The organism is Sphingobacterium sp. MYb382 (assembly GCF_037572665.1).
In the GTDB taxonomy this organism is placed as follows: domain Bacteria; phylum Bacteroidota; class Bacteroidia; order Sphingobacteriales; family Sphingobacteriaceae; genus Sphingobacterium.
The window spans coordinates 1-57671 of sequence record NZ_JBBGZT010000021.1; the positions used below are offsets into that span (position 1 = coordinate 1).

The 57671-nt window shown below is 41.1% G+C and carries 49 protein-coding genes and 1 tRNA gene (1 of these 50 running past the window's edge); 19 read left to right on the plus strand and 31 right to left on the minus strand.

The window, feature by feature from the left end:
• Both WH223_RS08885 and tssD read right to left on the minus strand, forming a co-directional pair.
• Window positions 1–548, minus strand: a 548-nt coding sequence (locus tag WH223_RS08885) for a contractile injection system protein, VgrG/Pvc8 family (protein ID WP_340047225.1), incomplete at its 3' end; no start/stop codon positions are given.
• A gap of 261 nt (window positions 549–809) precedes the next feature.
• Window positions 810–1217, minus strand: a complete 408-nt coding sequence (gene tssD / locus WH223_RS08890; RefSeq protein WP_340047227.1) for a type VI secretion system tube protein TssD — start codon at window positions 1215–1217, stop codon at window positions 810–812.
• Between the two features lie 757 nt (window positions 1218–1974).
• Here tssD and WH223_RS08895 point away from each other — a divergent pair.
• The 3 genes from WH223_RS08895 (at window position 1975) to WH223_RS08905 (ending at window position 3910) form a co-directional block, all read left to right on the plus strand.
• Window positions 1975–2400: a nuclear transport factor 2 family protein gene (locus WH223_RS08895; RefSeq protein ID WP_340047228.1), complete on the plus strand. Its 426-nt coding sequence runs from the start codon at window positions 1975–1977 to the stop codon at window positions 2398–2400.
• A 329-nt stretch (window positions 2401–2729) separates the two neighbouring features.
• Entirely contained in the window at window positions 2730–3155 is a 426-nt protein-coding gene (locus WH223_RS08900) for a nuclear transport factor 2 family protein (RefSeq protein WP_340047229.1), read from the plus strand.
• A gap of 329 nt (window positions 3156–3484) precedes the next feature.
• Window positions 3485–3910: a nuclear transport factor 2 family protein gene (locus WH223_RS08905; RefSeq protein WP_340047231.1), complete on the plus strand. Its 426-nt coding sequence runs from the start codon at window positions 3485–3487 to the stop codon at window positions 3908–3910.
• 76 nt (window positions 3911–3986) lie between these two features.
• On the opposite strand, the gene WH223_RS08910 is transcribed toward WH223_RS08905, so the two are convergent.
• The 3 genes from WH223_RS08910 to WH223_RS08920 form a co-directional block, all read right to left on the minus strand.
• On the minus strand, window positions 3987–4355 hold the full coding sequence (locus WH223_RS08910; RefSeq protein WP_340047232.1) for a DUF1304 domain-containing protein: 369 nt from the start codon (window positions 4353–4355) through the stop codon (window positions 3987–3989).
• 115 nt (window positions 4356–4470) lie between these two features.
• Window positions 4471–5187, minus strand: a complete 717-nt coding sequence (locus WH223_RS08915; protein WP_340047233.1) for an outer membrane beta-barrel protein — start codon at window positions 5185–5187, stop codon at window positions 4471–4473.
• Window positions 5188–5338: 151 nt separating this feature from the next.
• Window positions 5339–7816 carry a TonB-dependent receptor domain-containing protein gene (locus WH223_RS08920; RefSeq protein WP_340047234.1) on the minus strand — a complete coding sequence of 826 codons (2478 nt, stop codon included), beginning with the start codon at window positions 7814–7816 and terminating at the stop codon, window positions 5339–5341.
• A 210-nt stretch (window positions 7817–8026) separates the two neighbouring features.
• Here WH223_RS08920 and WH223_RS08925 point away from each other — a divergent pair, with 210 nt between their 5' ends.
• From WH223_RS08925 to WH223_RS08950, 6 genes are all read left to right on the plus strand, one after another.
• Entirely contained in the window at window positions 8027–9511 is a 1485-nt protein-coding gene (locus tag WH223_RS08925; protein ID WP_340047235.1) for an ankyrin repeat domain-containing protein, read from the plus strand.
• A 4-nt stretch (window positions 9512–9515) separates the two neighbouring features.
• A complete protein-coding gene (locus WH223_RS08930) occupies window positions 9516–10001 on the plus strand; it encodes a DUF2271 domain-containing protein (RefSeq protein WP_340047236.1) in 486 nt (161 codons plus the stop codon).
• A 5-nt stretch (window positions 10002–10006) separates the two neighbouring features.
• Window positions 10007–12205, plus strand: a complete 2199-nt coding sequence (locus WH223_RS08935; RefSeq protein ID WP_340047237.1) for a PepSY domain-containing protein — start codon at window positions 10007–10009, stop codon at window positions 12203–12205.
• 2 nt (window positions 12206–12207) lie between these two features.
• Window positions 12208–13182: an FAD:protein FMN transferase gene (locus WH223_RS08940; protein ID WP_340047238.1), complete on the plus strand. Its 975-nt coding sequence runs from the start codon at window positions 12208–12210 to the stop codon at window positions 13180–13182.
• Window positions 13183–13367: 185 nt separating this feature from the next.
• The gene (locus tag WH223_RS08945; protein WP_340047239.1) at window positions 13368–14543 is read left to right on the plus strand and encodes a glycosyltransferase family 87 protein; all 1176 of its coding nucleotides are present in this window, start codon (window positions 13368–13370) and stop codon (window positions 14541–14543) included.
• 158 nt (window positions 14544–14701) lie between these two features.
• Window positions 14702–17845 (plus strand): S41 family peptidase, encoded by a 3144-nt coding sequence (locus WH223_RS08950; RefSeq protein WP_340047240.1) that lies wholly within the window; start codon window positions 14702–14704, stop codon window positions 17843–17845.
• 59 nt (window positions 17846–17904) lie between these two features.
• On the opposite strand, the gene WH223_RS08955 is transcribed toward WH223_RS08950, so the two are convergent.
• The 15 genes from WH223_RS08955 to WH223_RS09025 all read right to left on the minus strand — a co-directional run bounded on the left by WH223_RS08955 (window position 17905) and on the right by WH223_RS09025 (window position 38122).
• Window positions 17905–18669, minus strand: coding sequence for an SDR family oxidoreductase (locus WH223_RS08955; RefSeq protein ID WP_340047241.1), 765 nt, complete (start codon window positions 18667–18669; stop codon window positions 17905–17907).
• Window positions 18669–19805, minus strand: coding sequence for a DUF4861 family protein (locus tag WH223_RS08960; RefSeq protein WP_340047242.1), 1137 nt, complete (start codon window positions 19803–19805; stop codon window positions 18669–18671). The genes WH223_RS08955 and WH223_RS08960 overlap by 1 nt, the downstream gene beginning before the upstream one ends.
• Before the next feature lie 5 nt (window positions 19806–19810).
• Window positions 19811–20659 carry a 5-dehydro-4-deoxy-D-glucuronate isomerase gene (gene kduI, locus WH223_RS08965; protein ID WP_340047243.1) on the minus strand — a complete coding sequence of 283 codons (849 nt, stop codon included), beginning with the start codon at window positions 20657–20659 and terminating at the stop codon, window positions 19811–19813.
• 88 nt (window positions 20660–20747) lie between these two features.
• Complete coding sequence (locus tag WH223_RS08970) at window positions 20748–23408, minus strand: hypothetical protein (protein WP_340047244.1); 2661 nt, start codon at window positions 23406–23408, stop codon at window positions 20748–20750.
• Window positions 23409–23413: 5 nt separating this feature from the next.
• Window positions 23414–24367 carry a GLPGLI family protein gene (locus tag WH223_RS08975; protein WP_340047245.1) on the minus strand — a complete coding sequence of 318 codons (954 nt, stop codon included), beginning with the start codon at window positions 24365–24367 and terminating at the stop codon, window positions 23414–23416.
• 205 nt (window positions 24368–24572) lie between these two features.
• Entirely contained in the window at window positions 24573–25517 is a 945-nt protein-coding gene (locus WH223_RS08980) for a GLPGLI family protein (protein ID WP_340047247.1), read from the minus strand.
• A 136-nt stretch (window positions 25518–25653) separates the two neighbouring features.
• Window positions 25654–26886: a glycosyltransferase gene (locus WH223_RS08985; RefSeq protein ID WP_340047248.1), complete on the minus strand. Its 1233-nt coding sequence runs from the start codon at window positions 26884–26886 to the stop codon at window positions 25654–25656.
• Window positions 26887–26983: 97 nt separating this feature from the next.
• Window positions 26984–28159 (minus strand): MFS transporter, encoded by a 1176-nt coding sequence (locus WH223_RS08990; RefSeq protein WP_340047250.1) that lies wholly within the window; start codon window positions 28157–28159, stop codon window positions 26984–26986.
• A 195-nt stretch (window positions 28160–28354) separates the two neighbouring features.
• A complete protein-coding gene (locus WH223_RS08995; RefSeq protein WP_340047252.1) occupies window positions 28355–28777 on the minus strand; it encodes a helix-turn-helix domain-containing protein in 423 nt (140 codons plus the stop codon).
• A gap of 76 nt (window positions 28778–28853) precedes the next feature.
• Window positions 28854–29714 carry a DUF808 domain-containing protein gene (locus WH223_RS09000; RefSeq protein ID WP_340047254.1) on the minus strand — a complete coding sequence of 287 codons (861 nt, stop codon included), beginning with the start codon at window positions 29712–29714 and terminating at the stop codon, window positions 28854–28856.
• Between the two features lie 270 nt (window positions 29715–29984).
• Window positions 29985–30386, minus strand: coding sequence for a hypothetical protein (locus WH223_RS09005; RefSeq protein ID WP_340047255.1), 402 nt, complete (start codon window positions 30384–30386; stop codon window positions 29985–29987).
• 150 nt (window positions 30387–30536) lie between these two features.
• The gene (locus WH223_RS09010; protein ID WP_340047256.1) at window positions 30537–33002 is read right to left on the minus strand and encodes a PIG-L family deacetylase; all 2466 of its coding nucleotides are present in this window, start codon (window positions 33000–33002) and stop codon (window positions 30537–30539) included.
• Between the two features lie 51 nt (window positions 33003–33053).
• Window positions 33054–34499 (minus strand): RagB/SusD family nutrient uptake outer membrane protein, encoded by a 1446-nt coding sequence (locus tag WH223_RS09015; protein WP_340047257.1) that lies wholly within the window; start codon window positions 34497–34499, stop codon window positions 33054–33056.
• 12 nt (window positions 34500–34511) lie between these two features.
• Window positions 34512–37778 carry a SusC/RagA family TonB-linked outer membrane protein gene (locus tag WH223_RS09020; RefSeq protein ID WP_340047259.1) on the minus strand — a complete coding sequence of 1089 codons (3267 nt, stop codon included), beginning with the start codon at window positions 37776–37778 and terminating at the stop codon, window positions 34512–34514.
• 272 nt (window positions 37779–38050) lie between these two features.
• Window positions 38051–38122 (minus strand) — tRNA-Arg (locus WH223_RS09025).
• Window positions 38123–38403: 281 nt separating this feature from the next.
• Between WH223_RS09025 and WH223_RS09030 the strand changes: the two genes are divergently transcribed.
• The 6 genes from WH223_RS09030 (at window position 38404) to WH223_RS09055 (ending at window position 44432) form a co-directional block, all read left to right on the plus strand.
• Window positions 38404–39036: a peroxiredoxin gene (locus tag WH223_RS09030; RefSeq protein ID WP_340047260.1), complete on the plus strand. Its 633-nt coding sequence runs from the start codon at window positions 38404–38406 to the stop codon at window positions 39034–39036.
• Window positions 39037–39106: 70 nt separating this feature from the next.
• A complete protein-coding gene (locus WH223_RS09035; protein WP_340047261.1) occupies window positions 39107–39421 on the plus strand; it encodes a thioredoxin family protein in 315 nt (104 codons plus the stop codon).
• A complete protein-coding gene (locus WH223_RS09040) occupies window positions 39402–39659 on the plus strand; it encodes a DUF6952 family protein (protein ID WP_340047262.1) in 258 nt (85 codons plus the stop codon). The genes WH223_RS09035 and WH223_RS09040 overlap by 20 nt, the downstream gene beginning before the upstream one ends.
• A 334-nt stretch (window positions 39660–39993) precedes the next feature.
• Window positions 39994–42432, plus strand: a complete 2439-nt coding sequence (locus tag WH223_RS09045; protein ID WP_340047263.1) for a PIG-L family deacetylase — start codon at window positions 39994–39996, stop codon at window positions 42430–42432.
• Window positions 42433–42446: 14 nt separating this feature from the next.
• Entirely contained in the window at window positions 42447–42644 is a 198-nt protein-coding gene (locus WH223_RS09050; protein ID WP_340047265.1) for a hypothetical protein, read from the plus strand.
• 105 nt (window positions 42645–42749) lie between these two features.
• On the plus strand, window positions 42750–44432 hold the full coding sequence (locus tag WH223_RS09055; protein ID WP_340047266.1) for a sodium:solute symporter: 1683 nt from the start codon (window positions 42750–42752) through the stop codon (window positions 44430–44432).
• Here the strand turns inward: WH223_RS09055 and WH223_RS09060 are convergent, their stop codons facing one another.
• The 8 genes from WH223_RS09060 to WH223_RS09095 all read right to left on the minus strand — a co-directional run bounded on the left by WH223_RS09060 (window position 44433) and on the right by WH223_RS09095 (window position 50650).
• A complete protein-coding gene (locus WH223_RS09060) occupies window positions 44433–45320 on the minus strand; it encodes an N-acetylmuramoyl-L-alanine amidase (RefSeq protein ID WP_340047267.1) in 888 nt (295 codons plus the stop codon).
• Window positions 45321–45325: 5 nt separating this feature from the next.
• Entirely contained in the window at window positions 45326–46393 is a 1068-nt protein-coding gene (locus tag WH223_RS09065) for a DUF3078 domain-containing protein (protein WP_340047268.1), read from the minus strand.
• Window positions 46394–46400: 7 nt separating this feature from the next.
• Complete coding sequence (locus WH223_RS09070; RefSeq protein WP_340047269.1) at window positions 46401–47159, minus strand: hypothetical protein; 759 nt, start codon at window positions 47157–47159, stop codon at window positions 46401–46403.
• Window positions 47160–47227: 68 nt separating this feature from the next.
• A complete protein-coding gene (locus WH223_RS09075; RefSeq protein ID WP_340047271.1) occupies window positions 47228–48088 on the minus strand; it encodes a glucosaminidase domain-containing protein in 861 nt (286 codons plus the stop codon).
• The gene (locus WH223_RS09080; protein ID WP_340047272.1) at window positions 48089–48802 is read right to left on the minus strand and encodes a glucosaminidase domain-containing protein; all 714 of its coding nucleotides are present in this window, start codon (window positions 48800–48802) and stop codon (window positions 48089–48091) included.
• A gap of 22 nt (window positions 48803–48824) precedes the next feature.
• On the minus strand, window positions 48825–49460 hold the full coding sequence (locus WH223_RS09085) for an O-methyltransferase (RefSeq protein WP_340047273.1): 636 nt from the start codon (window positions 49458–49460) through the stop codon (window positions 48825–48827).
• Window positions 49461–49591: 131 nt separating this feature from the next.
• Window positions 49592–50224, minus strand: coding sequence for a GTP cyclohydrolase I FolE (gene folE, locus WH223_RS09090; protein WP_340047274.1), 633 nt, complete (start codon window positions 50222–50224; stop codon window positions 49592–49594).
• A gap of 15 nt (window positions 50225–50239) precedes the next feature.
• Complete coding sequence (locus WH223_RS09095; RefSeq protein ID WP_340047275.1) at window positions 50240–50650, minus strand: 6-pyruvoyl trahydropterin synthase family protein; 411 nt, start codon at window positions 50648–50650, stop codon at window positions 50240–50242.
• A 61-nt stretch (window positions 50651–50711) separates the two neighbouring features.
• Between WH223_RS09095 and mqnB the strand changes: the two genes are divergently transcribed.
• From mqnB to WH223_RS09110, 3 genes are all read left to right on the plus strand, one after another.
• Complete coding sequence (mqnB, locus tag WH223_RS09100) at window positions 50712–51335, plus strand: futalosine hydrolase (RefSeq protein ID WP_340047276.1); 624 nt, start codon at window positions 50712–50714, stop codon at window positions 51333–51335.
• A gap of 137 nt (window positions 51336–51472) precedes the next feature.
• Window positions 51473–52459 (plus strand): pyruvate dehydrogenase complex E1 component subunit beta, encoded by a 987-nt coding sequence (locus tag WH223_RS09105; RefSeq protein ID WP_340047277.1) that lies wholly within the window; start codon window positions 51473–51475, stop codon window positions 52457–52459.
• Window positions 52460–52562: 103 nt separating this feature from the next.
• A complete protein-coding gene (locus tag WH223_RS09110) occupies window positions 52563–53324 on the plus strand; it encodes a DUF6263 family protein (protein WP_340047278.1) in 762 nt (253 codons plus the stop codon).
• 68 nt (window positions 53325–53392) lie between these two features.
• On the opposite strand, the gene gcvH is transcribed toward WH223_RS09110, so the two are convergent.
• Window positions 53393–53773, minus strand: a complete 381-nt coding sequence (gene gcvH, locus WH223_RS09115; protein ID WP_340047279.1) for a glycine cleavage system protein GcvH — start codon at window positions 53771–53773, stop codon at window positions 53393–53395.
• Window positions 53774–53870: 97 nt separating this feature from the next.
• On the opposite strand from gcvH, the gene WH223_RS09120 reads away from it, so the two are divergent.
• Window positions 53871–55067 (plus strand): anhydro-N-acetylmuramic acid kinase, encoded by a 1197-nt coding sequence (locus WH223_RS09120; protein ID WP_340047281.1) that lies wholly within the window; start codon window positions 53871–53873, stop codon window positions 55065–55067.
• 34 nt (window positions 55068–55101) lie between these two features.
• Here the strand turns inward: WH223_RS09120 and WH223_RS09125 are convergent, their stop codons facing one another.
• Both WH223_RS09125 and WH223_RS09130 read right to left on the minus strand, forming a co-directional pair.
• Window positions 55102–57027, minus strand: a complete 1926-nt coding sequence (locus WH223_RS09125) for a 7TM diverse intracellular signaling domain-containing protein (RefSeq protein ID WP_340047282.1) — start codon at window positions 57025–57027, stop codon at window positions 55102–55104.
• Between the two features lie 145 nt (window positions 57028–57172).
• Window positions 57173–57671: the end of a RagB/SusD family nutrient uptake outer membrane protein gene (locus tag WH223_RS09130; RefSeq protein ID WP_340047284.1), read on the minus strand. It continues 1382 nt past the right edge of the window; only the last 499 of its 1881 coding nucleotides appear in the window; its start codon lies beyond the right edge, outside the window; its stop codon occupies window positions 57173–57175.

Here is a 57671-nt window from a genome sequence, read left to right on the forward strand (position 1 = left end):
TAATAAAACTGCTCGCCATGGGTAGTAGCCAAACGAACCAGGTAGTTATAGTGCGTCTCCTCATACTGGCAGCTATACGTCACATGGCCAAACTCGGACGCTACTGCCACCTGATATTTCTGCGTTCCCAAGCCTTGTTTAATCACTTCTTGGGCGATAGTAGCCAGTGAGATTGTAGCGTCTCCGCCAAAGCTTTGCATGTTTGTGGCTCCATCGAGCAGTATCGTGGGGCTGTAGCCCGACAAGACAATATTGCCATGATTCTTATGCTCTCGACTTAAACCAACTTGGGTTATCACCCCAATAAAGTCTCGCTCCGGACTTTCTACAAGGTTGCGATAGCGGAAGGTCACCAAGATGCGCTTGCCCAGCAACTGCTGCGCCTGCTCCATATGATGGTCTTCAATCGCGCCCAAAGAGTCGTGGTCTAACACTAAGGTAAAATGATGGTGCCCGCCCGTGTGTTGGGACAACCGAAAATCTTTGTAACTCGTAATCAAACGGCCCTCCACAACAATGGTGAGCTTAACCAAATGGGATACCCCCATCAGTTCGTTGGCCGCAATAAGGACGGAGTTGCTGGGCCTGTTGCTGCCTGCTGTCATAAGTTCATCGTTTTAGTACTCGATAAGGATGATGACAAACGGACGCCTTCGAGGCTTCAGCTTGTCATATTTTTATAGTAATCTTTTTGCTGGGCGCGCAAAAAGAGTTTATTATCGTTTCTAGATACGTATGGTTAGCATACGTAATAAAGTAGATTGCCAGGCTATCCTTCCGGGCGAAAAGGTGGCCCCGCAATCTAAAAATTAAGCGCTAGGCCAGATGCCTTCGTAAGCACCGCCGCCATAGTTGATTTTCTCAGCGCTGATCACAAAACTGATAAGCATACTGTTTGAATCTATTGCATCAAAATCTACCGAATGTTGGATTACGTATCCGTTTTCCCAGTTTAACGTGATCAAGGTGCCTTCTTCATGTGATTTGTTGAAGGTAACTTCTCCTGCTGTAGGTTTGTACTTCCCGTTCAACAAACTCTCCAAAATGTCCGACTTATCGGTCGCCTCTACGGTAACCTTGATAATTGCATTGGAGGGATCCGATGATACGCGACCGGATACATCGACCGCACGGTCTACATTGTAGTGTAGTTTTAATACTTTCTGCGCTTCTCCGCCGTTGAACTTCAACACGGATCTTGAATTGTTTTCTGCCATGATTAACTGTTTTAAATACTTAAATATGTAACTGTTAGCAAACCTAGTAAAGCCTTTTCCGCTTTCCTAGCAATCACCCATTTATCTGAGAAAGTGTAGTAAAACTACGATTTCTTAAAAAGTAATTATTTATCGTTAGGTATGAAGTAAGGAGACCTCCGCATAACCGCTAAATAGCCCTCATGACCACTCAAACAGCATAAAGCATCCAAAAAATAGGTGCTACGAAAAAGCCTAATTTGCCAACTCACCAAAAGTGCACTTTTGGTGGCTAACACATATTTTAGCTTGAAATTGATAAACTAGGTAGCAGTAACTTCCTAAAGCTGGCAAGCAAAAGGTTCCATTTGTTACGAAATATCTTATATGTATCACGTATAAAAAATTTACGAAAGGATATAGACTGAAACCAGTTGAATACTTAGAAATGAACATCAAAATGATTTAGGTTCTAAACGTTTGGAGCAATACCTGTTTATTGTCAATAACAGCTATTCATACCCGTAAAATATTGAAAGCTTAATTAAAGGCACGATTAGCCTATGCAGCACAACAACGCATACAATGACTAGCCCACAATGCAGCCACCTAGGCATCATGAAATCACAGACTTACCGGTTAATTTTTTAACCGAGAAGAACCCCGTATTCACCGAATAAAGCCCCGGATTGGTCTAAATAGCGTTTCCAGCAGGAGTAAAGCGACCTACCTTTGAGTCATCAAACAAGAAACAAAAGAAATTTAAAAATATTAAATCATGAAAAAAGCACTTTTTACCTTAACAGCATTATTCTTTGTATTAACAAGCATGAGCTCTTTTGCAGCGAACCGCAGCAACCCTTCAAGCATCAACAACAGCAAAGCGGTAGTAAACACTTACATGGCGGCTTCGGTATTGGGAGATAGTCAATGGAACAAAAACATGTTAACAGAAGACTTCACGTTAATCAATACCGCGAACGGAACAGAGCACGATAAAAAATCGTACAGCAAATTTTTAAAAGAAAATAAAGGATTGAAATACAACTGCGCGACTAGCTACGAAATGTTGAACGAGACCGAAGATTCAGCATTAGCAAAAGCAACATTGCAGTTCGAAAACTTTACACGTGTTGATTACATCACACTTCAACCTACCAAAAACGGATGGAAGATTGCTAAAATCGTAACCACCTACCAATAAGAAATTAGTTTCAATTTAATGTGTTTAGCCTGCTGAGAAGCAGGCTTTTTTTTGTTGATATCGTCCGTTCTACATCCCGCGACAGCGGTAGAGCAGGTATGCTATATCTTAAGTAGCGCTACAGCCTCTTAGGTCATTAACAAGCCTACAATGCAGCCACCTAGGCATCATGAAATCATCGGCTTACCGGTTAATTTTTTAACCGAGAAGAACCCCGTATTCACCGAAAAAAGTCCCGGATTGGTCTAAATGGCGTTTCCAGCAGGAGCAAAGCGACCTACCTTTGAGTCATCAAACAAGAAACAAAAGAAATTTAAAAATATTAAATCATGAAAAAAGCACTTTTTACCTTAACAGCATTATTCTTTGTATTAACAAGTATGAGCTCTTTTGCAGCGAACCGCAGCAACCCTTCAAGCATCAACAACAGCAAAGCGGTAGTAAACACTTACATGGCAGCCTCAGTATTGGGAGATAGTCCATGGAACAAAAACATGTTAACAGAAGACTTCACGTTAATCAATACCGCCAACGGAACAGAGCACGATAAAAAATCGTACAGCAAATTTTTAAAAGAAAATAAAGGATTGAAATACAACTGCGCGACTAGCTACGAAATGTTGAACGAGACCGAAGATTCAGCATTAGCAAAAGCAACATTGCAGTTCGAAAACTTTACACGTGTTGATTACATCACGCTTCAACCTAGCAAAAACGGATGGAAGATTGCTAAAATCGTAACCACCTACCAATAAGAAATTAGTTTCAATTTAATGTGTTTGGCCTGCTGAGAAGCAGGCTTTTTTTTGTTGATATCGTCCGTTCTACATCCCGCGACAGCGGTAGAGCAGGTATGCTATATCTTAAGTAGCGCTACAGCCTCTTAGGTCATTAACAAGCCCACATTGCGGCCACCTAGGCATCATGAAATCACAGACTTACCGGTTAAATTTTTAACCGAGAAGAACCCCGCATTCACCGAATAAAGCCCCGGATTGGTCTAAATGGCGTTTCCAGCAGGAGCAAAGCGACCTACCTTTGAGTCATCAAACAAGAAACAAAAGAAATTTAAAAATATTAAATCATGAAAAAAGCACTTTTTACCTTAACAGCATTATTCTTTGTATTAACAAGCATGAGCTCTTTTGCAGCGAACCGCAGCAACCCTTCAAGCGCGAACAACAGCAAAGCGGTAGTAAACACCTACATGGCGGCTTCGGTATTGGGAGATAGTCAATGGAACAAAAACATGTTAACAGAAGACTTCACGTTAATCAATACCGCGAACGGAACAGAGCACGATAAAAAATCGTATAGCAAATTTTTAAAAGAAAATAAAGGATTGAAATACAACTGCGCGACTAGCTACGAAATGTTGAACGAGACCGAAGATTCAGCATTAGCAAAAGCAACATTGCAGTTCGAAAACTTTACACGTGTTGATTACATCACGCTTCAACCTAGCAAAAACGGATGGAAGATTGCTAAAATCGTAACCACCTACCAATAAGAAATTAGTTTCAATTTAATGTGTTTGGCCTGCTGAGAAGCAGGCTTTTTTTATTTCACACATACGGCATTGAAAGTTAATAGCGCGCCAGAAGGGTCAACAGTAAAGCAATAATTGCGGGAAGAGCCTGCACAAAGAAAATTTTACGCGTAGCTGTCAGCGCACCATAAACTCCCGCAACCACAACGCAGCTCAAGAAAAAGATGCGAATATTTTCTGCCCAGTAGGCATCACAAATAAAAAAAGACCATATTAAACCCGCTGCCAAGAAACCATTATAGAGTCCTTGATTGGCGGCCAATCCTTTTGTTGGTGTAAATAACGATTCCGGTAAAGATTTGAAGACTTTCTTGCCTGCTGTTTCCCAAGCAAACATTTCCATCCAAAGGATATAAATATGCTCAAGAGCAACAATAGCCGTAAAAATAAGAGCGAGGGTTTTCATAAATAATAAGCTTTAAATAATCAAGTTACAGACCGCCACTATACGTCATAACGTCAGTCTATAACAAAGCTATAGAAAATTTATCATCTACAAAATATTGATTTCTAAAGCCAAACTACATCGAATAGGCTAAGGATAGCCCGTAGGATTGGTTTTTGATACGCACGCCAGACTTATAGTCGGACCATTTTGGATGTATATTCGCTAGTCCCCGTTGCACTTCAAATAGTATGGTGTACTGCTTAAATAGGGTATAGCCTACTTTCAACTGCGCTCCATAATCCCAAGGCTTAGCATATACGAAGGTTTCCATCGTACCGTAAGAGTTATCTTTTTGAAAGGCGACATCTCCTTTGTTATCAATAACAATATCTCCAATAAATACAGGACCGGAAGTCTTCCATTTGCCACCAGCGCCGTAGCCCAAATAGGGGCCTACGCCCAAAAATAGATTCCCAGGGCCTAGCTTAGGGCTAAACACGAGGTCTACGGGCAATTCAAAATAAGAAACATTGGCCTTAAAATCATTTCCTCTAGCAATATCCGAGCGGCCATTTTGTTTAAATCCACGACGTGCAAAAACCAAGGTCGGCTGAATAGAAAAGACTTCATTCAGCTGGAAGGTAGGGCCTAGGCCCAAAGAAATACCAGAAACCGACTCTACATCATAGTTGTATGGATTATTATCGGCATCTACTCCTGGATATACCTTTCCGTAGTTCGTTCCGATTTTGGAAAAACCAACTCCGGCCTTGAAATGCCATTTTGTTTGCGCCCCCCCGATGGTCGACCAAGCCAACATCACAAATAATACGTACGGAATTTTTTTCATAACCTAAATTTATACCAATAAACGAGTGCAAACAAAGAATAGCTACAGGTTTAAATCCCTCATCAATAGAAAAAGCCGATAAAAAAGAATGATATCTTTCCTATCGGCTTTCTTGCTCCTTAGATCAGCGATGAAGTCGCTAAATAGTTTCTTAGAACTTATAGTTTAATGCTACAGCAACATTTCTAGGATCCGTTTGATTAATAAACCCACCTCTGAAGTAAGAATTCAAACCTACTTTGTTGGCTATATTATTAAAGAACACACGGCCTTCCCATTTTTTTGCTTTATAGCCCATCTGTGCGTTAATGGTTGTATAAGCAGGCATATCAAAAGGCTTAACCCCTGGGTTGTAGGTATGCCCATCATAAGCAGTGCTGTATTCATTCACGGGGCGTTTCCCTACATAATAAATACCAGCGCTTAAACTCAAGTTACGTAGGGCACCCTGGTTAACCACATATTGTATCCAGCCGTTAGCGGTATGCTCTGGTGCATTCATTGGCGCAGAACCATCCACATATGATGGTGATTTTTTATAGCGCGCATCCAAATAAGCATAACCCAACATCACCGTTAGGTTCTCCAACACACGGCCATTCAACTCAGCTTCGATACCGTCGCGCACTAAGTCGCCTGCTTTATAATAAAAACCTGTAGCCGTTGTACTTCCCTCAACATATTCTGCATTGGATAGATTAGATGTGTAAATATGGAAGTACGTTAAGTTGAAGCGTAAACGCTCATTCAACCAATCCGATTTAATTCCGCCCTCAAATTGCTGCGTTTCGGAAGCACCGATTTCACCACCGCCCACCATCGGGTTTGCGGCACTACGTAAATTTGTTGCATTGGTAAACGACCCAAACACATTGAAATGCTCCATCGGCGATACAATAACTCCCACACTAGGGTTCCAAGCAGATCTCTTTTCTCTACCGTTGCCAACAAAATCTTTCACATCAATCTCCGAATAGCGTAGGCCTAAGGCTACTTTCAAAAACGGATTAAATTCAATGACATCCTGCGCCAGGATACCAAAAGTGTTATAGTAAGACGCAACAGGCGTTCCCTCTGCGAAAGCTATCTTTTTACCGGTACGTAATACGCCATTGACATCATGGTAGGCAACCTGCGAAAGCTTCGTTGCCCAATTTCCAAGAATATCAATAGTGTCTATGACGTTGGTATTCGCCATCTTTACAGACTTCTCTAAGGGACTTAAGGTTCCTGCATAAGCAGTTGTCTTAACATCCGCTATACGGTAATCAAAGCCTACCTGAACCGTATGTTTGATACGTCCCGTATATAATTCCTCTCCAATTAAATCAAATTGGAAGGTTGTGTTTTTATCGTCACGCTTGCTTCGCGACATGCTGCGGCTAAATTTCGTAAAATCAGGATTGCCATCTCTTAAAAGAGCGGCTGTCGTCGAGAGGTTATCTACTTGATAAGAGGAGTGGGCGTAAGTACTACGAATACGCCAGTTATCCGATAGCGAGTGGCTGATACTTGCCATCACACTGCTCATCACCGTGTTTGTATTATCAGAACTCAATCCGGCTATTTTATCATTCGGTAATAAATAGAGCGCATTAATACCTTGTGAGCTATTTAAATTAACGGCCGAAGTTACTGGCGTTCTATTACTATTTAAGTAATCTCCTTCCAAAGTAAGCGTCGTCTTATCCGATACTTTCCATTTCAGCGATGGATTGAAATAAACGCTATTTGAATTTACACCTTTACGATAGCTATCGCCACGCTCATAAGCGCCATTAAAACGTACCGCCACGGTCTCTTTTTTATCTAAAACACCCTCTACATCAAATGTAGGACGAAATTGACCCCAGCTACCGGCACGTATACCTACATTACCGGCATTAACGAAATTAGGTGTTTTCGTAACCACGTTGATTACACCGCCGGCATTACCGATATCTGTAATCACTCCTTGTGTAATCGCTGCAGAACCTTTAATCATCTGAATTGATTCAACTCCCTGCATATCGACCACACCTGAAGCCGTTTGAAACTGCGAATCCATACGAACCCCATTTTTTAACACAGGCACTCCACGAAAACCACGTGTCGACATCGACTCTTTTACGCCACCATAGCTACCAAAAAGAGTCACCCCAGGCACGTTACGCAAAGCATCTGTCAAGGTCAAGGCCCCTTGATCTTCAATAACCTTGTGCGAGATAATAGAAATACTCTGTATTTGATCCGACGGTTTCAAAGGCATACGCGTAATCATTTCCAAGCCCTTTGGCTGACGCCCACGCTCACCAAATACCTCTACAGCATCAATATCATAACCATTAGACTTTAAGACAATGTCTTGAAGAAGCGTCTCACTGCCTGCCTGTTTGATATCAAACTCATTGGCTGTGAAACCAATTCCTGACAGACGAACCTTCACCTTTCCCGGTCGATCAACATAAATGCTAAACTGCCCTAATTCATCCGTTTTAGTGGCCTTATGACCTGCCAAAACGGTAATTTCTGAAATAGGTTCCTTTTTCTCATTTAAGACGCGTCCCTTGATTGTTGTCTGCGCATACAAACCAGTAGTTCCTGCTACAAGCCCCAACATCGGGAGCACGATTTTTAAGTTCATTCTCATGATTAATTAATAAAGGATAATTCACTAATTCGACAATTTATAATTAGTCTAATTAAGAAACAATTAAAGGCCTTCTTTTTTGCCTTTTATGAACCTTTTTAACCCAATTGTTAAAAAACAGCACAAGATTTGTTCTTAAAATTGGGCTAAGACAATATATATGCTATATTTGCTTTAATTTAGACTTAATATAAACAAGAATTGAGTAGCATGAAAAACCTTTTATTACCTGCGTTGCTTCTGTTTGGTTTTTACGGATCGGCGCAAAACAGCACCTTGTTAAACCAGGATTTTTGGAAAACAAATCCGAATTTAACAGCCGTTAAAGAAGAAATAAGCAAAGGAAATAGCCCTTCTAAGCCTAATGCAGGCTCTTGGGATCCCGTTTCTATTGCTATTACCAATAAAGCTCCTACGGATGTTCTTGTTTATCTAATTGAGCAAGAAGGAAATAGCGTAGACAAAAAAACACACCATAGCCGTAGTTACTTACACTGGGCAGTGGCAACTGGCAACCTAGACTTGGTAAACTACTTAATAAAAAAAGGTTCCGATGTTCGCTACCAAGATAGCCATGGCGTATCTATTGCTGGGTCTGCTGCCGCAGGAGGTAATAAAAACACAGGAATCTACGATGCTTTATTTCAAGCAGGTGTAGACCCTAAACAAAAATATGATGACGGCGCAAGCTTACTTCTACTCGCTGTAGCCAACGACGATGACTTAACCATCACTGACTATCTCGTGAAGAAAGGCTTATCTATCCAAGATAAAGACAACAATGGCGCTACCGCAGCAGATTACGCGGCACGTTTCGGAAACACAGCATTAATTGAAAAACTTATTGCTCGTGGTGTAAAACCAACCAACAATGCCTTATTTTTCGCAACAATGGGTTCTCGTTCAAAAGCTAATGGCTTAGAGACCTATACCTACTTAGTTGAAAAATTAGGCCTTAACCCAAAAGCATTTAGCAAGGATGGTGCTACGGTATTAAACGCTTTAGTACGTCGCCCGGATGCAGAAGTAATTAACTATTTCATCGGAAAAGGAGTTGATGTCGCGAAAGCGGATAACGAAGGAACGACTGCTTTAATGGTTGCTGCAGCAGGTCGTGACGCCAAATTGGTAGATTTACTTTTAGACAAGGCGAATAACATCAACGCTAAAAATGATAAAGGAGAATCTGCATTGACACGTGCTATCGCTACGGGTAGTCCAGAGGTAGCAGAAACTTTATTAAAACATGGTGCGGATGTTGCTGTTTTAGATAAAGATGGAAACAATTTAGCATACTACTGGTTCAATTCTTTCCGTGAAGGTGGCCAAAACCGTGAACAAGACGAGCAGAACTTCCGTGCGAAGCTTCTTCTTTTATCGAATAAAGGATTTTCGGTAACGAGCCCACAAACGAATGGCAACACACTTTACCATTTAGCGGTGGCAAAAGAGAATTTGAACATGATTAAGGCGGCACATGAACTAGGAGCCAACATCAATCAACAAGATAAAGATGGAATGACGGCTTTACACAAAGCAGCACTTACTGCCAAAGACGATGTCGCTTTGAAAACATTGGTTAACCTTGGCGCAGACAAGGGTTTAAAAACAGAATTCGATGAAACGGCTTATGATTTAGCAAAAGACAACGATTTCCTAAAAACCAGCAAAGTATCGCTAGACTTCTTAAAATAAAAACATGAATAAATTACATAAAATAATAACGGGTACAGTCTTCGGTCTTATGCTTAGCGTATCTTCTTTTGCACAAACAAGCAACTACAAATGCATGGTGCAAATGGAAAGCTACAAAGGAGAAGCGGCATACGTTATTATCTCTTTAATCGACCCTAAGGGCGCTTATGAAAAAACATTAGCCGTTTTAGGCCCTGATAAGCAATGGTACAATACCTTGAAGGAATGGTATAAATTTCAAACGAAAACTAAAGAGAAAATTAGTGCCGTTACGAGTGCTTCTATAGGTGGGGGAGACCGTTCTATCCGCACCATCAGTATCGATGATGCGAAACTTAATAAAGGGTATACCCTGCGTTTTGAATCGGCCGTTGAAGAACAAAAATATCATATCAAAGACGTCGAAATTCCATTAACTACACAGGCCGTTACAGAACGGGCTACGGGCTCTGGTTATATCCGTTTTGTAAAATTAAATAAAGCACAATAAAGTAAATGATTTTATCCATTTGGCGATACGCGCATCTTGCTTTAGCGCTTATCTCGTCTCTATTTTTAATCCTGTTATCTGTTACAGGAATAATATTAGCGGTAAATGCCGTATACGAAAAACTACCGGCCTACCGGGTGGATAATATACAAGAGCTAAACCTCGCGCAAGTCATTCCGACTTTGCACGAGGTTTATCCGGAAATAATAAGCCTTTCCGTAGATCACCGTGGATTTGTAAGCATTGATGCCCTCAATGAAGATGGCGAAACCGTAAAAGGCTTTATCAACCCCAACGATGGAAAGCTTCTCGGCGAACTAAAGCTCCAAAACGCATTCGTGCAATGGACAACAGCACTCCATCGCTCCTTATTTTTGAAAGAAACAGGTCGAGTTATTGTAGCACTCGTTTCTTTCTTCCTATTCCTGATTACGCTGAGTGGTATTGTCCTCATCGCGAAGAGACAACAGGGATTTCGCCATTTTTTCGCTAAAATAAATAAAGATTTTTTCGCTCAATATTTTCACGTCGTTAGTGGACGTTGGGCTTTACTTCCCATCTTAATCATCGCCCTCACAGGAACCTACCTTTTCCTTGTCCGTATGGATATGTTTAAAGGAGCAGCAACAGCGGTCGAACATACGGCGAATGCCGAAACAGAAAAACCGCTGGAGACAAAAGATTTCCCCGTATTCCAAACCACGCTATTAGCTGATGTAGAGCTAATAAACTTCCCCTTTATGCCTGACGATCCCGATGAGTTTTACGAGCTCAAACTGAAGGACGCCATGTATACCGTCAACCAAATAACGGGAGCCATTCATGAAGAAACAAAATATCCGTACAGTGCCTTTTGGGAGCGTCTAAGCCTCGATTTGCATACCGGACGGACAAACATCATATGGGCTATTATCCTAGGGTTAGCCTCCATTAATATTTTAGCATTTATCTATACAGGATTCGTTATTACCTTAAGAAGAACAAAGACTAAAATAAAGAATAAATACAAAGCCAATCAAGCGGAAATTATTATCCTCGTGGGTTCAGAAAATGGAAGTACGCTGGCCTTCGCCAATAAAATCCATACGCAGCTACTGGCCGATGGGCAGAAGTCGTGGATTACCTTCATGAACAACTACGAGGTTTATCCGCAGGCGAAACAATTTTTAGTTTTTACATCTACTTTTGGCTTGGGTGATCCACCAACTAATGCCCTGAAATTTGAGACTTTACTGACTCAATTTCCGCAAAGCCAGCAGGTACAATTCTCCGTGGTTGGCTTCGGTTCTAAAGCCTATTTAGACTACTGTGGCTATGCGCAGCATGTCGACCAAATATTAGCACAACAACCCTGGGCGACGCGCTTCTTGCCTTTACATACCATCAATGACCGCTCTGTAGATGAACTTGTATCATGGATACATCGCTGGACAGAGCACTCCCTTATCACGTTGGCTACAGCCACCTCTGTGTATAGCGAGAAGCCTGTAGGCATGAAAAAGTGGAAGGTTATCGAAAAAACAAATGTAGACCCTACAAATAGTACTTTCAAAGTTATATTAGCACCATTATCTTCTGTTTCTTACCAGTCTGGTGATTTACTAGCGATATATCCTGCTGATGACCATCGAGAACGCTTGTATTCGGTTGGAAAAAATGGAAAAAATATTCAGCTTATCGTTAAGCTCCATGAGCCGGGCCTCGGGTCTGGTTATTTACATAACCTCACGATTGACCAAGATATCAAAGCACGATTGATGCCAAATAAGGACTTTCATCTTCCTAAAAAGGCTAAAGAAGTGGCCATGATATCCAATGGAACGGGCATAGCACCTTTCCTAGGTATGATTATGGAAAATAAAAAATCAATTCCTATTTCGCTATACTGTGGATTTAGGCATGATGATGCTTGGATTGCGAACTATAAAAAATTTGCGGCCCAGCAGATCCAAAACAATCGATTAACGGACTTTCAAACGGCCTTTTCGCGCGAATTGCATATGCAGTATGTGATGGATTTGATACAAGCTGATGGGGTTAAATTTGCAAAGCTTTTAGCTGATAGTGGTATCATTATGATCTGTGGCTCGTTGGCCATGCAAAGGGATGTGGAGGAGATTTTGGATCAAATTGTTCAAAAAATTAATGGTAAACCTCTTACACACTACAAAGCTCAACAGCAAATTTTGAGTGATTGCTATTAAGTATGAAAAATCGTATCACCTCCGCTAAGCTTATTATCCTCCTGCTGATACTTTTTATCAGCTTTGATGCTGCTGCGCAAGTGCAGATTCGGAGAGCTATGACGCTAATGGGCTCTCGCTTTGAGGTTACACTAGTGGATAAAGACACGACAACAGCGAATACACATATTGACCAAGTGGTTTCAGAAATCGACCGTATCGAAAACCTCATCTCGGAGTGGCGTCCTGAAACACAACTGTCAGAAGTAAATAGACAAGCAGGTATACGACCTGTTAAGGTCGATAAAGAGCTTTTTGAGCTTACAGAAAGAGCCTTATTTTTCTCTCGAATATCTGATGGTGCTTTCGATATCAGCATCGCGGCCATGGATAAATTATGGCGTTTTGACGGTAGCATGGATAGCCTTCCTTCCCCCCATGCCGTTCACAAATCGGTAGCAAAAGTAGGCTATCAGCATATCATACTAGATCAAGAGCACTCTACGATTTTCTTAACATTAGCCGGCATGAAAATAGGATTTGGTTCTATTGGTAAAGGCTATGCTGCCGATAAAGGGAGGGAGCTGATGCAGAAAATGGGCGTACAAGGAGGCATTGTAAATGCTTCTGGCGACTTATCTACCTGGGGTAAACAAAACAACAAAAAGCCGTGGGCAATAGGTTTATTTAATCCTTTTAAACCAGGCACGATGGTTAAGGTTATAAAAGATAAAGACATCGCAATGGCCACCTCGGGCAATTACGAGAAATATGTTGACCTGGAAGGGAAGCGCTATTCCCACATTATCGATCCCAAAACAGGGTATCCAGCGACCGGCTTAGTTAGCGTAACCATTTATGGTCCTTCAGCCGAATTTGCCAATGGTTTATCGACCTCAATTATGGTGCTTGGAAAACAAGCTGGACTACGGCTTTTAAAGCAATATCCAACCTATAAAGCCGTGCTCATCACGGATAAAGGCCAGATTATTAAATAAGTAAGAAAAGAACTTGCAGATTTGGAATATGCAAGTTATCTTCGCATCCATAAAACAATTAATAAACAACAACTTATAAAAAGTCCTCTTTTTTAATTGCTATCGCAATTAAAAATCCCTTCCATTACAGTAAAATAAATCACAACTAAAAATATACATAACCAAGCTCAACAATTAATGTGCTTATGAAAAGAACTTTAAATCAATTTTTATCCCGTTTTAGTAAATTTATTTTAGACAAAAAGGTCATTTTAATAGTATACATTATTATTGCTATTATAACTGCGAACAAGCAATATTGGCGTGGAAATTATAATAACTACCGTATTTTTAAACAGGTATTTTGGCACAGCGTGGAGCAATTAAATTTATATGCACACTATCCTTTAGAATATTTTGACAGCAATTACTACGGTCCTGTTTTCGCCTTACTGATTGCGCCTTTTGCAGTACTTCCCGACGTTGTGGGGGCCATTTGCTGGAACATCATCAACGTATTGGTCCTTTGGTATGGTATTTTCCAATTGCCCATCACAGAGAAGCAACGTTCCTGGATAGGACTCATCTGTTTACACGAAACCTTAACGGCACTATTCAGTTTTCAGTTCAACATTGCTTTAACTGGACTTGTATTGCTGACTTTCTCGGCAATCGTTAAACAACAAGACATAAAAGCAGCAGCATTAATCATTTTGGGCTTCTTAGTTAAGTTGTATGGAATCGTTGGTCTTGCTTTCTTTTTCTTCTCCAAGAACAAAATAAAATTTATCCTTGCAGGGGTTATACTACTACCTATTATGGCCTTTCTGCCCGCAATAATTTCTAATCCAAGCTTCGTTATTCATAGTTATCAGGAATGGTTTCAGGCTATTGTTTCAAAAAACCAGCTCAATGCCAGCCTAACCACCATGCAAGACATCTCAATAATGGGTATGGCCCGCCGCATATCAGGCGATTCCAGTATTCCAAGCAGCCCTTTTTTACTTGGAGGGGTTATCTTGTTTGCACTACCTTATTTACGTATCAACCAATATAAAAACATAGATTTTCAACTGGCACTACTGAGTTCCGTCCTTATTTTTACGGTTATTTTCAGTAGCAGTTCGGAATCACCAACTTATATTATCGCTATGGCCGGCGTAGCTATTTGGTTTATTACACAACCAACACCTCGCTCCAAAGGTATAATTGCCTTATTTATATTTGCGATGCTCTTGACGAGCTTTTCTCCCTCTGATTTATTTCCAAAATTTATTCGGGAGCACTACATACAACCTTATTCTTTAAAAGCACTACCTTGTGTAATAATCTGGTTTACTTTGATTTACCAAATGTTAACACGAGACTACAAAAAAATCTAGTACTGTAATAGATATTTTACGAAAAGCCTTCCTTTATTTCATTTCAAGGAAGGCTTTTTTATGCAATAAGAATTATATATTTGTTAAAACAACATTTTATTAACTTGGAACCGACTGGTAACAGGGCTCCCAAATTAACCTAGCTCTTTATTATATCTATGATCAAACCTCTATCTGGTGTTATAGGCCTATTATTTTCAGGTCTCACCCTCTTTGGGCAATCTAGCCCCGCTTTTTTATCCTACCCAACCTTAAGTCCCGATGGAAGCACGTTGGTATTTTCTTACGATGGTGATTTATGGCGTGTGCCTACCGCTGGAGGTTTAGCGCTACGCCTTACGGCAATGACGGGCAATGAAATCGCTCCTCGCATATCTCCTGATGGAAAGTGGCTAGCCTTCTCGGCCGATCAAAACGGAAATATGGATGTATTCCTTATGCCACTTGAAGGTGGAGATATTCAACAGCTTACCTACCATGAGGCAGGCGATATTGTGGATAGCTGGAGCTGGGATAGCAAGTCCATTTATTTTACCTCTAGCCGCTATAATAACTTTAGCAGCTACCGTGTAAACATTGATGGCGGAACGGCAGACCGTATCTTCCCACATTACTTCAACACCATCCATAATGTTGTCGAAACGCCTAAAGGGGAATATTTGTTTAATGACTCTTGGGAATCCTACTCACAAGCGCATAGAAAGCGCTATAAGGGAGCATTCAACCCTGATATCTTATCCTACAACCCGAAGAGCAAAGACTTCAAGCAACTGACGGACTATCAAGGTAAGGACTTTTGGGCCAGCGTAGACCGCCAAGGCAATATCTACTTTGCATCCGACGAAGGAAACGATGAGTTTAACTTATACACCTTTGTCAATGGTAAAAAAACAGAACTCACTAATTTCCCTACATCCATAAAACGTCCTTTTGTGGCAGCTCAAGGAGGTAAAATAGCCTTCGAGAAAGACTATCAGATCTTTATTTATGATGTAGCGTCCAAGAAGGCAATAAAGCCTGAAATAAGCCTAGGTCGTAACGTAACTTTAGACAAAAAAAGAGAGTTTGATGTAAAAGACAATATCTCCAACTTTGACCTTTCCCCGGATGGCAAAAAACTAGCTTTTGTATCTCGTGGTGAGATCTTTGTGAGCGATGCGGAAGGAAAGTTCATCCGACAAGTTCCAAGCCAAGGAGAGCGTATTGCGGAGGTATACTGGTTAAAAGATAACCGTACGCTGCTCTACAACCAAACGGCAAATGGATATACCAACTGGTTCACGATTCTAGCTGATGGAACCGGACAGCCGAAACAACATACCTCTGACCTACGCAACAACAGAGATTTAGCCTTCAATAAAGACCGCAGCCAAGCCGTTTACCTAAGCGGTAGAGATGAGGTACGCCTTTTAGACCTTAAAGACCTAAGCAGCAAAACCATCGTGAAGGATGAAATTTGGGCTTTCCAAAACTCTACACCTTCTTTCTCTCCAGACGGGAACTATGTTTTGTTTACAGCTTACAGAAACTTCGAGCAAGATATATTTGTACACGACCTACGTAGCAATAAAACCATCAACCTGACCAACACAGGTGTTTCCGAAACACAGCCTACATGGTCGCCAGATGGAAAATACATCTACTTCGCGAGCAACCGTACGAAGCCTTCTTACCCTATGGGCATGGCTAATTCCAGCATTTTCCGCATGGCTTTAGACAACTTCGACGAAGAATACCGCAGCAACAAGTTTGATGAGCTATTCAAAGAAACGCCGAAAGCAAATCCTGACTCCGTGAAGAAAGTGGCAGCAACGGCTACGCCAGTAGACAAGACAAAACCTGTTGTTACCATCAATACACAAGGACTATTAGACCGCATCAGCCAAGTAAGCCCTGCTTTTGGAACACAGTCAAGTCCGCAACTCTTGAAAAAAGGAGATAAAGACTATGTATTCTACTTCTCAAACCATAGCGAGGGCCGTGGCGCCATCTATAGAACCGTTATTGAGCCTTTCACGGCCAATAAAACAGAAAAAGTAGCCGACGGGGGCATTTCTTCTTTTGTTGAAGCTGCAGGAAAGATCTATGCTTTGAGCCGTGGTGCTATCTATAAATACAATGTAGACGCAAACAAGCTCGATAAAATCGAAATCGGTTCTAAATTCCAACGCAACCTAGAGCAAGAGTTCAAACAGATGTTTTACGAAACATGGGCCGGCATTGAAGAGAACTTCTACGAAGGAACCTTCCATGGTGTTAACTGGCCGGGCATCAAAAAACGCTACGAAGCCTACCTTCCGGGCATCAACAACCGTGCGGACCTACGTGTCCTTTTAAACGATATGTTGGGTGAGCTCAACGCTTCCCACCTCGGGTTTAACAGTGCCGGTTTAGAAGAAAGAAAAGAGTTTAGAACGGTGAGCAACGAAATCGGATTGGAATTTGATAGCCAAAATCCATACAAAGTGGCACGCATCATCAACAATGGGCCGTCAAGCAAAGTGGGTATTGATATCCAAGTAGGGGATGAGTTGCAAGCAGTAAACGGTATTACTATCGATAAAAAACAAGACCGTGATGCTTACTTCTTACTACCTTCTTTGCAAGAAGAATTGCCTTTAGTCTTCAAACGTAAAGGACAAGATGTACGCGTTACTATTCGCCCACAGAGCTTTGCGGCACAAAAAGATCAACTTTATAACGAATGGATCAAAGGTAATCGCAAAAAAGTAGACGAAATAGGTTCCAACAGAATTGCCTATTCACACATGAAAAACATGGGTGGCGATCAGCTAAACCAATTCTTATTGGATATGGCAGAACAAGAAAACAATAAAGATGCTATTATCTTAGACTTACGCTACAATACAGGTGGTAATGTACACGATGAAGTATTACGTTTCTTATCGCAACGCCCATACCTACAGTGGCAATACCGCGATGGTAAAAGATCGCCACAGAGTAACTTTGCTCCTGCAGCAAAACCTATTGTACTTCTCATCAATGAGCAGTCGCTGAGCGACGCGGAGATGACTGCAGCCGGATTTAAAGCCTTAAAACTAGGAACGATTATCGGTACTGAAACATACCGCTGGATCATCTTTACCTCCGCAAAAGGACTGGTAGATGGCTCTTCCTACCGTGTGCCTGCTTGGGGTTGTTATACCCTCGATGGACAAGACCTCGAAAAAAGTGGTGTAGCACCAGATATCTACGTTAAAAATACGGTAGCTGATAAAGTCAATGATAAAGATCCACAACTCGAAAGAGCCGTAAAGGAGATTTTAAAACAATTGAAATAAGAATTTTAAAACGAATAAAGGGGGCTTGAAGCCCCCTTTATTCGTTTTAAAAAGGTAAATTATCTACCCATCCAACCACCATCGACAGTCAAAATAGTGCCATGCACGTAATCCGACGCCTTAGAAGCTAGGAAAACGGCTGGCCCTTTGAAATCGGCAGGCTCACCCCAGCGCGCGGCTGGTATACGCCCTAAGATAGCTGCCGTGCGTTCAGGATCGGCACGTAAAGCCTCTGTATTATCCGTCGCAATATAGCCTGGTGCAATCGCATTGACATGTACCCCTTGGCTAGCCCACTCGTTAGCAAAAGCCTTCGTTAATGAACCTATAGCACCTTTAGATGCGGCATAACCGGGTACATTGATGCCCCCTTGGAAAGTTAATAGCGAAGCGGTAAACACCACTTTGCCAGAGCCACGGCTCAACATTTCACGACCAAGTTCGCGTGTCAAAATAAAAGCCGCGCTTTGGTTAATCTCGATGATTTCGTCCCAGTATTCATCAGGATGCTCCGCTGCGGGCTTTCGCAATATATTACCAGCGTTGTTAAATAATATATCAATTACAGGGTGATCTTTCTTCACTTGTGTGATGAATGCATAAAGCGATTCTCTTTTTGAAAAATCACATTGGTAAGCCGAGAACTTACGTCCTAAAGCTTCAACCGATTTTGCTACGGCAGAATTTTCCAACTCTAACGTTGCCGACACACCGATAATATCGGCTCCTGCTTCGGCCAATGCCTCCGCAATAGCCTTTCCAATACCACGTTTACAACCTGTTACTAAGGCTGTCTTTCCACTTAAATCAAATAATGCTGTCATTATTTTATATAATTAACTTGTAAAGGTTTTTCAATACGCTCATACTCCTCAGCAAGGTGCTGATTCCATGCTGCTGCCGATTGTATACGACCTGCTTTGTTGAAAGCAGCTCCGGCATAGTATTGGAAAGCGGTTTTATTTTTCACGTTTAATTTAAAAAGGAACTGTTTTTCAGCGTCTGCAAGCTTCGTTGCAACTTTCGGCAGCACAAGCCCCGTTCCGGTGATATTATCGTCGTGTGCAGGCTCCCAATAAGCAAAAGTGCCTTTCTTAGTGTCCCATTGAAAAACAGGACTCTCTTCTTTGCGCTTCGCAATACCTACGACAACAGGAATAGTTGTCGCGCGGTCTGCGGTAACGACAACATCAATTTTATTAAACTGACTACCCGCATCTAGCGATATTGTCTTTTCGATAGCAATACGATTTCCTGCAATAACCTCGGGTTCGAAAATAAGCTTAAAGGTGGTACGTAAAGGTCCATTATCAAGCACTTCAAACTGACGGTAGTGCTTTGAATACTGCACTTTATCACCAAAATAAAAAGCTAAATCACCAACCCCTAAAGTTTGTCCTACGGAGTAGTAATCTAATCCTTTACCATGGTCCTTATGGTAATCGCCCGTTTTATACCAATCGTTGATAATCAATTCGTCGGTACGTTTTGCCCAAAAGTCGAAACCTTGTGCATCCTCGGAAGTACCTTCCAACGCTTTACCGTATGCTCGAAAAGCTGCTTTATCATTCTCCCAAGCGAAATCATCCTTACGTTCTGGCACATAACGGGCATAGGCCTTGGATGCAATGGCCGCTGGAGCACCGGCTTTTAAAGCGACATCTAGTGCCCCTTTAGCTGCCAAGTGTACTTCTATTAATACAAACTGCGCTGTTTCTTTACCCAGTTTTTCCAACTGATAATTTACCTGCTGTCCTTTTGCTTGGTCTAGCAGTGTAAAAACAGTATCCTGTGCCTTTAGGCCAAAATGATGCTGAAACTTAGCAAAAGGAATACGCACCAGCTCCTGACGACCAAAAGCCGAAGGGTTTTGAATACGCAAATGGCTTTGCTTTTGTGCGAAGGCCGTTGTCGAAAAGGCAAGACCTAAAGCAACAGCGAGGGTCATAAACTTTTTCATACCATTTATTTTAGGTCAGTGATTGCATATTTATCCATATCATCATAGTCTAGGTTTTCACCTGCCATTCCCCAAATAAAGGTATAGTTGCTCGTTCCCGCACCGGAGTGAATAGACCATTCTGGCGCAATAACAGCCTGCTCATTGTGCAACCATAAGTGGCGTGTTTCATCCTTAGGCCCCATGAAGTGAGCTACAGCCTGTCCTTCGGGTACTTCAAAGTAGAAGTAAACTTCCATGCGACGGTCATGCGTATGTGCTGGCATAGTGTTCCATACGGACCCCGGTTGTAGCTCCGTCATGCCCATTTGCAATTGACAAGTTTCCACCACCGTATTAATCAATAACTGATTAATTACACGGTGGTTGGCAGTTTCCATGGTACCCAACTCAATTTTATTAGCATCGCCTTTAGTTACCCTTTTCGTTGGGTAGCTATGGTGTGCTGGTGTAGAATTTAAATAGAATTTAGCCGGCTGCTGTGCATCTAAGCTTCTGAAAACAACTAATTCAGCCCCTTTACCGACATAAAGCGCTTCTTTATTGCCGATAGCGTATACTGTTCCGTCGACCACAACTTCGCCAGCACCGCCCACATTAATCACACCCAATTCGCGGCGTGCTAAGAAATAAGGAGCCTTCAAAATACTTTCAATGCTCTCCAATACCAATTCTTCCTGAACAGGCATGGCACCACCCACCATATAACGGTCATAGTGGCTGTGTACAAAGTGTATCTTATCGGCAGTAAATAGTTTTTCAATCAAGAAATTCTCACGCAAACCTTTGGTATCAAGGTTTTTTGTCTCATTAGGCCCAATCGCATAGCGGCTCTCAAAAATCGTTTTATCCATAATTATGACTTAAAAGGTAAGGTCAGCCTAAGATAAAGCTTAAAAGCCGCCTAGCGATAGGGAATCTACGAAAACGTTATATCTATATTTAAAAGTTGAAGACAACGCGCATCAACAGATTGCGTCCCCGTAATTCGTAGTGATTATAGTTCTGCTGATTGGCAGACAAGTTATAGGTACTAAACGTTTTAATGTTAGCGAGGTTGTTCATGCTCAGCTCGAAGTCCATCTTCGACTTAACATGGCGGTAGCGCGCAAAAGCATCTAAGAAAAAGTAGTTGATTTTCTCTTGAAAAGGCTGCTTCGTATACAAGTGACGCCCACTGATACGCAAAAATCCCGACTTAATAAGGTTTAACGGTAGGCCTACCTGCTGCGTTAAAGAAAATACACGGTTATTCAAATCAGGCTGGTCTTTCTGCTTCGCAGTAGACCAACGAAACTGCCCATTGTAGGATAGCTTGATATCCTTCCACAGCTTCGCTTCTGCCTCTGGCTGAAGGGTGAAAACAATATTCTGAAAAGGCAATAAATCACCATTAAAAACCTGATTGTAATCGATGTAAGACCAAGAAGATTTCAACTTAACGGTGCTCGCCAAGGCGAAAACAAATTTGTCAACGCCAGCACTCACTTGGAAATTGTTAATCTTGTTATCTATTGGTAGCAATACCGACTGAGAGATATCTCCAGATATCTGCTGCGAAATCATCGCATTGCGCGATGTTTGTGAATAGCTTACACCCACCTGAGCAAAAAATAGTTTTAAAGGACGCCCCAAACGATAGTTCAAGCCTAAATTGTGTGCTGAACTTTCATTGATGCCTACACTATTTTGAGAGATGGAACGGTAAGAACGAATGACCATGCCCCGATAGACGTCTTGAATATTTCCAAAATTGTTGGTAAAGCCATAGCTAAAGCTCACCTCATCGGCCTGTGCCACACGGTATTTTAAGCGGAAATTTGGATTAAAGCGTACCCGTCCTTGCACCTCATCAACGGCATAATAAGCATCCGAATAGCGTGTATCCTGGTAGGATACAGGAAGGCTAAGCTGTGTTTCTAAGCGTTTTCTATTCCACGTATATTCACCCGAAACGCTATATACTGCCCGCAACCAATCCATATGGTTCACCGTAGAATCCACCTGCGGCATCACAATACCCGTACCGTCTGCCAAAGAGATTTCCGTATTCAGTTTTTGGCTTTCTAAGCTAAATCCAACCTGATAATACTGCTTAATAATACCCTTATTAAAACGGTAACCCGTACCCAAGTTGGTAAAGAAATTTGGAACACGCACATCCTGCATCGTTGCTTGATAATCTTTCCCTTTATTGAGTAAACGAGAAAACACACCCGGTTCTAAACGCAGCGTCTGCGGCTTCTCCCCATAATTGAGGTTCCAAAAAAACTGCATGATATTTCCATTCTTTAACTCCGGCACATATTCAAATTTATTGTCTATTCCTGTTATGCGCATCGTATGTTGAGCGGCAAGCGAGCCGAGGTGGCTATTTAGGCCTGCACGCCCACGCTGGTTTTCATAAACAAAAGCAAAGGAATTGCTAATAAATTTCTTGTCGACATTCTTATTCAGATTTATCCGCACCGCGGACATAAAATCGCGCACTCGGCTGGACTGGTCTTCAAAGTAGGAGATGGTATCGTTGGGCAGGTAAAAATCTGTCGTACCACTAAAGTTTCGACTACTTTTATCATACATCGCCTGCACATTAACTTTGGCTTGCCACTTATTGGGCAAGTTGAAGAGATTATTCGCATTGATTGCCGCCGTATTATTCATTAAATAATAGGGCTCGCCGATAGGCGGATTGCCAACGGTGCCTAGTGAAAGTAAATTATTAATAGGCGTAGTACCCATCTTAGCTAAGATACTCTCTTGGTTGAAGCCAATAAGGTCATTGCGTAAGCTCTTCCCTGTATTATTGCTATTCAACACGTTAAGCATCTTGTAGCGTTTATTAAAAAGAATGGTGTTAAGCTCATTATCCTGCAAACCAGGCAGTCCAAAACCGATTTTTGCTTCCGCTGTAAGCTTCAACTTTGCATCTTCCTTAATCACCAAATTGATGGCAACCTCATCGGTATATCGTTTATTTTTTAAGACCTTTAGATGCTCATGGTTATTAAGCACTTGAATGTCTTTCACCATTTTATGCGGAATAGTGCGCGTACCAATAGCATAGCGGTCATCCAATAAGTCATCGCCATCGATATACAAGTTAGAAATCGACTTTCCTTGGTACTTTATCTGCCCCGACTCACTAACCTCCATACCCGGCATCCGCTTAATAACCTCACCAATATTCCGGTCTTCGCCTTGCGCAAAGCTAGCCACATCATAGGTCAAGGTATCACCTCGTTGCTGCGCGCGCGGTTTACTCTTCACGGCAATATCTTCCAACACAATTTTTTTCTGCGTTAGGGAAACCGTCAAGTCTTGCAATTTATCGCCCAGCGTATGCTGATATTTATCAAAACCAAGGTGGTTAATTTCTAAATAACAACCCGTAACCAACTTGTCTGTTTGTATGGTAAAATTACCGTATTGGTCAGTAGCCTTAAAAGCAATTAATTTGTTATCTGGGGATTTCAAGTTGACACTCGCAAAGGCAACGGGCTTTTTATTTCCTTGGTCTAGCACACGACCAGCGATTGTTTTCTGCTGTCCCCAAGACAGCAGAAAACAACACATAAATAGTATAAAAAGACTGCTACGCATCCCATTTATGGAGTAAGTTCGATAGGATTGTTTGTATTTCTGGATGGTTTGTAATTATCGTCTTGTCCGATATTAAACGATTTTATCTTACTCATATCCATACTTGCCGCACTCCCGCTGCCACCAGCACTAAAAGACCCGCGTACAGTGACTGTGCCGCCCGGAGCATTACCACCACCGACACTAATCGCTCCACCATCGGCATTAGCCGTCATAATCTGAGCACCAGAGCCGCTAGAGCGAGTCTGCAAAAAGGCTGTAGGGTTGGCTTTAAATGCTTCTTTTAACTTAAGTATTTCAGCTCCTGTGGTTTTTGAAGCCCCGGCGGGAGTCGCGACAAACTGGTTCTCGCTGTCAACTTTATCAAAACCTGCATACTCAAACGTAACGTCATGCGTCAAGTCTGTAGCCGATAAAATAAGCCCAGGAAGACCTTGTAATTTCCAAGGACCATAGGAGAAAGGAAGTTCTGTTGTGAACCAAGCCTCATACGTACGTCCCTTATAAGTTGTTTGTGCCTTTTGACAGCTGTAGCCACCTATCGTTTTGGTGTCGTCCAAAATCGTCCAATTTAAATCCGGATAGGTATTTTCGACATAATAGAAATCTCTACCCACTTTACTTATTTCGCGTAAAGTACGTTTTGCGCTATTAAATAGATAAGATTCGGCAATAGCCGTCGTTTTGGTTTTAAAGACAAGTTTTCCATCAAAATCTGGCGCATCCATTTGACGCTTTACTTCTTCCTGCATGCGATTGCTCGAATAGCTCGTATAGTAACTACCGCTCTTCCCGATATAGGTAATTACCTCGTCTTGCAAAAACTTATCCCGTACCGTCGTATCATTAACATGTTTAAAAATATAATGCACTTTTGCCAATGCAGTTTCAGCATCTTGCGCGCGTAAAACCAGCGCAATACCCAGCCCCAATAGGGATAGACAAATTTTTCTTTTCATGGTTTATCTGTTTAGTATGAACAATTCAAAGATATACGAAAATTTCGTAATTAAAATGAATCGATATTTATTTTAAATTTTCAAATGGGATAATAGAAACTACGAACGCTATAAAAAAAATGTAAAGACCTATTTTTCAAACCATTGCTGATTAGCACAAAAGAGGACTTTACGCTATATTTAAAAAGTAAGCAGAGTCCATCTATTAATTAAGTTCAATAGGATTATTTGTATTCTTTGATGGATTATAATTTTCCGAATTTTTGATAGACACGGACTTAATTTGATTCGGATTGACGCTTCCTCCGCCTACGGCATAAGAAACAGTGCTTAATGAAGAACTTGCCGTCGAGCTCGACGACGCAGAGGATGCAGACACGAAACTAACCGAACTTCCACCCGAAGTACCAGAAACAATACGTGAGTTCGCACGCGTCTTCATATAGGCCGAAGGATTCGCTGCAAAAGCTTCTTTCAATTTTTTAACCTCCGCAGGAGTCGACTTTACACCACCACTTGGTACGGCGACAAAAAAGTTATCCGTATCCAATTTGTCAAAGCCAGCATAGTCAAAAATAACCTCATTCTTTAGGTCATGAGCAGCAAGTATAAGTCCCGGCAAACCCTGCAATTTCCACGGACCATATGAAAAAGGAAGCTCTGTGGTAAACCAAGCCTCATAGGTACGCCCTTTATAGGTTGTCTGTGCCTTTTGACACGTGTAGCCACCAATCGTTTTAGTATCATCCAAAATTGTCCAATCCAATGTTGGATAAGCCTCCTCCGCATAAAAAGAGTCACCACCAACACTACTAATTACTTTAAAAACATGTTTAGGCACGTTGAAAAAGTAAGATTCACCGATGGCGGTAGTTGTACGATTAAAAACAATTTCACCGTTAAAATCAGGTGCTTCAGTTTGACGTTTTACATCTTCCTGCATCCGAGTACTTGAATAGCTCGTGTAGAAACTTCCCGCTTTTCCGAGATAGGTGACCACCTCATCCTGCAAAGACTTACCCCGCTCGGTTGTATCGTTAATATGCTTAAAACTGTAATGAATCTTGGCTAGTGCAGTCTCTGAATCTTGCGCACGCAACAGCAACGCAAAACCAAAGCCTAAAAGGGATAGACAAATTTTTCTTTTCATGGTTCATCTGTTTATTATGATTAAATCAAAGATATACGAAAATTTCGTAATTCAAATAGAACGACATTATTTTTAACTTTTTTTTAGAAAAAAGCTAATAAAATAAAGGCTAAAACCGTGATAAAGAAAGAGTCTACTAAGGAGAAGTGGTTTTATTCTTCTCCTGAATCCATAAAGACATATACTTCAAACTATTATTGGCTTGCGTATGTAAAATTTGTCCTATAAAATTAGCTTGTCGATGGGTGTTAAGCTTCGCTTGAAGTTGTACGACAGCCTCCAGAAAACGTTCGGCATGTTCTTGTCCAGCATAATCACGATTTGCGAGTAGCAGTCCATTCTTTTGCGCTTCGTGCCATAGCTTTTCCTCAGTATACAGCCGTTTAGCTTGAGCTGAAAAATCAACGGCATCGTCTGCAATAAGTCCATTCCAAACGGCTCCATCATACATATCTTCGGCTCCCACAACAGAGGAAACGTTGGGCGTTCCGCTATACATGGCATCAACAAACTTACCTTTTATGCCCGCTCCAAATGGAATAGGGGCTAGCAAAACCCGATATTGCTCCATCGTTTGGCGTGCATCATCGGCACGTCCACAAATGTAAAAACGCTCCGTCGGCTTATGCAGTTGCAGTACCTTTTCGCTGGCATAGGCACCATAGACATGCAGCGCAGCGTCTGGAACTTGCTTCCGCAACAGCGGCCAAATTTCTGTTTTTAAAACTTGAACCGTACGCCAGTTGGGCTCATGCAAAAAATTACCGATAAACATAAAATCTTTGCGCTCCGCATAGCTGCGCTTATTTGCCAAAATATCCGCGTCCAAAGGTGCCTCCATAAACGGCAAATAATAGAGTAAAGAAGGATGAATATGGAACGTGTTTATCAGCAAATCACATTCTGCTTGCGATATCATCAACGATAAATCACAACGTAGGATAGATGCTATTTCCCGCTTCGCAGTATCTGAAAAGTACTGAATTGGAGTTCCTTTTTTGGAAGCTTCTTGACGTGCCAAGCGTAAGAAGTGTAAATCTTCGGTGTCCAATAACGTTAAGGCATCCGGACAATTTTCGCGTACGCGCCAACCGTATTGCTCTTCAATCATAAAACGGTCGAAAACAACAATAGCAGGATTCAAGTCTTTGACAAAAGCATCAAAACGAGCATCATTTAAGGCGATAGGCACCTCTACAACCGCTAAATTAGTCAACGGATAGCTATAATCAGACTTGCCAGCAGCACTAGCAAAGGTTACCTCAAAACCGTTTTCCTGAAAGGCTTTAACCAATTGAATTATACGCCAGCCTGCGGCGGATGATTGCGGCTCGGGCCATACTAAACCGATAAAAAGTACCTTTTGCATGTCCCGAATGTACGAATTATCTCGCGACAGCGGAATCTCCTATACGGCAAAACGGCCGATTTTCGGGTATGAAAATCGGCCGTTTCAGCAATAACAGCTACTCAAACGAACAAGCAACAGGAGCCACAGCCACCTTTTTCTTTTCCAACAGATGGCGCAAGGCCATCATCACGAGGGCAAGTAAACCAAAAGCTAAAGTCAACCAAGGCGTATAAGCAATGCCATAATGCGCAATCACCATACCGCCAACGGTGGTACCGACACTAACGCCTAAATTTCCAAAGGATGTCGCTAGACTATTGGCAAACTCCATAGCATGCGGCACCGCCGATATCATATAAGTCGAGGCATTTAAAAAACTTGGTGCATACAAGAATCCCCAAACGGCAATTACGAAAATCGTAACGGCATTATTTCCGCCCGAAATACCCAATAGTATAGGCACGAGGATAGTACCTAAAAGAAACAGAAAACTCGTCCGCGGAATATGCTTGTTCAGCATCTTTCCGGACAAAATGGTCGAAAAAACACCGACCAAACCGAAAACAAACATCATATAACTCACCATTTGCTGATTCATGCCTTTAGCATCGCTTAAGTAAGCTGCAAAATAGCTATACACCGAAAACCAAGCCGAAATCATGAAAAAGTTCATCAGTATACTCACCACAAAAATAGGCTTCTTTAAAATACCGAGCTGACTGCCAAAGGATTTTCGCTCAGTAACGGGCAGGCTCGGAAGACCAAAATAAACAGCCGCCAGCGCAATAAAACTTATGAGCCCTTGGATCGCAAAGGAATATTGCCAGGTATACATACTTGCGATATACGTAGCGAAAGGAACCGTAGTCACCATGGCCAACGTAACACCACTAAACACAATACTCATCAGCTCATTTTCATTGGATTTATTACCCCGAGAGACGGCTACCGTCAATGCGGAAGCAATATATACGGGTTGCAAAAAGGCCGGAAGGACACGTACCAGCAGCAACAACCAAAATGGAGGCGACAGCGTGGACACCACACCCGTTATTAAAAAAGTGAATAGGGACAGCAACATAATCTTTTTACGGTCAAACTTGGCCGTAAGCAAGGTCATGGCAGGCCCTGTAAGGGCGATAACTAAGGCAAAAGCGCTCAATAAAACACCTGCTTTCTCTAAACTAATCCCGTAATAGGTAGCCAATTCTGGCAATATGCCAATGACGCCAAACTCCGTCGTAATAATTCCCAAAAAGCCCAAGGACCCTATGTATGCGTATCTCTTCATTTACCGATATTATTTGATTTTTAACATGCAGCAAATGTAATAGTGCAAAATAGGTTTCAACGACTGGTGACAGAATTGTAGGAGGCATACATTTTTGTAAGTAATTTAAGTATCAACAGGTTATACAGAAACTTAATAAAGAGAATAGCCCTGTGCTTATGCAAACACAGGGCTATTCTCTTTATTATTTCTCACTTATTTGTCTTTTAGAAGACGTTCAAGTTTATCAATCATTTCTTGTTGTTGCTGAAGCATACGTTCATATAATTCTACCATTTTATCCAATGGATTGAATGTGCAATGAAAATTGGCCTGAGCACCATCACTAAAAGTATTTGCGACGGCACTATCGTGAAATGTGTTCGCAATAATATTTATCGCTTGTTCCTCATTAAAATGCTCAAAAGCCTCAACAGGGATTTTCAAAATTTTAGATACCTGTTCTAAAATACTGGTTTCTACGATTTCTTTTTGCTCCAACAAAGACACCTTCTTTTGCGTCCACGTTTCACCAAGCTCATAAGCCAAAAACTCTTGCTTGATGCCCATCATTTCACGAAACCGTTTAATATTTCGCCCTTGATGAACCTTTTTACTTGCTTTCTCAGAATCTATCATAGCCATCCTTGTTTTAAACCTTAAATATAGGCAAATAATACCTAAATGCGATTGATAGAGCTCAACAGCCTACAGATTATCCTTTTTTGAAAATAGACTTTACACCCGTGTATAAAGCAACAAGTACTAAGCCTATCCCTAAACCAAGACCTAATTCTAAAACCAAGGAAGGAACTTTTTCTGCCAAATGGTGGAAGAAATCAATATTATGGACGAAGATACCTCCGGAAACCATCAATAAAGCAACTGTACCAACCACGCCCAGACCTTTGATAACGATAGGCAAAGCACGAACGAGCAAGTGTCCAAACTTGGCTGTAAAGCCTTTATTATTGGACGTACGAATCAATTTATAGCCCGTATCATCCATACGTACGATTAAGGCTACGATACCATAAACGCCAATAGTAGCCACAAGTGCAATAATAGCAACCGTCAATATCTGAATCGTCAAAGGTTGATTTAGGGTTGTGCCCAAAGCGATAATCACAATTTCTATCGATAGGATAAAATCGGTCGTCACCGCCGACCTTATTTTCTTCTTTTCAACCACAGCAGCATCTTCTTCGCGCTCTTCAATGACTTCATGTCCTGTTTTAGCACGATGGAAAAGATATTCAATCACCTTTTCTACGCCTTCAAATGCCAAATAACAACCGCCCGCTAGCAGAATATATTTAATGACCACAGGAAAGAAAACATTCAACAAAATGGCAATAGGAACTATTATCAATTTATTTAAAAATGAACCCTTGGTAATAGCCCACAGAACAGGGAGCTCACGGGATGATAAAAAGCCGGTAGCCTTTTCCGCATTCACGGCCAAATCGTCCCCTAAAATAGCGGCAGTCTTCTGTCCGGCGATTTTACTCGTCACCGCAACATCGTCCATCAAAGCGGCTATATCATCAAAAATTGCAAAAATACCTGAGGCCATAATGTTAGTTTTATGACGCTAAAAATATCAATTAAACTTTAATCTTAAACATTTTATTTTGCGCATCAAATCACTATTTATTTTAAGGAAATAAAATAGCCCTAGTACCCCAATTGAACCTACTAAAAAAGAGGGGAGGTGAGCGACTATTTGTTACAAAAGGCTAATCCTTCTGAACATATTCATCAAAGAAATGAATTCAATTGGACAGAAAACACCTATATGTCCAGTTTTTTAAATAAAATGGACACATCGCTAAAATAGCATCGTCTATTTTGACTTTTCAGCTCCGCAATTTGGTGTAGCTGTCAGCACATCGAGCGACATATCCATTGCTTTTTTCGTTAATTTTTTAAGTTCTGCTAAGTCAGACGTTTTAAGCGCCTTGTTTCCAAATGTTACCGCATTTAAAGCGTAGTTTTTCGCGATATCGCAATTGCATTTAGGAGAGATAGCATAGGCCGAAGCTTCACTTGCTTTTGCTACACCATCTTTTAATAAAGGAGTAGCATCTTCAATAGATGATGCTTTGTAGGCTTTTTTAAAGGCGGCATGAGCCAATTCGGCATAAGTAACCGTCATTTCACATCCACTAGCTGTGTTTTTTTTCTGAATAGAAGAGCTAAACAACAACACTGCGGCTATAGCTAAAAGGGAAAAGACACTTTTCATAATAGGTGATTTATGTATAAACTAAGTTAATAATTTTAAGTAAAATACAATAACACGAAAATGAACGACGTTCGGGTTGTGAATACAATACGCGTTACACCTATTTAATGCAGGACTTCTAATCTAGCTTAAACCTCTTGTTCCTTTTTTTTATTTACCGATAGACAATAAGTTGGCAAATAATTTATACGCTCCGGGAACACCATAAGGTAGTTGGCGAAACAAAGACAGCGAGGTATAGATATAATAACCTTTTCCTTGTTGAGCCACCAAAAGGAGTCCATTTTGTGGCTTTTGTCCCTTATCCTGACTGCTTAAAACAGGAACAAATCTTTTATCCCACTGCGTAGGAATAAATACCGCCCTATCTTGAATCCATCCGCTAAAATCATTGGTTCCTAAGGCATTCGGATAATTCAAAACCCGCGCATCTTTAGCTAAAAAAGTAATTTCGGCATCCTCATCGGTAATCCTTTCGTTGGAAACCTGCACCGGCAGCAGCCCTACAGAAGGTATATCTAGGTCATAATCGGTATTATACAAACTGATGACGACACCACCATTTTCTACATACTGCTGAAGGCGTGCATGGGCCTGTGTAACTTGCGGATTCACATTATACAAGCGGTCGCCCAACACAATGGCATCATAACCGGCCAAATCTTGCGTTGCCAAAGCATCGCCCCATAGCTCATCTACCTGCGCCACAAACTCGCGCAATGCGGTAGGCAGTTTATCTTCTTTCGCTTTGATATAGGCAATACGCTTTGCCGTGGTCGCAATAGAAGTGCGTACCACACGTAGACTAGCGGCTGGAAAAAACTGCTGCTTAACAATATGTGGGTATTCAATGCGGCTATACGACTGTTCAAACTGCAAACTATCTATACGTACCTGAATGCCTAAATTGCCTATAGCTTCTTGCCCTTGAGCAACCTGAACGGTAAAGCGAATTGTTTTGCTTTCATCCTTTTGCAAATTAAAATCTACCTGTGCTGGCAGAATCGTCCATCCCTGCGGAGCAGTCAAAGCAAGGTTTCCTTGACTATTGCCCGCTTTAAGCGCCTTTAGTTCGACCAACACCTCATGCGGCTTGGCATCCTTAATTAGGAGGTTTTTTGATAAAAAATTTACCGCAACCTGTGGAGCTAGGACAACCGGACTATGCTGCAAACCCAATAAGCGGTCGTTCCACACCTTTTTGATAGGTACCTGAAGAACGAGTGGTACGCCTTGAATGACTAAAGAAACTTTAAGCTCCGGCGAAATAGGTAATGTCGACAAAATATGGTCAGAAAGTTCTGTAGACTGGTAACGGTGTGGCACACCTGCCTCGCGCAACCATGGAGAAAGATAAGGCTTTAAATTTCGGTCGATTTCACCCGATAGGCTAAGCTGTCCAGAGGTCTGCAAAGGAAGCCGCTTCACAATAGATTTACGCAAAGCAGGAATTTCAATTTTTTCCAGTGTTATGCCTTTTCCCGCTCCTTGAGCAGACCATAGTAAATCCACCTGCGCCTTATCACCAATACACCAAAGGCCATGCGGACTGTTGGCTTCAAATTGTATACCCAAAACCTGAATTAACAAGGCTTCTATCGTTTCTTTTTTTAAGCTTAGCCAATCTTCATGTGGCTGCTTTGCAAGCCACTGAAGGAGGTTAATCAGTTTGTCCGCAATCTTGGACGGTTCATCGGCATCGAAATTTTTGATAGCCTGGTCGACAAACTTGCAATACTTAGTGTAGCTCGCCGATTTATAGATAGGGGAGACGTCCAAATCTAAGTTTCCATTTTGTCCTACTTGACCAGCCAAGAGCTCGAAATACTCCGTAGAAGCCTTCCTGTTGGGTAGATTTCCCATCGCTTGACAGCGATGTTGATTTCTACTATCGGCAGCGATATCGCCATAACTTTTTCCCAATAGGTTATTCATAGCCGGAATCTGCAAACCCCAATAATGAGACTGTGGGTCTACCTGCCCACCGATATCCTTCACACCAGCCTCCTGATATACATTCCACAAAAGCTGCTGCGCCTGCCAAGTTCCTAAAGTAGGAAGCTGCGCTGGAAATACAGCTGGGTCGGCAGCCATAGCAAAAGCCTTTTCAACAAGTAGTCCAACGGCCTGATGATGTCCATGAGGGTCCGGAATTTCCGATGAGAATCGAGATATAATAAGTGTTGGTTTGAAATAACGAATTACCCACACCATATCTTCCAACACCTCCTGCTCGCCCCAAAACTGCAACGTTTCTTCGGCAGTTTTCGAAAAACCAAAATCTTTAGCGCGACTAAAGAACTGGATGCCTCCATCAATCTTACGGGCGGAAAGAGATTCTTGGACACGTAAAATGCCCAATTCTTCGCCCAACTCGCTACCAATAAAGTTTTGCCCTCCCTCGCCTCGTGTAAGGGAGAGATAGGCTGTAGTTGCTTTTTTACCATAGGAGAGGTAGGCCAACAGACGATTATTTTCATCGTCTGGATGGGCTCCAACATAGAGTACACGGTCTATGTTTTTTAATTTTTGCAACGCATGCACAAGCTCTATCGCGTTAGCATTACACGATTCCTGAGCCTTTGCTTCATTTTTTTTTACAAGCACACTTATCATACACAACACAATCAAAATTATACGCATCCTACCGTCCTCTACGTCTTATCCCTACAATGGATTTTGTTTAAACGACTTATTTATATCCAACTCCCGTTGTGGAATCGGGTATAACAAACGTGGTTTTTTACCGATTCCTTGTAATACCGATTCGGCTTTTTTAAACCGCAGCAAATCTGGCCAACGATGATTTTCAAAAGCAAACTCAATACGTCTTTCACGCAACAGTTTATCCTCAAAGGTTCCCGCAGTGGTACGGCTTATAGGGTCTAAGTTTGCACGTCGGCGAATTTCATTAATCAAGGTATACGACTCATCGGTTTCGCCTAATGCTTCAGCAAGGGATAATAATACATCCGCGTAGCGAAAAACAGGGAAATTATACGAAGCATCATTCTCACCAAAAGCATTGGTCTTACCATACTTAACAATAAAACGAGCATCATTTCGCGAATTGGTAATTACCTGTCCGGCCGAATTTGTATAAATGGTGTCCATCGATAGCTTAAAGCGTAGGTCTTTACTCTCATAGGCTTTGACCATCTCGTTCGTCGGGCGGTTTTTATAGGTTCCCGTACTACTAAATAGCAAAGGCGTGAATGCATTGGTAAACCAATTTCCAGTGCCCGTACCGCCACCTTTAAATTGTACCTCAAAGATTGATTCTGGGTTATTTTTATTCTCTAGCCCCCACAACTTATCGTAGGTAACTAGACGGTAATTATTATCCGTAATAATACGACGTAAAACTTGTGCTGCCTCCGTCTTTTTCCCCAATAGCAACTGCACTTTGGCTAATAATATCGCCGCAGCCCCCTTGGACGCTCTACCCACATCAGAACCTGTATATTTTGCAGGTAACCATCCCTCTGCTATTTTCAAATCCTGCTCTAGCTGCGCATATATGGTTGCTGCATCTACTTGTGTTTTTTGCTCATTGGCTGCACTTTCCTGCAATTCCAAAGGAATATTTCCAAAGGCTATAGCTGCTTGATAGTAAAACAAAGAACGTAGGAACAACGCTTCGCCCTTTAATCTATTTTTTAACGTTTCATCGAAGCTAATTTTATCGATACGATCAAGGACAATATTTGCACGCGCAATGCCTTTATAGGTATCTACATAGGCCGTTTCCACAATACCATTTGTTGCTATTTCAAGGAAATTCTCAACCTGCGTAAGCTCAGCACCCAATCCGGTACCATCGCTTCCCTGATCGGTATTATCAGAGCGTTGCTCAAAAAGCACCCAATAACTCTGATTGTAGGTACCACCTGCCTGTAGCACCTTGTACGTAGCATTCACCGCAGCAACAAAGTCGCCCGATGTTTTATAGAAAGATTCCGTATTCCGTTGCGAAATAGGAGCCAAATCGGTGAACTTCGATGAACAGCCCGCGAATGTCAACAGCCCTAGAAAGGCTGAAGCGCTCAAGCTCTTACGCAAGCTTAATCCTACCCAACTATTTATATTTTCTTTTGTATATAAAAATTTCATTTTTAGCCTTTTTTAGAATCCAACATTAATACCAAACGAGAAACTACGAATCAACGGATACGCGCCATAGTCTTCTCCCTGCACTTGTGCCAACTGCATTTGATTACTTACCTCTGGATTGAAACCAATATATTTAGTCCAGGTATACAGGTTCGTTCCAGAAACATACACGCGCGCACGCTGCACTTTACCTTTTAGTACCTTACCCGTCAAGTCGTAGCCAAAGGTGATATTACGCAAGCGTAGAAAACTAGCATCTTCCACTTGAAAATCTGAAGGACGATTATTTTGTCCATGATTATCGCTTAAACGGTCAGCACGAGGAATTTTACCATTACCTGGTTGCTCCGCCGATACCCAACGTTCCGTCCAATCTTTGTAAGAATTGGTCGCTCCTTCGCCGTTCCCCAAATGTCTACGCGTCAGATTCAACACCTTTCCACCTTGGCTACCTTGCAGCTGTATGCTCAAATCGAATCCTTTATAATCGAAACGATTGGTGATACCATAGACAAAATCCGGTTGATAGTTTCCGATTACAGTTCTATCGTTAGCATCAATTTTTCCATCACCATTAATGTCCTTGAATTTAAAATCACCAGCACGAGCAGCAGGTGCAATTTTATCTGGAATGGACTGCGCAACCTCCGCATCAGACTGATAAATACCATCTACCACATAGCCATAATAACTACCGATAGACGAGCCTACCTGTGTGATATGTCGCACGCCAGCAGCTCCAGCCGTCAAGATGGGCTCATTGTTTGGACCTAAGCGCAATACGGTATTTTTATTCTTAGAAAACACCAAGTCGGTACTCCATTTAAAGCCACCAACTAAGTTTCGGCTGTTTACAGATACCTCAAAACCTTTGTTCTCCACTTCTCCGATATTTTGTAAAGCAGTAGTGTAGCCTATAGATGAAGGAACTTGCACATACAAGAGTAGGTCGGAAGTCTTTTTATTATAATAATCAAAACCAAAACTTAAGCGGTTTTGAAAGGAAGCAAGGTCAACACCAATATTCCATTGTTCTGTTTTCTCCCAAGTAAGGTTCTTATTTCCGATGGTTGACGGCGCTAAACCGTTCTGTACAACATCGCCAAAAACATAATTCTGTGGATCGAGCAGGCCTATGGAAGCATAATTCGGAATCAGGAAGTTTCCTGTTTTACCCCAACTACCTCTAACTTTAAGTTCATTCAACCAAGGGCTATCTTGTAAGAAAGACTCCTGACTAACGCGGTAACCGGCAGAGAAGGAAGGGAATGACCCTGTTTTTTTATCCGACCCAAATCGAGAAGCACGGTCGGAACGAAAAGAAGCTCCCAATAATATTTTTCCTTTATACGCATAGTTGATACGAGAAACAACAGAAGCAAGCGACCATTCTTCACGAATGCCTGTGCCTCCCGTAACTTGCCCGCCACTTACTGTTTCAACCAAGTCATCTGGATATTTTTCAGCGCGCACATTGTTGTACTCAATTAAATCTTTTTGCCCTGTATAGCCGACTAAAGCATTCAGATGATGGTCTTGTCCAAAATACCGATCGTAGGTCAGCGTATTTTCGAGAATATAGTTTAAGTTAAAAGATGCGTTGGACTGCCCATAAGGCTCTCCAACGGTAGCCTGACGGAATAAAAAGGCCTTGGAGCGGTAAAACGAACGATTGAAATGGTTAAAATCAGCTCCGGCATACAATTTATACGTAAGCCCTTCAAGCAAATCTACCGACACAAAACCATTTGCTGTGGTGCGATATTGTTGTAAATTATCATTTATATACGCGGTAATCGCTAAAGGATTACTCGCCTCTGTCATGCCTGTTCCGCGACCATCTGGTGTATAGATATGCGATTGGTTATCCGTTTGGTTAATGCTTCCATCTGGTAAATAAGGTGATACCGTTGGTGAAGTAACGAGTGCCGAATAGATAATACCAGGAGGTACCGCAAAGTAAGGAGCTCCGGCTGGTGCTTTCTCCGATTTGGTATAAGAAGGAGCTAAGTTTATTCCCGCCTTCACACGACTTCCCAAATCACTTTCTAGATTGATACGTAAATTATAACGTTCATATCCCGATTTCTTAATAATACCTTGCTGATTAAAATAACCTCCCGCAACATAATACCGAGAACGCTCGCCTCCGCCACTGTACGAAAGATTATAACTCTGAATAGGCGATGTTCGGAAAATCTCCTTTTGCCAATCGGTATCGGTACCCGTCGGATTAATAAAGTCATCGGGTAGAAAATACTGCGCTAAATTACTGCGTTTGTAGCGCTCCGTATTATTATCATTCTTACTTGCCGTAGGAAAATCTTGCACATAGGCATTATTCTTTGCCTCTAATGAGTAGGCGGCATACTCTTGGGCATTCATCATCTTCACCCTTCTAGCCACATCTTGAATACCTCCAAAAATATCGAGATTCAGTTTTCCTTGCTGCTGACGCGCTCCTTTTTTTGTCGTAACGATAACCACACCATTACTAGCACGCGATCCATAAATGGCCGATGCAAAAGCATCTTTCAACACATCGATAGATTCAATATCTGCGTAATTTATGACGGCCAAAGGATTCACCGACGGTAAAGCAAAAGCAACCGTACGTGTATTTACATCCCCTTGGACACCGCTAGAAACATTCTTTGATATCGGATAGCCATCAATAACATACAAAGGATCACTGCCCGCAGAAATCGACCCTAAACCACGCACACGTATCGTAGGGCCAGCGCCCGGTTCTCCTGACGGCTCTTGCACAACAACGCCTGGCAACCGACCGGCAATAGCATTTTCAAAAGAAGGGACAGCAATACCTTGTAATGCCGCTCCAGATATCGAAGCGATAGCACCCGTAACTTCTTTTTTGCTTTGACTACCATAACCTACCACAACAACATCTTCTACGTTGTTGGATTGTTGGCCCAACTGGATGGATACCGGCGAAAAATTACGTACCTCAAACTCTTGATTGCTATAGCCTAAGTAGCTAACTACCCACACTTCTCCCAGCTGAGCTGAAATTTCAAAACGTCCAAAAGCATCCGTACTCGCAGCTTTCACACCGTTTTTCAGCCGAATGGTAGCCCCTTTTATAGGTTCTCCCGTGCTACGATCGAGTACTCGTCCACCTAATTGCTGTTGTTGCAAACCTACAGCCGTAGACGATCCCGCTTCAACAGTAGGGGTAAATACTATATTATTTAGACCTAGCGCTAAAGCAAAGAATAATTTCGGTCGTATTGCACGCTGAAAGTTCCTGTATTTCATATATATAAAAGGTTTAGATCGCTAATGTATACAATTTCTATAGACTATAGAAAGATTTTGATTAAAAAATAAATATTAGTCTTGGACATAGGGCACTTAATAGCCGTCCAAACATTAAAGAAATAAGAATAGGAAGAAGCCTCACAGAAGAGCAACTGAAAATTTAGACGAATATCAAATCGATAATAAGCTGCGTATAGCTAAGAAAACAAACTTTGCCTAGCAGCACGACGTGAAAAAGAAAGTAAAGCTGTAAAAATTTAGAAAGGTAGTAGCCCCGAGCAGAATCGAACTGCTATCAAATGTTTAGGAAACATCTATTCTATCCGTTGAACTACGGGGCCGCAGGTCAAATCTACTGATTTTATGGTTTCCTTTAGCTTTGCCTTCAACAAAATTTTCAAGGATTAATTTACTCGTAAAATATAATCTTAGTTACTAAAAACCTTTCACACAAAGAGTAGGAGCAGAAAAGAACTTTTAAGGGCACCTATTATACCTGTTTACCACGTACCGCTTAACAACTTAATAGATTTTAACAATAACTCATAGAGTCTTTCGATTGGCAAAGCACTGTTTAAAATCGTAAATTTGTAGAACATAAATAAAGAAAAACAAGAATATTATGAGTTTTACAGGTAAAAATTTCCCTAACATTACAGTTGATGCTATTGATTATTTAGGAGATAACTTCCAAATCAACATTTTTGAAAAAGCTAAAAATGAAGGTAAGAAAGTTCTTTTATTCTGGTATCCAAAAGACTTTACATTCGTTTGTCCTACAGAATTACACGCATTCCAAGAAGCAGCTGCAGAGTTTGAGAAACGTAACACAATCATCGTTGGTGCATCTTGCGATTCAGCAGAAGTTCACTTTGCGTGGTTAAACACAGCAAAAGACAATGGTGGTATCGAAGGCGTAGAATACCCACTTATCGCTGATACAAACCGTAACCTTTCTAGCGTATTAGGTATCTTAGAATTGAAAGAAGTTGAGCACCCTGAGTATGGTACATTAGTAGAAGGTTCTGCAGTATCTTACCGTGCTACTTACTTAATCGACGAAACTGGTAAAGTATTCCACGAGTCGGTAAACGATATGCCATTAGGCCGTAACGTAAAAGAATATATCCGTTTAGTTGATGCTTACACACACGTACAAAACCACGGTGAAGTATGTCCAGCTAACTGGGAAGAAGGTAAAGAAGCAATGAACGCTACACGTGAAGGCGTTGCTACTTACTTATCTGCAAACTAATAACACAATACAAACAAGGATGCCTGCGAAACAGCCTTTGGCAGGCATCCTTACTTAAAAGAATTATATCATGCTAAACGAATTAGAAACAGACACCTTACAAGACCTTGTTAAAGACAATAAAACAGTAATGGTTCAATATGCTGCATCTTGGTGTGGAAACTGTAGAATCATGAAGCCTAAGTTCAAAAAAATGGCTACAGAGAACGAAGATGTTCACTTTGTAATCGTGGATGCTGAGAAATTCCCAGAATCCCGTAAACTAGCAAACGTGGACAACTTGCCTACATTTGCCGCTTTTAAAGATGGTAAATTGGTGAACCAAGTACAAACTAACAAAGTTGATGGATTAATTGAATTATTAAATGAAGTTACCAGTAATTAAGCACTTAACGGAATTCATCGAGCAGAACGATGTTGATTTTGTACACGAAACGATTGAAACATTAGAGGTGCTAACCGAATCGTCCGCTTTAAAAGACGAAGAATTAGATGTCATCGGTGAAATCATTTCCAACTTATATGGTGCTGTAGAGGTTGATAAACTCGTAAAACAAGGAATGCCAAAAACAGAAGCTCTAAATAGCTTTATGAAAAGAGTTTTAGGCTCTATCGACAAATAAAAAAACCACAATAGTCCTGATTAGGAACTAATTAAACTTTTCTGCAAAGCGTCGTCTGTTTATAATTCGGCCAATGTGGAAAAGTTTTTTTTTGTTCTTCTAGCTTTTACACATAATAACCCTATTTTTACTGATACTAAAGGTTACTATTTTTAAAACAAACAGTTTTGCTTCCTGCAATAAAAAGCTTTATCAGCTTGAATGTGAAGTTTTAGACAAAGATTTTTAATTGTTGGTAAGGGGAATCAAAATTATTTGATTCCCCTTATTTTTTTGTCCAAACGGGCCGGAAATCATGAATGGTAATACAAAATAATGCTTAATTTTAACGTTGATGAAAAAACGATACCTAAGCCTATGCTTTCTGGGTTTGCTTATAGGGAAAGCATTTGCCCAAAGCTATACACCTATACATGCCGCCGATATTCAACTCCAAATGGAGAAACTGAACACACTCGGTTCTGTCCTTTACTTTGCCGCACACCCCGACGATGAAAATACTAAGCTTATTGCTTACCTCGCTTCAGAACGCAAGGTACGAACAGCCTATTTGTCGCTGACAAGAGGCGATGGCGGACAAAACCTAATCGGCACGGAGCAAGGCGAGGAACTCGGCTTAATACGCACACAAGAGCTCCTACAGGCTCGTAAGATAGACCGTGGCGAGCAATATTTTACAGCGGCCTACGATTTTGGCTTCTCCAAAACATACGATGAGACCTTTCGTTTCTGGAATAAGCAGGAAGTTCTCCGCGAAGCGGTATTTATCATCCGTAAGCTACAACCGGACGTCATCATCACCCGTTTTCCACCCGACGAGCGGGGAGGACACGGCCATCACCAAGCTTCCGCATTGTTAGCGCGCGAAGCATTTGATGCAGCAGCCGACCCTAAGGCCTTCCCTGAGCAGCTAAGCGAGGTACAGCCTTGGCAAGCTAAGCGCTTGATTTGGAACACGGCGAATTTCATGAGCATGCAAGGCAATTCGACCAACCAACTAAAAGTTGATATTGGTCAATACAACACCCTTTTGGGGGAGTCCTATGGTGAATTATCGGCACGCAGCCGTTCACAGCATAAAAGTCAAGGTTTCGGCTCTGCGGCCAGCAATGGAAGCAGTATAGAGTCTTTTGAACATGTAGCAGGCAGCCAGGCGCAGCTTGATATTTTTGATCAAGTAGACTTAAGCTGGAAGCGTGTCAAAGGAGGAGCACCTGTTTCTTTAGCGATAGAAAAGTTAGTGCAAAATTATAATGCCGTAAAGCCTCAAGCCTCTATTCCGGCACTGGTGCAGCTTTGGCATTTAGTTCAAAAAGTAGAATCACCTTACTGGAAAGAGAAAAAAACAAAAGAAATAGAGCGTTTAATTCTTGCCTGTGCAGGTTTACACATCGAAGCCATAGCACCAAAGCCCTATGCGGCTGTAGGTACCAATAGCCCTTTCCAAGCACGTTTAGTAGTCCGCAATGCCGGTGTAAACTTGAGCTTAGTAAGCTTAAATGGGCAAAATATACAGCAAAAGCTAGCCGACAACAGCTTAACAGTATTTAACGGAGAGTTACCGCTAGCAACAGAAACACAGCCCTACTGGCTCGCAAAACCACATAGTTTAGGGAAATTCGACGTGCCTGCTCAAAATTTCGGCTATCCAACAAATCCTGATCTTCCTGCTGTTGCTACCCTATTGGGGATTGGCGACCTAACGATTAAACTCAACTTACCATTACAGTATAAATATGTAGACCCGGTACGTGGAGAGGTGTACGAATATGTGCAGGTAAGACCACAAATAACCGCACAAGCGGAACAGAAAGTGCTATTAGTCAATAAAGGAGAAAGTAAAACCCTACAGGTGAGCTTTCAAGCACAGCAAGAAAACCTTGGAACAGTAGCTGTACAACTTTCTTTAGCCGGTAGCGGATGGAAAATAAGCCCTGAAATCGTCAATCTGGCTTTCGACCAACAAGGAAATAGTACGCAAACTATTACCATTAGCAACGTTAATGCAGACGAGAACACGACAAAGCTAGATTTCCTTGTGCAAGGCAAGCCACTGACTACGCTACGCGAAATTGCCTATGCGCATATCCCGACGCAAGCGTGGTTTCCTCCAGCAACGGTATCCTTAAAAAATATAGACCTCATTAATCCAGTGAAAACAGTAGCCTACATCATGGGGGCGGGCGACCGTGTGCCAGAAGCATTACGCGAGCTAGGTATACAGGTCGATATACTAAAAACAGCAGATATCACAGCTTCCTTATTAGCTAAATATGATGCGCTGGTGTTTGGTGTGCGTGTCCTCAATGTTGATAAACAAATAGGGCAGAAGCTTCCTTTGATTTACAAATACGTTGAAAATGGGGGAGTAGCCTTGATGCAATACAACGTGAACAATCCGTTGCAAAAAGAAAATTTCGCACCAAAACCTTTTCAGTTATCGCGTGCACGCGTGACAGAGGAAGATGCTAAGGTCACCTTTACTGATCCGAAAGATCCGGTCTTAAACTACCCGAATAAAATCACAGAAAAAGATTTCAGCAACTGGATTCAGGAGCGCGGACTCTACTTTGCTGAAAATGTAGACCCGAGCTATCGCAAGCCTTTGGTTATGCATGACCAAAAGGAAGGACCTCATCAAGGCTCTCTACTGATACAAAAGATCGGAAAAGGCAAATTTGTCTATACTTCTTTGTCTTTTTTCAGACAATTACCTGCCGGAATTCCCGGAGCTAATAGATTATTTGTAAATTTGTTAGCAAAAGAACAATAACGAACAATTTTATAATGGGAAATCAAGTAGAAAAAAACGAAACAATCAACGTTAAAGGTATCATCCTTTTAGTAGGAACGGTTTTCGGCGGTTTAATTTCAACAATCACTTGTGGCACGTTTTCAGGCTTCATTACAGGTTTGGTTGTAGGTTTAGTATTTGCTATTTTCTTCAACAGCGTTTTATTACCATTTAAATCGCATGACAGATAAGGGATTGCCTCCTTTTGTCAAATCTTGGAGACAGTTTTATATACTAGTCTGCCTTTGGCTTGTGGCCTGCATGGTAGGCATGTATTGTTTTACTAAATATTTTTCATGAGTACTATTGACTGGATAGTACTCTTTTTTACCTTATTTGTTATCATCCTCTACGGGATGTATAAAAGTAGAGGTATCAAAAATATCGATGGCTATATCGTAGGCAGCAGAGAGCTCCCATGGTATCATGTCGGTCTTTCGGTGATGGCTACACAAGCCAGCGCCATTACCTTCCTTTCCGCCCCCGGACTTGCTTATACGTCTGGAATGGGCTTTGTGCAGTTTTATTTCGGCCTTCCATTGGCCATGATTGTCATCTGCACAACCTTTGTCCCTATATTTCAACGCTTAAAAGTATATACAGCCTACGAATTCTTGGAAAAACGATTTGACGTTAAAACAAGGATACTGACTGCCGCATTATTCTTAATACAGCGCGGCGTATCTACAGGTATTACCATCTTTGCGCCATCTATCATTCTATCCAGCATCCTCTACTTGGATGTAACCTATACAACCTTGATTATCGGTAGTATGGTAATTCTCTATACCGTTTGGGGAGGTACAAAAGCGGTTTCTTACACCCAACTGCTACAAATGAGTATCATTTTCGGGGCTATGTTTGCCGCTGGCGTCCTTGTTATTAGGCTGCTCCCTGGCGATATGGGCTTCATTGATGCTTTACACATTGCGGGAAAATCAGGAAAGACAAAGGCCATCGACCTAAGCTTCGACCTTAATAATCAATATACCGTATGGACGGGGTTAATAGGTGGATTTTTCCTTCAGCTTTCTTATTTTGGAACCGACCAAAGCCAAGTAGGACGCTATCTTACAGGGGCTTCAACGCGCGAATCTAGACTAGGACTCCTAATGAATGGTCTCCTTAAGATTCCGATGCAATTTTGTATTCTCCTTATCGGAGTTCTTGTTTTTGCCTATTACCAATTCAATACTTCTCCGCTATTTTTTAATAATGTGGAGGTCAATAAGATTGAGAATAGCATTTATAAGCCCGAATATGACCGTATAACGGAGAAACATGAAAAGATAAGCAAGGAGAAGGTTATCCATGTAGAAGCGCTTACAAAGGCGTTAAAAGCGGACGACAAACAGCAAATAGATCAACAACGCTACGCGCTAGCCCAAAAGAATAATCAAGATAAGTTACTGCGTAAAGAATTAGAAGAGCTTTTACTCAAAAACAATCCGAAAGCTGATCTGAATGACAATAATTATATCTTTCTATCCTTCATCACGAGCACCTTTCCAATTGGATTTGTGGGGCTGCTGGTCAGTGTTATCTTCCTCGCCTCTATGGGCGCAACGGCAAGTGCCATTAACTCGCTTTCCTCCACCACGGCTATTGATATTTATAAACGCTTTGTCAATAAAGATGCTTCCGACCGGAAATACCTACTCATGTCGCGTCTTTTCACTTTGTTTTGGGGGATGATAGCATTAGCGGTAGCCTTATTTGCGAGTAAGCTTGGAAACCTCCTAGAAGCCGTTAATATCCTAGGTTCTTTATTCTACGGTACGATATTGGGAATCTTCTTAGTTGCTTTCTATTGTAAATCAATAGGTGGGAAGGCTGTATTTTGGGCTGCTGTACTATCTGAGATTGTGATATTCTCGATCTGGAAAGCTGATGTTTTAGCTTACCTATGGCTTAATTTGGTGGGCTGTGTTTGTGTTATCGTATTTGGCTATATCCTGCAAGCTTTAAGCAAGAAATAACTAGTAATAACGACGATAAACGTTATATAAAATACGCTTATCATAATCCGTCATCGTTGCGCTTGTATCGACCACGATAAACTTACGCTTAAAAGCGATAATAGCGCCCCGTAAATTCGTTACATCATAGCCTACGATACGTAAGGCGTCGATATAGTTGAAATTGTCTGGTAACGGCTCTAAGTTCTTTTCATCATACCAAACACCAAATCCACGATCAGCTAACTGCTTCCACGGGAATAAAGTGCTAGGATCGTCCTTACGCAGCGGAGCGATATCGGCATGACCAATAAAGTTAGTATATGGAATTTGATATTTCGCTTTCAGCGTATCTAGGAGCCCCATTAGTGCGTCAATCTGCGCCGAAGCGAAAGGCTCCTTACCATTGTTATCAAGCTCAATACCGATGGATACGGAGTTGATATCAGTAATACTACCCCATTTACTACGACCGGCATGCCAAGCGCGTAAATAATCGTTCAGCATCTGCACAACGCGGCCATCACGACCAATAACGTAATGAGCGGAGACCTTACTGTGCGGCACTTGGAAGGTACGAATCGTTTGATTGATGCTTGTTTGCGCTGTATGGTGGATGATGACAAAACTTGGTCTACGCACATCATAATGCATAGCTTCTGCCCAATCAACATTCTTGTTCAGCCCCGTCTGCATCAGTAGACGAATATTTTCGGCGCTACTAATGCCTGGGTTAGGCTCCAAGCCTTCATCCGCATTACGAGCTACAGTATTTTCTTTTTGAACAGGCTTATCGCTTACGATGGCCGCCACGGCAGTTACCGGCTTAGGTTGTTGCAAAACAACTTGCTTTTTGGAACCACAGCCAAAAAGTAAAGTCAATATCCCTAAACCGATAATTTTACGCATGATTCTTATCTTGGTAAACTATAAATAACACCCATAGCCAAAGATTGACTATACTGTACTTTAGTGGATTCAGTAGAGTTATAAAGAAGGATTCCAGAAAGCGATACATTAACCGCATTCGTGACTTTGGCTGTTAATGTAGCATCTAAACGATGATCTGGATCACTGATGTCCTTATAGTCCGCAAATAAATTATAACGCGCTTTTAAATTCAAATTTTTCGCAAGATCACGATCTAAATTGGCCGTAATCTGGAATGCGAGGTCATTACGGAAAGACTCCCCTGGTTTTAAACCAAACTTCGACTGATCACTACTAATAGGGACATTTAACGGATAGCGTTCTTTATATTCCGCAACGGTTAAAGACTTCACTCGATCATCCAATACAAGCGTTTGACGAGCCGTACCCGTACCTAAACGTAAAGAAAAACTCTTATCAGGTTTGTACTCCAAACCGAAAGACTCTGTAAAATATCCTGGAGCCATAAAACTAGACATATACTCCGAAATACGTTCTTTACCATCTGGGTTAGGAATTACCTTACCGTCCACATACATGTTTTTACTATACGCATAACCCACATCAAACTGCGATTCAAAGGTTAACGAGAAGTATAATGCCCATGTTTTAGACAATTTATACGCTAATTTATTATCCCAGAAAATACGGTCATTATTCTTTTTTGCCAGCTGATCTTTGTTCTTGATTTTACCATATTTCAGATCAACCTCCGTTACAAATTGGAAATTATTCTTATTAAATTCAGACTTATGCCATGCTAATCCACCTAAAGCCATGGAGTTTACTCCCCCGGCATTCCAGTTATCACTAAAAGATGATTGATTGGCATTAATCCCAAATTTCGTCCAATGCTTCCAATAGTCAACCTCTAAATCCAATTTAGGGATTGGTACGTGAAGTTTATTCAATCTAGAAAGTGGAGTATCAGCGCCTTCAACAAAACTTGAATCTGGCTTTGCGCGTAAATCTTTTAGGTCTGCTTGTGCATATGCAGCATCAACACCCTTCAAGGCCATAAGAACAAGAAGTATCTTTACTTTATTAAACATGTTATTCTCAATTAGCAACGTCTAAATGTATCTGAGGTAATTCTGGTAAAAGGCGCAAGTTAGGATTTAATTTAAACATTTCATACTTACCTTTTATATACGATGACAATTGATAAGGCGTTGCAAGCTTCACAAAAGTGTAGCTAGGGCGGTAATTACGCATGAAAAGCGTCAACTGGTCACCCTTTAGCCCTGTAATATTACTAACCAAATCTCGTGTAAAATTATAATCGACAACGTTGGCTTCATAGTCCTCTTGAATAATCCTTGTCAAGCGTTTCGCTTGTTTTACTTCACGACTAAAAAGACTATAAATAGCATTGATGCTAATACCTGCTCCCGTAGGCCCCACGGTAAAAACATCACCTGGATCAGCTAAATTAAAACTCTTCCGATAAGCCTCTTTCGTAGCTTTTAAAACGTCATCAGGAGATTGACGAGCAACGACACGAACTTCAGGAATATAGATACTAGAGCGACGCATATATATGAGGAGCACCGCTTGCCCAGTATAGGTTAATGTATCTGTAAAGTAGCCTTCTTTCTCAACGATAATCTTTTCGCCAGCCTCTACATGTAGCGAAAACTCTCCGCGCGAATTGTTAAACGTATTCTCTTTGGTTTCGTCATTCCGAATAAAAGCCTTCGCGACACGCTGACCACTGAATTGGTCAAACACGATTCCTTCGACAGAACGAACGGCCTGTGCCGACCCCAAAAAGGGCAGGTTAACGACGATAAAAAGAAAGAAAAGGGTCTTCATCATGCTCACGATGTAAAACTAACGTAAAGAAGAATAAGTTGTTTATTTCTTAACAAATTTTAAATCTTTACCTACTTCGTGATGACGATAAGTTGGCCAAGAGAAAGGCTATCGGAGGATAAGCCATTTAATTGTTTTAGTTGATCAACGCTGACGTTATACTTTTTGCTGATTGCAAACAAGGTATCACCAGTCTTAACCTCATAGATGGTCATCACGACAGCACTTTTGATTTCTGTAGCAGCTACGGGTTCTTCAATTTGCTTCTCTGCAATCAAGTGTTCAACCTTCTCGATACGCTTCTCTTCAGCAGCATAAGAACGCTCACCACTATCATATTGGTACAGGGCGTACCGCTCAATCAATTCAATTAATAATTCAGGATACCGTGGATTTGTCGCATAGCCTGCGTCTTTCAAACCACGAGCCCATCCTTTATAATCATTCTTTTTCAGGGAGAAGAGCTTCTCATAACGCTTGCGCAATAAGAATGTACTGTGGTCACGAAAAGATTGCTCTGCATTATTATAAACACGAAAACAGTCGTTAATATTATCATCCGGACGGGTGACAGACTTCCCATTCCAAGTACCACCACATTTAATTCCAAAGTGATTGTTCGCTTGTTGGGCAAGAAAACTATTGCCATTACCTGACTCCAGTAGTGCTTGCGCCAATTTTATGCTGGCCGGAATACCATATCTGTTCATTTCATCAATCGCTACAGACTTATAACGATCGATGTAGGCGTTTCCGCTCAAGGAGGTTCCTTTATTTCCAGTTTTGTTATTGCTTGAACTATTACCGTTATTACCCGCGCCGTGGCCACCTTTACCGTTCGCATGCGACGGTGACTTCAATACAGCATGTCGCTTAGAAGAACAAGCTCCCAAGAACAAGCAGAGAAGCAAAAGCAATAACGTGTTTCTCATTTATAGCAATGATCTTTGTCCTGTTGGTAATTTATCACTCGCTAATTTTCCCTTACGGGTAAGTCCTTCAGCAGCGTTGTTTAACTTCTTAGTCAACATATCGGCTACATCAAACTTATTAACGGGCTTATTTTTAAGCATTTCTTTTAACAACAAATCCTCTTGAGCAACACTATTCTGAGCAAGCATGCTTTTCCCAGGTATAGTATTAGGCATCAAAGGCTGGTCATAATCATCTAAATTATAACGATCTATCGTTGATAATACTTTAGATGACCAATCGCCAGTTCTAGAGTATCCAGAACGTGCAATACCACGCACCCACTTTTTATAATCTTGCTCTGTAGCTTCATCAAAAAGTGTACTTGTAGATTTACGGCGTTGTAATAAATCGATAAAATCAAGGTATGACTCTCTTACAGAGCTATATCCTTTATAAGCGGAGCGAATTTTTTTACTACGATTACTTCCTTTAATACCGAAATGATTGTTGAGGTGTTTGGCTATACGGCTATTACCGTAAGCACTTTCGTGAATAGCGATTGCTAATATGACAGATGCAGGAACACCTGTTTCTTCCATAAGCTGCTGAGCGACTTCTTTATACTCAGCTATATAGCTACTGGGTGAAAATTTTTGTGCTTTTGTCGTTGTGACAGTTAACACAAACAGCAGTAATACTATAAAGTATTTACTAATATCTGTTTTAAGCATTTTTTTAATTTTAGTACAACAATTACTTTTTGCGCAAAACAAAAAGCCCGTCTCTAATTGGCAGAATAAGTTTTTCAACTCTTTTATCAGCTGCCAAAGCTTCGTTGAGTTCCAACACACGCTTGGTTTGACTATCTGGATTATCCAGCAAGACTTTACCCTTCCACAATACGTTATCAAGTAAAATTAATCCGCCAGAGGGAACACGGTCTATCAGAGTTTCGAAATAATATAAATTTCGCTTTTTGTCGGCGTCAATAAACACCAAATCAAAATCGCCCGCTAGTTGAGGAATAACCTCTGCTGCATCCCCGATATGATAATGGATTTGATCTCCATAAGCTGAAGCGTCAAAATAAGCACGAACGCGCTCTTCTTGTTCCTCATTCACATCAATGGTATGCAAGACTCCGCCTTCTTCTAAAGCTTCCGCCAAACACAAAGTAGCATAACCTGTAAAAGTCCCAATTTCTAAAATTCGCTTGGGTCTAGCAAGTTTTGCCAACATGGAAAGAACTCTTCCTTGAAAATGACCGGAAAGCATATGTGGCATGGTCTCTTTGAGGTAAGTCTCTCTATTTATTCGACTTAACAACTCGTTTTCCGCATCACAGGTCTTCTCCAAGTAGGCATCTAAAGCCTCTTCATTTTCAAGCATAAGAACAAAAGTAACGAAGCCAATTTAAAATGAGAAACAATTTAACATAAATTAAACCTTTGACTCCGTTCGTTATAAGCAAAAAACGCCTTGTACTGTTCATACAAGGCGTTTAAAAGGATTAATTTTTTCTAGTGAAGTGAAGCGGTAATCAGGCGTAAAAATTCTGACCGTGTAACATCGTTCTGAAATGCTCCAGTAAATGCGGAAGTCGTCGTCACCGAGTTTTGCTTCTGCACACCACGCATAGCCATACACATATGTTGACACTCCATAACGACCGCCACACCTGCAGGGTTTAAGGTGTCTTGAATACAGTCACGAATCTCGTTAGTCAAGCGCTCCTGCACCTGTAAACGACGTGCGAAAGCATCCACTACACGTGGGATTTTACTCAAACCAACGATATGTCCATTCGGAATATAAGCGACATGGGCTTTACCGAAAAATGGTAACATATGGTGCTCACACATCGAATATACTTCAATATCCTTGACTACTACCATTTGGCTATAATCTTCGGCAAACATGGCACTTCTAAGTACCTCTGCGGCATTGATATCATAACCATGTGTCAAAAATTGAAGTGCCTTAGCTACCCGTTCTGGTGTCTTTATTAACCCCTCACGCTCTGGGTTTTCACCAATAGAGCGTAAAATGTCTGGATAGTGTTGCGCAATTTGCTCCACTGATTTCTTATTGTACTGATCGATTTTGATATAACCGTCCTGCTCTTCGTCTTCGAAAGATGTTAGATTACTCATTAGTATAAGGGTTTATTAGCCGAAGTACTCGACATAGTTGTTTTCTGTTTCGTATAACTTTACAGCGTGCAACTGCACCTGCTCCTGATCAAAGTGAGGTTTCAATTGATCAAATATGGCTATCGCTATCACCTCTGTTGAAGCTCTTTTGCCGGCCATAAAATCTACGTCTAAATTAATATTCTTGTGATCTAGCTTATCTACCACTTGTGCTAGAATGATTTTTTTCATCACCTTAAGGTCGATTACGAAGCCCGTCTCTGGGTTGACTTCCCCTTTGACAGTAACAAAAAGCTCGTAGTTATGCCCGTGCCAATTGGGGTTTGAACAGTTTCCAAACACCTGCTCATTACGCTCTTGCGACCAATCTTCGCGGTACAGCCGATGAGCGGCACTAAATCTTTCTCGCCTGGTAATGTAAATCATAGAACAAATATACTGTTAAAAACGATATATTAGTAACTTCACCTTCACAAGGTCATTCGGTATGATGAAAGTTCTCTTTGTTGCGGCAACGCAACCAGAAATAGCGGCTTTGCTTCCGCTCTTTGAAAGCAAAAACATTGATTTTATATGCACAGGAGTCGGTATGCTGGCCACCAGCCATGCGCTCACCAAGCAGTTAACGACAAACACATATGACCTTATTGTTAACATCGGTATCGCTGGAATCCTTGATCCCAAAACGACCTTAGGCCACGTATATCAAATTACAGACGATTGTATTTATGAACTCGGCGCAGAGGATCATCAGCAGTTTATTACGATTGAGGATTTAGGTTTTGGCACCTCACGCTTTGCACAAAAGCTACCAGAAATACGGATAAATTACCCTTCCGTTCCAACTATCCACGGTATAACCGTCAATAAAGTACATGGTGCAAAACAATCGATCAGCCGCTTAAAATCACAATATCCAAGCCTAAACCTCCTAGAATCCATGGAAGGGGCTGCCGTTTTTATGGTCGCTCAGCAGGAGGGAATACCCGTATTACAATTTCGAAGTAGCTCCAACTATATTGAGCCTCGCAACAGGGAAGCTTGGCAAATAGGGACAGCCTTAAAAAACCTCCATCTTTTTATTGAAAAATTTGTCGCTTCTTTGGGGTAACCTTCTTATTCATTGTAACATCTTTCTTATCAAATAATGACATTTTTCAAGCTTTTTTGCGTCATCTAGACTACGAAATATCAATAAATAATAGTAGTTTTGCGATATTCTTTAAAAAAGACACAATTTTACAACTGATGAGAGAAATACAATTCAGAGAAGCGCTTCGCGAAGCAATGAGCGAAGAAATGCGTAAAGATGACAAGATATTCTTAATGGGCGAGGAAGTCGCTGAATACAATGGTGCGTATAAAGTTAGCCAAGGCATGTTAGATGAATTTGGTGACAAACGCGTTATTGATACACCTATTGCTGAGCTTGGTTTTACAGGTATCGGTGTTGGTGCAGCGATGAACGGTTTACGTCCGATTGTAGAATTCATGACCTTCAACTTTTCGTTGGTTGCTATTGACCAAATCGTCAATGCAGCAGCAAAAATTCACCAAATGAGCGGTGGTCAATTTTCTTGTCCTATCGTATTCCGTGGTGCTACAGGTAACGCGGGTCAGTTGGCAGCACAACACTCTCAAAACTTTGAAAACTGGTATGCAAATACACCAGGATTAAAAGTTGTTGTTCCTTCCAACCCATACGACGCTAAAGGTTTATTAAAATCAGCTATTATCGATCCAGATCCAGTAGTTTTCATGGAGTCTGAGGTTATGTACGGTGATAAAGGACACGTTCCTGAAGAGGAGTACTACTTACCAATTGGTAAAGCAAACATCATCCAAGAAGGTACTGACGTAACTGTTGTTTCTTTCGGTAAAATGATTCCTCGTGTTGTTATTCCAGCAATTGAAGAATTGAAAAAAGATGGTATCAGCGTAGAATTAATCGACTTACGTTCTGTACGTCCGATTGATTACCCAGCTATCATCGAGTCTGTTAAGAAAACAAACCGTTTAGTAGTTGTAGAAGAGGCATGGCCTTTAGCTTCTATTTCTTCGGAGATTTCTTTCCATGTACAAAAGAATGCTTTCGATTATTTAGATGCACCGGTTATCCGTGTAACATCAGCTGACGTACCATTGGGTTACGCTTCAACATTAGTAGAAGCTACATTACCAAGTGTTGCGAAAGTAGTTAAAGCTGTAAAAGAAGTATCTTACTTGAAAAAGTAAGCGTATTAAATATACTGTAAAAGGTCTCCAAACATCAGTTTGGAGACCTTTTTGTTTTCTATTAACTTCATTTTTCCTATCTTCATAATTAAATAAAAATAATATGAGAAAATATATCCTGATTGGAGCATCCTTGTGCTTAAGTTTATTTAGCTACGCACAGAAAGCTGTCGATTTCAAACTAAACCCTAAAGTCGGAAAACCTTTAACAACGGTGCTAACTATTAAAACAGATGTAGATGGACCACAAAGCGTTATTATGGACATGGGTATGAAAATGTCTTTAACAGCGACCAAACACGAAAACAATGTATTCACTATGGAAAGCGTGGTGAAAGGCATCAAGATGGATGTAAATACAGGCGCTAATACCATTCATTTCAACTCTGAAGAGGAGCCTGCAGATGAGATGTCTAAAATGCTAGCAACACAGTTCTCGCAGGTGCTAGGAAAGACCTTTTCGATGAACCTAAGCCAAAAAGGTAAAGTAATAGACTTCACCTTACCAGAAGGCCTTGATGAGGGTATGGATAGCGAAACATTTGGAAATATTACAACACCACTTCCTGATGAAGCTGTCGCTGTTGGCGCAACTTGGAAAAATGAAGTACAAATGGCTGAACACCCTTTCCTTTCCCGTACGGAGACTGTTTCTACTTTTAAAGCTGAAACTCCACAGGGTTATGTGATTGATGTTTTAGGCAAGCTTTATGATACTAGCGACAAGCAAATAGGGGAGATTGTGGGTAGCTATACCTTAGACAAACAAAGCTTTTTAACGAAAGAAGGAACCGTGAAAACAACAATTGAAGTTCAAGGTGCTAAAGTGATTAGCGATGTTAAAATAGGCGTTATTGAAGACTAACGATTGACAATACATAAAAAAGCCCGTATTCATTTATCATGAATACGGGCTTTTTTTATAGCTACAACTTAAGCGTTGATTTCAGCTTTATATTGATCAGCAGATAATAAAGCATCTACATCAGCAACGTCATTCAATTTAACACGGATAACCCATCCATCACCGTAAGGGTCAGAATTCACTAATTCAGGAGAACCATCGATAGCGTCGTTAACAGCTAATACAGTAGAAGCAACAGGCATAAACAAATCAGAAACTGTTTTTACAGCCTCTACAGTACCGAAAACTTCGTTTGCAGCTACCTCTTCACCAATAGTGTTGATGTCTACAAAAACAATATCGCCTAATTCGCGTTGTGCGAAATCAGTGATGCCGATTACGGCTTCATCACCCTCTACACGAACCCACTCGTGATCTTTAGTGTATTTTAATTCTGCTGGAAAATTCATAATCTTTTTCTTTGCTCAAAAATAGAATTATCATTTGACATAAACAAAAATTTAAAGATTTCACTAAAAGCCACCTTTTAACGCTTATTTTAGTAGCATGAAGGCACAAATTGATAAACTACATGCTATTTCGCAAAAAACAGAACGATACATTATCGGCTTAATGTCGGGCACCTCCCTTGATGGGCTGGATATCGCTCTTTGTAAAATCAAAGGTTCCGGAAAATCGACCGAAACAACCGTAGAAAAATTTGTTACCCTTCCTTATAATTCTACTTTTCAAGACCAAATACGTTTGGTATTCGCGAAGCGTACTATTGATTTACAGGTTTTATGTGGATTGAACGCCCTCATCGGGCAAACACATGCACAGCTCATCAACGAAGCACTCCAACAATGGGGAATTACGAAAGAAGAGGTCGATCTTATTGCTAGCCATGGCCAAACAGTATACCACGCGCCACAGCAGCTGACAAAAGATGAATCATTCCCAAACAGTACCCTTCAAATAGGGGATGGCGACCATATAGCTGTGCAAACAGGAATTATTACACTATCTGACTTTAGACAAAAACACATCGCCGCAGGCGGAGAGGGAGCCCCCTTAGCAGCCTATGGCGATTTCCTTTTATTTACCGACAATCATGAAAATCGGGTTCTTTTGAATATTGGTGGTATTTCTAATTTCACCTTTTTACCAGCATCGAATACCGCATTGGCAGCCTACGCAACAGATTTAGGCCCTGGCAATACCATGATGAATCAATATTGTCATCAATATTTTGGGCTAGAAATGGATCAAGATGCTCGCTTGGCGAAACAAGGACGTGTTTGTCAGCCTTTACTAGACCAGCTCATGCTGGAGGACTTCCTTAGCGTTGACTTTCCGAAGACAACAGGCCCAGAGCTTTTCAACTTAACTTACCTAGCAGAAGCGCAAGCTACATCCAATAGTCAAGACATTGCCCCAGAGGATGTACTCGCTACGCTCAATCTATTCTCGGCACAAGCCATCATCCAAGGGATTAAAAAAGCAACAAAAGGCTTAGACAACATTGCTGTATATGTAAGTGGAGGAGGCTTACACAATCCTTTATTGCTGGAAAATATTAAAAATGGACTCCCTGGAATTAAGATTACATCTTTCCAAGAACTCGGCATCAATCCCGACGCGAAAGAAGCGTGTTTATTTGCCGTTCTAGCTAACGAAACAATCGCGGGTGAGCCAAGTAGCTTGTCGGGCATAAAAGACTCTCCAGCGGCTTATATGGGCAAAATAAGCCTGCCTTATTAGGCAAGCTTATGTACTATTCGGTAAAAACCGTAAATTAATCCAAAGTATTCAAAACAAGTTTCGTCCAAGCCGATTTTTTACCCTTTTTATTGCTTGTCAGGAGGCTTTTTATACGACTAGCATAGTTCCAGCAGGTACTTTGTCGTATGCCTAGTTTTTGAGACAACTTATAAGAAGAAATGTCTCCTTGGTAAAAATGAACCAAGTAAACGAGGTAAAAGGCTTTGTTAATTGGGATACGCACATTCTCAAATATGGTCTTATTTAAAACAGACTCTTCATAGGTACACTTAGTGCAACGGCGACTATATGGCGTCTTACCGGCACAGTAATTATCATGCCCACATTTGATGCAATGATAGGTATCATCCCATTTCAATTCAGACAAAAACTTATAACAGGTCTCCTTATCAGAATATTTGGACTGAAACTCTTCAAAGTCCATCTCTTTTGAAAGGACACGATCATCCGTTATACGCTCAATATTGGTTTGAAGGCTCTTATTATCGTTCGTCAGCAATTGATTCATCCTGTTTATCTCCTCGGACTGCTCTGTCAGGAGCCTATTCATGTCCTTCAATTCTTGATTCTGGCTAGCAATAATTTCAGACTTCTCTGCCAACCTTTTGGATTTTTGGACAATCTCTACGGTGCGATTCTCCACTTCTTGCTTCAACTCCAAATTATAGCTTTCTTGCAACTTCTCATTGATGCGCATCTGTTCGATGACCCTTTTCTGCGCCAATTCCTTCTTATTCTTCAGTAAACGTACCCGATCACCAATGGCAAAAGATAAAAAGATCATCTCGATAAAAACACCAAAAGTGATACTATAATGGCCTATATAATTCTGTAAAAATCGTGCATAACCCAATACATAAATCACCTTAACAATAAAGCTCAAGAAAAGGAAAGAATAACCTAGCACAAAATAACGTGCGGGACGATATTTCTTTTTCCAAAGCCAAATACCTGTGAAAAAAGCAATAGACAAAGGAATCACTTCAATGAACTTAAATATAAACCACGTTTGTTTAAAGCAAAGACAGTATATGAAAAATAATATCCTTAAGACAATGACGATATTTAAAATATGATTAAGCTTTGGCTCCCGCTGCTTTACGTGAAGGAGGGATTTCGTAAATAAAAGTGCAAAGACACTAACGCAGCATACAAAAAAAGCTATAGCGTACTGATTAATCCAGGGGTTCGCCGGCCATAAATATTGGAAAGCAATACCATCTGAAGACATTTCATAAAGTCCAAAACAAAAAACGTATAAGACATAATAAAGATACTGACGTCCTCTTACGGCAAAATACATCAGCAAATTATGAAAGCCGAATAACAAAATCATACCATAAAAGAGCCCAAAAGTGAAGTATTCAGCCAGTGCATACTGAACGAACCTCTCGATGCTACGATACACCAATATCACATTCACCATCTGCCTAGAACGCACCTTGAAATATGCTTCATAGGTGCCCTTTTCAAGCGCTGGAATAGCAAATTCGAAGTTTTTATGCTTAAATAATCTTTGATTAAAATCTAACGAAGCTCCACTTTTATAATGCTCAAAACCACCCTTACCATCCGGGATATATGCTTCTACGAGATCCGCCGTTTGATCGAAAAACTCAATGATTTGTTTTCCTTTAATGTTTTCGTCCAACTTGATTTTTATCCTAAACCAATAGGTTGATGATCGATTAAAATTCTTAGGATAAAAATTCTGATTGGGTTTAAAATCTTGCGCTTGAGAACTTGCGCTAATAGCAGCAAAGGATTTTGTGTTTGTGCTATCTTCTAAAAGGTAAACTTCAGCCTTATTAAAGATATGTTCGGCTGTTTGAGGTTGTATGTTTATCGGTTGTTGTCCAAATAGTAATCCTATTTGAAACAGTAATACGCACAATCCAATTCCAAATCGACGTATTGTATTAAAATTTATAGTAGCCATTTGTTATACTTCGACTTTATCTTCTTTAGTATCATAATACCCGAATAGCTACTCCTTGACAGGAATAAAACTATTCGGGTTTATAGAAGATCAAAGTAACAAAATTATCAGAAAGCTACATCGAAATTTTCATCATTAAAAAAGTCTACTCGACTATTTTATCCAATGGAGGTACATTCTTTTCTGCACCAGTATAACCTTCGTTTTGATTAATCATTCCGTTTGTATTAAAACGCTGCGCCGCTGCTGGCACAGGCCATAAAACATGGTATGGAGCGATTTCGTAACGTACACCTTGAAGTGTAGGTACTTTATCACGGTAAAAAGAGTTTTTCTCGATAATACGATCGTAAAAGAAGTTATTTTGAGAGAAATTAGCTAAGGTATAGGTCTTGCCCGTATAAGAAGCAATGCCTGTCTTCGCAAAAATGAACGCTATACGCGTTAACTCCGTCTTACGTGGTTCTTCCCAAAACAATTCACGTGCTCTTTCGTCCAACACAGTACCTATATTGACTTTGCTGGCATCGGTAAGTAGTTGTGCATTGGCACGACCACGAACTTGATTGATATCTGCCATAGCTAAGCCCTGCTGACCTTTCCAAACATAGGCTTCTGCACGAAGTAAGTAGGTTTCTGCCAGT

Bases quoted from the DNA above. Each gene is read 5' to 3' on its own strand.
- WH223_RS09045 (WP_340047263.1), top strand. From the start codon at position 39,994: ATGAAAAAACGATACCTAAGCCTATGCTTTCTGGGTTTGCTTATAGGG.
- WH223_RS09050 (WP_340047265.1), top strand. From the start codon at position 42,447: ATGGGAAATCAAGTAGAAAAAAACGAAACAATCAACGTTAAAGGTATC.
- WH223_RS08945 (WP_340047239.1), top strand. From the start codon at position 13,368: ATGAAAAGAACTTTAAATCAATTTTTATCCCGTTTTAGTAAATTTATT.
- WH223_RS08955 (WP_340047241.1), bottom strand. From the start codon at position 18,669: ATGACAGCATTATTTGATTTAAGTGGAAAGACAGCCTTAGTAACAGGT.
- WH223_RS08910 (WP_340047232.1), bottom strand. From the start codon at position 4,355: ATGAAAACCCTCGCTCTTATTTTTACGGCTATTGTTGCTCTTGAGCAT.
- WH223_RS09005 (WP_340047255.1), bottom strand. From the start codon at position 30,386: ATGAAAAGTGTCTTTTCCCTTTTAGCTATAGCCGCAGTGTTGTTGTTT.
- WH223_RS09010 (WP_340047256.1), bottom strand. From the start codon at position 33,002: ATGATAAGTGTGCTTGTAAAAAAAAATGAAGCAAAGGCTCAGGAATCG.
- WH223_RS09030 (WP_340047260.1), top strand. From the start codon at position 38,404: ATGAGTTTTACAGGTAAAAATTTCCCTAACATTACAGTTGATGCTATT.
- WH223_RS09040 (WP_340047262.1), top strand. From the start codon at position 39,402: ATGAAGTTACCAGTAATTAAGCACTTAACGGAATTCATCGAGCAGAAC.
- WH223_RS08895 (WP_340047228.1), top strand. From the start codon at position 1,975: ATGAAAAAAGCACTTTTTACCTTAACAGCATTATTCTTTGTATTAACA.
- WH223_RS08995 (WP_340047252.1), bottom strand. From the start codon at position 28,777: ATGATAGATTCTGAGAAAGCAAGTAAAAAGGTTCATCAAGGGCGAAAT.
- WH223_RS09105 (WP_340047277.1), top strand. From the start codon at position 51,473: ATGAGAGAAATACAATTCAGAGAAGCGCTTCGCGAAGCAATGAGCGAA.
- WH223_RS08930 (WP_340047236.1), top strand. From the start codon at position 9,516: ATGAATAAATTACATAAAATAATAACGGGTACAGTCTTCGGTCTTATG.
- WH223_RS09035 (WP_340047261.1), top strand. From the start codon at position 39,107: ATGCTAAACGAATTAGAAACAGACACCTTACAAGACCTTGTTAAAGAC.
- kduI (WP_340047243.1), bottom strand. From the start codon at position 20,659: ATGGATAAAACGATTTTTGAGAGCCGCTATGCGATTGGGCCTAATGAG.
- gcvH (WP_340047279.1), bottom strand. From the start codon at position 53,773: ATGAATTTTCCAGCAGAATTAAAATACACTAAAGATCACGAGTGGGTT.
- WH223_RS08935 (WP_340047237.1), top strand. From the start codon at position 10,007: ATGATTTTATCCATTTGGCGATACGCGCATCTTGCTTTAGCGCTTATC.
- WH223_RS08925 (WP_340047235.1), top strand. From the start codon at position 8,027: ATGAAAAACCTTTTATTACCTGCGTTGCTTCTGTTTGGTTTTTACGGA.
- WH223_RS09015 (WP_340047257.1), bottom strand. From the start codon at position 34,499: ATGAAATTTTTATATACAAAAGAAAATATAAATAGTTGGGTAGGATTA.
- WH223_RS09060 (WP_340047267.1), bottom strand. From the start codon at position 45,320: ATGCGTAAAATTATCGGTTTAGGGATATTGACTTTACTTTTTGGCTGT.
- WH223_RS09070 (WP_340047269.1), bottom strand. From the start codon at position 47,159: ATGATGAAGACCCTTTTCTTTCTTTTTATCGTCGTTAACCTGCCCTTT.
- WH223_RS08950 (WP_340047240.1), top strand. From the start codon at position 14,702: ATGATCAAACCTCTATCTGGTGTTATAGGCCTATTATTTTCAGGTCTC.
- WH223_RS09020 (WP_340047259.1), bottom strand. From the start codon at position 37,778: ATGAAATACAGGAACTTTCAGCGTGCAATACGACCGAAATTATTCTTT.
- folE (WP_340047274.1), bottom strand. From the start codon at position 50,224: ATGAGTAATCTAACATCTTTCGAAGACGAAGAGCAGGACGGTTATATC.
- WH223_RS09075 (WP_340047271.1), bottom strand. From the start codon at position 48,088: ATGAGAAACACGTTATTGCTTTTGCTTCTCTGCTTGTTCTTGGGAGCT.
- WH223_RS08985 (WP_340047248.1), bottom strand. From the start codon at position 26,886: ATGCAAAAGGTACTTTTTATCGGTTTAGTATGGCCCGAGCCGCAATCA.
- WH223_RS08990 (WP_340047250.1), bottom strand. From the start codon at position 28,159: ATGAAGAGATACGCATACATAGGGTCCTTGGGCTTTTTGGGAATTATT.
- WH223_RS09125 (WP_340047282.1), bottom strand. From the start codon at position 57,027: ATGGCTACTATAAATTTTAATACAATACGTCGATTTGGAATTGGATTG.
- WH223_RS08960 (WP_340047242.1), bottom strand. From the start codon at position 19,805: ATGAAAAAGTTTATGACCCTCGCTGTTGCTTTAGGTCTTGCCTTTTCG.
- WH223_RS08975 (WP_340047245.1), bottom strand. From the start codon at position 24,367: ATGAAAAGAAAAATTTGTCTATCCCTATTGGGGCTGGGTATTGCGCTG.
- tssD (WP_340047227.1), bottom strand. From the start codon at position 1,217: ATGGCAGAAAACAATTCAAGATCCGTGTTGAAGTTCAACGGCGGAGAA.
- WH223_RS08940 (WP_340047238.1), top strand. From the start codon at position 12,208: ATGAAAAATCGTATCACCTCCGCTAAGCTTATTATCCTCCTGCTGATA.
- WH223_RS08970 (WP_340047244.1), bottom strand. From the start codon at position 23,408: ATGCGTAGCAGTCTTTTTATACTATTTATGTGTTGTTTTCTGCTGTCT.
- mqnB (WP_340047276.1), top strand. From the start codon at position 50,712: ATGATGAAAGTTCTCTTTGTTGCGGCAACGCAACCAGAAATAGCGGCT.
- WH223_RS08920 (WP_340047234.1), bottom strand. From the start codon at position 7,816: ATGAGAATGAACTTAAAAATCGTGCTCCCGATGTTGGGGCTTGTAGCA.
- WH223_RS09080 (WP_340047272.1), bottom strand. From the start codon at position 48,802: ATGCTTAAAACAGATATTAGTAAATACTTTATAGTATTACTGCTGTTT.
- WH223_RS09065 (WP_340047268.1), bottom strand. From the start codon at position 46,393: ATGTTTAATAAAGTAAAGATACTTCTTGTTCTTATGGCCTTGAAGGGT.
- WH223_RS09085 (WP_340047273.1), bottom strand. From the start codon at position 49,460: ATGCTTGAAAATGAAGAGGCTTTAGATGCCTACTTGGAGAAGACCTGT.
- WH223_RS08905 (WP_340047231.1), top strand. From the start codon at position 3,485: ATGAAAAAAGCACTTTTTACCTTAACAGCATTATTCTTTGTATTAACA.
- WH223_RS09120 (WP_340047281.1), top strand. From the start codon at position 53,871: ATGAAGGCACAAATTGATAAACTACATGCTATTTCGCAAAAAACAGAA.
- WH223_RS09110 (WP_340047278.1), top strand. From the start codon at position 52,563: ATGAGAAAATATATCCTGATTGGAGCATCCTTGTGCTTAAGTTTATTT.
- WH223_RS09095 (WP_340047275.1), bottom strand. From the start codon at position 50,650: ATGATTTACATTACCAGGCGAGAAAGATTTAGTGCCGCTCATCGGCTG.
- WH223_RS09055 (WP_340047266.1), top strand. From the start codon at position 42,750: ATGAGTACTATTGACTGGATAGTACTCTTTTTTACCTTATTTGTTATC.
- WH223_RS08900 (WP_340047229.1), top strand. From the start codon at position 2,730: ATGAAAAAAGCACTTTTTACCTTAACAGCATTATTCTTTGTATTAACA.
- WH223_RS09000 (WP_340047254.1), bottom strand. From the start codon at position 29,714: ATGGCCTCAGGTATTTTTGCAATTTTTGATGATATAGCCGCTTTGATG.
- WH223_RS08980 (WP_340047247.1), bottom strand. From the start codon at position 25,517: ATGAAAAGAAAAATTTGTCTATCCCTTTTAGGCTTTGGTTTTGCGTTG.
- WH223_RS08915 (WP_340047233.1), bottom strand. From the start codon at position 5,187: ATGAAAAAAATTCCGTACGTATTATTTGTGATGTTGGCTTGGTCGACC.